Here is a 57,049-nt window from a genome sequence, read left to right as displayed (position 1 = left end):
AGATCACGCAGAAGGGAATGGAGCGCACGCCGAACATTTCGGACAACTGGCCCGCGATCTCCTGCTGCTCGTCGGCGTTCAGCTTGGCCAGTTGAAAACGCCCAGCGTAATCCACTTCGAGCTTTTCCAGCACGGGGCCCAGCGCCTTGCAGGGGCCGCACCAGGGGGCCCAGATGTCCAGCAGGATGGGCTGTTGGGCGGAGCCGGCCAGCAGGTCGGTTTCAAAGTTCTCAAGGGTGATGTCGATCATGGTGGCAGCAAGCGCCTAAAATTGCAGGTTTTACAGAGCGAGGAGCGAGCCGTGAACAACGCGACTCCCTTGATTGGCGTGGTGATGGGTTCCAGCAGTGACTGGGACGTGATGCGCCATGCTGCCGACATTCTCACCGAGTTCGGTGTCCCCTTCGAGGCCAAGGTGGTTTCAGCCCACCGCATGCCCGACGACATGTTCGCCTATGCCGAGGCGGCGCGAAAGCGTGGGCTGGTGGCCATCATCGCGGGGGCGGGCGGCGCGGCCCACCTGCCGGGCATGCTGGCGGCCAAGACCACGGTGCCCGTGCTGGGCGTGCCTGTGCCTTCGAAGCACCTGCAGGGGGTTGATTCCCTGCATTCCATTGTGCAGATGCCCAAGGGCATCCCTGTGGCGACCTTTGCCATTGGCACGTCGGGTGCCGGCAACGCGGCCTTGTTCGCCGTGGCCATGCTGGCCCAGAACGACACCGGCCTGCGCGATGCCTTGGATGCCTTCCGTGCCCGCCAGACCGAAGTGGCCCGCAACATGACCCAAGACCTGAGCCTGGACGCCCCATGACCCTCGATGTGATCTTGCCGGGCGCCACACTGGGCAGCCACGAACCGACGACGCTGGGCGTCGTGGGCGGTGGCCAGCTCGGCCGCATGTTCGTGCACGCGGCCCAGTCCATGGGTTACGCCACGGCGGTGCTCGACCCCGACCCTGCCAGCCCAGCCGGTCTGGTGTCCCACCACCATCTGAAAGCCGACTACCTCGACGCGGCCGCTTTGGCCGAGATGGCCCGCCTGTGCGCGGCCGTCACCACCGAGTTCGAGAACGTGCCCGCCCAGTCGCTCGACACCCTGGCGCTCAGCCGCCCGGTGGCGCCCGCCGGTTCGGCCGTGCTGGTCTGTCAGGACCGCGCCCGCGAAAAGGCCCACTTCGTGGCCAGCGGCGTGCCCTGCGCCCCTTATGCCCTGATCGAAACGCCGAATCAACTGGCTGCTATCAGCGACGACCTGCTGCCCGGCATCCTCAAAACCGCCCGCCTGGGCTACGACGGCAAAGGCCAGGTCCGCATCAAGACCCGGGCCGAGTTGGCCCAGGCCTGGGACGAACTCAAGCACGTGCCCTGTGTGCTCGAGAAGATGCTGCCCCTTGCCTTCGAGGTCAGCGTGATCGTGGCCCGGGGCCGGGACGGCCAGATCGTGCACTTCCCGGTTCAGCACAACCTGCACCGCGACGGCATCCTGGCCGTGACCACGGTGCCTGCCCCAGGCGTGAGCGAAGCCTTGTCCACGCAGGTGATCAACGCCGCGCAGACCTTGGCCGCGTCGCTGAACTACGTTGGCGTGCTGTGCCTGGAGTTTTTCATCCTGCAGGATGGCAGCCTGGTCGCCAATGAAATGGCCCCGCGCCCGCACAACTCCGGCCACCACACCATCGACGCCTGCGACGTGTCGCAGTTCGAGATGCAGGTGCGCGCCATGACCGGCCTGCCCCTGGTGGCCCCGCAACTCCACAGCCCCTGCTTCATGCTCAACTTGCTGGGCGATTTGTGGTTTGACGGTGATTCGACCGTGCAGCGCGAACCCGACTGGGCCGCCGTGCTGGCCTTGCCCGGCACCCACCTGCACCTGTATGGCAAAACGGACGCGCGCCGTGGCCGCAAGATGGGCCACCTCACCGTGACCGCCGCCACCGCCGACCTTGCACGCAATGTGGCCTTGAAAGCCGCTGCCGTCCTCGGCATCGAGCCTTTCTAAACTGCCACCCATGCGACTGCTCGATCCCGCCACACAACCTGATGCCATCGAACAAGCCGCCCAGCGCCTGGCCGATGGCGGCCTGCTGGCCCTGCCCACCGAAACCGTCTATGGCCTGGGCGCCCGCGCCGACGACGATGCCGCCGTGGCCCGCATCTTCGAAGCCAAGGGTCGACCCAGCAACCACCCGCTGATCGTGCACGTGGCCAATGCCGAAGCCGCCTGGCAGTTCGCCGCCGCCGTGCCCTTGGTGGCTCAGCAACTGATGGACCGCTTCTGGCCCGGCCCATTGACGGTGATCGTGCCGCGCGCCCCCGGCATGGCCGCGGCTTCTGCGGGCGGCCAAGACACCATCGGGCTGCGCTGCCCGGATCACCCCGTGGCCTTGAAGCTGCTGCAAGCCGCCGCCCGCCTGGGTGTGATGGGTGTGGCCGCGCCCAGCGCCAACCGATTCGGGCGCATCAGCCCCACGCGCGCCGAACACGTCATCGACGAATTCCAGGATCAGGGCAGCGGCCTGGACGAAGTCTGGGTGTTGCAAGGCGGCCTGTGCGAGGTGGGCATCGAATCCACCATCGTCGATTGCACGCGCGCGCATCCCGTCATCCTGCGCCCCGGTCGCCTGACCCGCGACGAGATCGAAGCCGCTGCTGGCGAGCCTGTGGGCCTGTCCACGCCCGAAGCCCCCGACACCGACGCGCCGCGCGCCTCCGGCACCCTGGCCGCGCACTACGCTCCGCGCGCCAAGCTGCGCCTGATGAGCGACACGCAACTGTCCTCGGCGCTGGACCTGATCGAACCCGAGTTGACGGCCAAGGCGCTGGCCAACAAAGCGGCCACGCCCCCGGGCATCGCCGTTTACTCGCGCAGCCTGTGGGCGCACCGCCCGGCCAGCCCCGGCGTGGTGCAGCGCGCCATGCCCGCCGATGCCATCAGCGCGGCGCACCATTTGTTTTCCGACCTGCGCGAGCTCGACGCCCTGGGCGTGGAGTTGATCTGGGTTGAAAAACCCCCGGTCGACCCCGTCTGGGACGGCGTTCGCGACCGGCTTGCCCGCGCGGCGGCCGCTTAACACCACCTTTACGCGACTCTAGTAAGCTTCGGCCCTGCTTGACCGCCCCTCATCCTTTTGGAGTGTCCATGTTCCGCATCCCTGATACCACCCGACTCCTGAAGAACTCACGCCGCACGGGCGTGGCGGTGGCCGCCTGTTTGAGCGCGGCTGCCTTGGTGGCGGGTTGCGGTGGGGGTGACCGGGTCAAGGCTTTCCAGCCCACGCAGATCATCGCGTTCGGGGATGAGCACAGTGCGTTTGATGACACGTCAGCGTCTGGCACCCCCCTGGTGTCGGCCGATGTCAATGGCACACGCGTGGCCTACAGCGGTTCGCGTTACACCATCAATGTGTTGTCCGAGAACAGCTGGTATTGCTCGATAGATCCCGGCGTGAACACGGCAGAGACCTGCCCGCTTGCGCAAAGGGTTCTCATCGCGCCCACCGGCGCAACATTTACCGTCACCAGCTCCAGTTTTAAAGCCTTCACGGGCCAGACCGCCCAAAATTTGCCCTTGCAGGTGGTGAATCAACGAGAGGTGGGGTCGTTCTCAACCGCCCCTACCACGCAGGTCTGGCGCACGACTGATCGCTTCTACGATTGCTCACCCAACAGCGTTTCTGGCTTGGGTGGATTCATTGGCAACTGGGTTCAGCTCTTTGCCAAGGACTTTGGAACAGGCCTGACCTTGGGTGGCACTGCGGATTGCCCCCAGGATTCTGGCAATGGGCGGTCCTATGCCGCCTGGGGCGCCAAGGTCGACCAGGTTCAGGCCCAGAAGGACCTTCACCGCGGCGAGTTGCACGATGGCGTGCTGGTCACCATCCTGGCTGGCCAGAACGACATCATGGCGGCGTTTGACGAGGTGGTCCTCACCCCTGCGACGGAGGAAGCCGCCCTCATCCGCATGCGTGAGAAGGGCGCTCAACTGGCGGGCGTCATCAACGACATCATCACCACGGGTGCCCGCGTGGTGTTCCTGACGGTGCCCGACATGGGCAAGTCACCAAAGGCCGTCGCGGCCGGCAAAAGTGGCTTGGCCACCGAGCTGACGAAGGCTTTCAACGAGGGCTACAACAACCTAGGCGGCCTGGTACTGAGCGTGACCACGAATGGCCACAAAATTGTGAAAGTGGATGGCTACACGCAGATACAGAACCTGGCGGCCAGCTATGGCAGCACGGCTGCTTGCGATATCGCCAAGACCACCTTGCCTGACGGTGCGCCTATTCCAGCGTCCCCCCCAGAACTCCGCATCAAGGCGGCATTGCTCAATTGCACTTCCAACACATTGGTCGGCACGACGGATTTTTCAGAATACCTTTGGGCGGATGAGACCCATCTGGCACCCGTGGGTCACAACAGCCTGGCCGCCATCGCCATCGCCCGCGTCCGCGATCAGCTCTGATCCCCGCGCCTGAAGCGCAACTTCATCCCCAGAATGGCCACCGCCAGGCTGAGGGTGACGAGATTGGCCACGGTCATGGGCCACGAGCCCAGGGCCAGGCCGTACAGCAGCCACAACCCCACGCCCAGCGTGAAGGCGCTGTACATCCCCAGCGAGATCCCGCTGACATCGCGTGTGCGAAACGTCAGCAGGGCCTGGGGGATGAAAGAGCCGGTGGTCAGCACGGCCGCCGCTGAGCCAATGGTCTCCACGCAGGTGGGGTCCAGAAAAGTCACCAGGTGTTGAAGCGCGTTCATTGGTCGTGCACCGTCCACTCGATCAGCGCCCTCAGCAGTGGCCGGGCGGCGTCGGCCTGGGGGTCGTTGACCACGCCCACGACCACGTAGCGCCGCCCCGAATCACCCAGCACCACCCCGGCCACCGAGGCCACGCCGTCCAGCGAGCCGGTCTTCAGGTGGGCTCGGCCTGCCACCGACGTCATCTTGCGCGCCGTGCCATCCACGCCGGCGATGGGCAAGGAGGCCAGCAGGTCGGGCATGGCCGGGCTGGCCCACAAGGCCTGCAGCCAGCGCCCCACGCACGCGGCCGAGGCCTGCTCGGTGCGCGACAAGCCCGAGCCGTTGTCCATCACCAGCACGCCGTTGCCGCAGGGTGAGGTGCCCGTGGTCGCGTCGGTGGTGGCCTGCACCACGTGCTGCGTCACGCGGGCGCGGGCGGCGTCCAGCGTGGCCGGGCCTCTTGGGCTGAGTTCGGTCGGGGCGGCATCGCGGCCCAGGGTCAGGAACAACTGCCGGGCCATCACGTTGTTGCTGAACTTGTTGATGTCGCGCACGACGGTGGCCAGCGGAGGCGACTCCCAAGTAAACCAGGCGGGCGTCTCGAAAGGCCAGGGGCCCGAGGCCTGGACCCGGCCTTTGAGAAGCCCGCCCGAGCGGCGCCAGGCCATGTCCAGCACGCGCTCGGTGTGGTCTTGTTGTTCGCCGCCGGGCCAGTGCACAGGCCAGTCGCGCTCGCCGCAGGCCGTGGGGTAGCGGCCTTTCAGGGTGAGGCTCCAGCCCAGGGCGGGCGGCGCATCGGGACGCAGCTCCAGGGACATGGACTCGCGCCAGTCGCTGCAGGCCGCCTTGTCGTCGAGCGGGACCTTGGCATCCAGGCGCAAGCCGCTCATCTCGGGTTCAACGCTGACCCTGGCCCAAGCCGGGTTGGCCGCGTCCGGGCGCAGACGCAAGGTCAAGGCCTGGTGGGACACCAGCAGGGCGTCGGGACCGGCGTTGTGGGTTCTCAGCGGTTGCTTGTCAAACGCGGCGGCATCGTGCGGTGTCATGGCAGCGAAGGCCGAGCGGTCCAGCAGCCAATCACCGCGGATGTCGCGCAGGCCGGCGGCGCGCAAGCGGGTCATCATCAGCGTCACCCGCTCGATCACCAGGCTGGGGTCGCCATCGCCGCGCATCAACAGCGGGCCTTCCAGCACGCCGTTGGCCCGCAGGCGTCCGCCAAGGGCCACCTGGGTGCGCCAGGTGAAGGCGGGCCCCAGTGTTTGCAGGGCCACGCCCGTGGTGAACAGCTTCATCACCGAAGCCTGGGTGCGCACGGTGTTGGCACCCAGGCTGAGCCGGGCTGGGCCGCCATCGACCGGCAGCACCAGCATCGACACGGCCGAGGCGGGCACCTGGGCAGCTTGCAAGGCCTGCTGAATGGTCGGGGGCCAGGGGGGCTCTCTGGTTGGCGCGAAGGGGGGCTCGGCCGCGGCTTGGCAGGCTGCGCTCAGCGGGGATAAAAACAGCGCCAACAGAAGTGCGTCACGCCAAGACGCGGTGGGGCGATGGGAGCAAGTGACCGTCATGGCCGCATCATAGAAGGGCGGCGTTGGCTACACTCCCGGCCATGTCGCCCGCTGATTCGATTTCTCCTTTGCCTGCCGCCGTCCCCGCCGTGGCCCAGCCGCGCCTCTTGGTGCTGGACACCGCGACCGAAGTGGTGCACCTGGCCCTCGTGCTGGGCGACCAGGTGCAGGCGCTGGAAGTAGGCGGCGGCGCTCAGGCGTCCAGCACCACCTTGCCCGCCCTGCAAAAGCTGGTGGCCGACGCCGGCCTGAGTTGGTCTGAACTGGATGCCATCGCCTTTGGCCGGGGACCGGGCGCTTTTACCGGCCTGCGCACGGCCTGCTCCCTGGCGCAAGGGCTGGCCCTGGCCGCCGACTGTCCCGTCATCTCGCTGGACACCCTGATGGCCGTGGCGGAAGATGCCCGCCAATCCGATCCCGCCGCCTGGTCCGAGGGCGACACCCTGTGGGTGGCCCAGGATGCCCGCATGGGCGAGTTGTACGTGGCGGCCTACCGTTGGCAAGGCACCCATTGGCAAGCCGACACCGAGCCCCGCTTGTGGGCGCTGGGCGTGCCCCGTGATCGCTGGGCCGAGGCTCCCGGCCTGCACCGCGTGGCCGGCAACGCCCTGTTGGCGCACCCTTTGGCATTTGAGGGGTTGACCCAGGCCACCTGGCCCCAAGCCGCCCCCCGTGGCGCCGCCCTGGCCACCCTCGCCCGACAAGCCTGGGCGCGAGGTGAGTTGTTGGACGCCGCCTTGGCCCTGCCTTTGTACGTGCGCGACAAAGTGGCGCAAACCACCGCCGAACGCCTGGCGGCCAAGCGCCTGTGAGCGCGACAATCCACCCCATGTCCGCGCCCTCACGCTCACCGTCACCCTTCAGCCCCTTGGCAGAGGCGGCCGGAGCGTCGCCTTTCGCCGACCGGGTCATGACCGAGGACGACATCCCGGCCGTGCTCGCCATGGAGCGCCTCGCCTGTCTGGATTCCGCGCACGCCTGGTCCGAAGACAACTACCGATCGTCGCTGCGCAGCGCTTACTGGACGCGGGTGCGCACCCAGCCCGACACCGGCCGCATCATCGGCGTGTGCGTGGCCATGGACGGCGTGGACGAAATGCACCTGCTCAACATCGCGGTCGACAAGGCCCTGCATGGGGCTGGCGTCGCGCGTGCCCTGTTGGACACCTTGTACGCGTTTTGCCGCGAGGCGGGGGTGCCCTTGCTGTGGCTGGAAGTGCGCCCCTCCAACGAGCGTGCGCTGATGGTTTACCGGCGCCAGGGCTTTGTGGAAGTTGGGGTGCGCAAGGGCTACTACCCCGCGCCCGGCGGCCGCGAAGATGCCTTGGTGATGCGGTTGGAACTGAAGGCGGTCCGACCATGAGCTGGTCCGAGCGCCAACGCGCCATGCTGCGCGAAATGGGCATCCCGGCGTTCTGGCCGGTGCCGCCTGACGCGCCCTCGGAGGATGCGCCAGTGGGCGTGTCCGCTACCGATGTGGCGCAGGCAACGCGCCCGACCATGCCCACGGCAGACGCCTCTGCCTTGGCGCCGCTGCACGCCAGTCGCCCCGTTGAAGCGCCGACCGCGCCTGCGCCCGCCGCCAGGTCGGCCCGCCCTGAAGCCAAGCCGCCCGTGTCCATCGCCGCGGCCGCCACTGCGGGCATCGAAGCCATCCTGCGCGCGCCCCCCGAGGGTATCGACCAGATGGACTGGTCCACCCTGCGCCAGGCCGTGTCCGGCTGCACCGCCTGCGGCCTGTGCGAAAGCCGCCAGCAAACCGTGTTCGGCGTGGGCCACGAACAAGCCAGCGTGATGATCATTGGCGAAGCCCCTGGTGAGCAGGAAGACCGCCAGGGCGAGCCCTTTGTGGGCCGCGCCGGGCAATTGCTCGACCGCATGCTCAGCCCCATCGGGCTGACCCGTGGCGAGGCCCAGGCCAGCAGTCAGGTTTTCATCGCCAACGTCCTCAAGTGCCGCCCGCCCGGCAACCGCAACCCGCTGCCCGCCGAAGTGGCGCAGTGCGAGCCCTACCTGATGCGCCAGATCGCCCTGGTCAAGCCCCGCGTCATCATCGCCATGGGGCGCTTTGCGGCGCAGTCATTGCTGAAAACCAGCGAGCCCATCGGCCGCTTGCGCGGGCGCCTGCACGAGGTGCAGGGCACGCCGGTGGTCGTCACCTATCACCCCGCTTACCTGCTGCGCAACCCGGTCGACAAGGGCCTGGTGTGGGATGACCTGTGCCGGGTGCGTGAGCTGCTCTTGCGACCGGTTTGACCCGGAGCGCTCAGCGCGTCACTGTTCCAGGTAGCGCTTGCGCCTGAACAGCATCACCAACACCAGCACAACCCCCGCCATCAACCCGCAAGCCACCCAGAAACCCAGCCGCGTGTGGATCAGCGGCAGGAAGTCGAAGTTCATGCCAAAGACGCCCGTGATCAGGTTCAGTGGCAAGAACACCGCCGTCATCACCGTGAGGGTGCGCATGATGTCGTTGGTGCGGTTGCCTTGCAGCGAAAAGTGCATCTGCACCGCGCCTTCCGACGACGACTCCAGGCGCCGCACATGGCCCAGCACCCGCTCGATGTGTTCCAGCACGTCGCGCGAACGCACGCGCAGCACCTCGCGCTCGCGGGCGGCGGCAGGTTCGGTGGGCATGGGCCAGTCGTCCAGCGCATCGATCCATTCCTGAACGGCGCTGCGCTGGTCTTCGCAAGTGTCTTCCAGTTGGTGCAGGGTGTTGCGCGCCTCCAGCAGCGATTGCCAGTGGTTGAACTGCTTGCGGTTGCTCAGCAGCTCTTGCTGCAGGTAGGCGGACTGCTTGGTCAACAGGCGACGCAGGTCCAGGTAACTGTCGACCATGTGGTTGACGATGCGCACCATCAGGTCGGCCGAGCTGGGGGGCAGGCGGTTGACCGCACCGCGTCCTTCCGTGCGGTTCTCGTTGCGCTCGTCGGCGTTCACCATCTGGTTGAGTCGGGCCTCGAAAAAATCGCGCACCGAGCAATCGGCCGGGTGCACGGTCAGCAGCACGCGGTCGAACACCACGAAACCCACCGGGCTGGTGTCGATGCTGGCCAGGGCCTGTCGCGCGCTGCTGGCGGTGCCATGCGTGTCGTCCAGGAACATGCTTTCCGTGCCCTGCGCCGCTGCCAGGCGGCGGAACACCAGCATGTCGTACCAGGAGGTGTAGTCGTACTGCGAAGGCAACTGCGCGTTCAGCAGGTCCATGACGTGCAGGTCCACCAGGTTGCCGCCGGTCAGGTGCTGCAACTGCGCCTGGACCTTGCCGAGGCCGACCTCGAATTCACGCCGGGCCGTGGTCACCCACAAAAAACCTTGGGTGGGCGGGGTGTCCGGCCAGTCGGGGAGCTCCTGGAAGCGCTCATTGATCAGGAAAAAACGCACTCAGGCAGCTCCAGCATTCATTCATCAAACAGCCGTCAGTCGCGCAGCAGTTCGGCGGCCTGCAAGGCGAAATAAGTCAGTACGCCGTCGGCGCCCGCCCGCTTGAAGGCCAACAAGGCCTCCATCATGGCGGCATCGTGGTCCAGCCAGCCGTTCTGGGCGGCGGCCTTGATCATGGCGTACTCGCCGCTGACCTGGTAGGCGAAGGTGGGCACGCGGAATTCGTCTTTCACGCGGCGCACGATGTCCAGGTAAGGCATGCCGGGTTTCACCATGACCATGTCCGCGCCCTCGGCGATGTCCATGCCCACTTCGCGCAGGGCCTCGTCGCTGTTGCCCGGGTCCATCTGGTAGACCTTCTTGTTGCTTTTGCCCAAGTTGGCCTTGGAGCCCACCGCGTCGCGGAAGGGGCCGTAGAAGGCGCTGGCGTACTTGGCGCTGTAGGCCATGATCCGGGTGTGGATCAGGCTCTGTGATTCCAGGGCCTGGCGGATCGCGCCGATGCGCCCGTCCATCATGTCGCTGGGGGCCACGATGTCCACGCCGGCCTCGGCCTGGACCAAAGCCTGGCGGGTCAGCACCGCCACGGTTTCGTCGTTGAGGATGTAGCCGGCGTCATCCAGCAGGCCGTCCTGGCCGTGGGTGGTGAAGGGGTCCAGCGCCACGTCCGTCATCACGCCCAACTCGGGAAAGCGCCGCTTCAGTTCACGCACAGTGCGGGGCACCAGGCCCTCGGGGTTCAGAGCCTCCTGGCCATCTGGCGTCTTCAGCGCCAGGTCGATCACCGGGAACAAGGCCATCACCGGGATGCCCAACATCACGCATTGCTCGGCCTGGGCCCACAGCGCGCCACGGCTCAAACGTTGCACGCCCGGCATGGACGCAATGTCTTGCACGCCGTCGTCTTGATCCAACACGAAGACGGGGTAGATCAGATCAGCAGAAGTCAGTGCGTGCTCTCGCACCAGGCGGCGCGTGAATTCATCACGGCGGAGTCGGCGAGGACGGTGTTGCGGGAAGTGGTGCAAGAAGGACATGCGGAACAAGGTGTGAAAACTGTGTGAAGGAATGCAAAGAGAACAAAAAAACCGGCAGCAATCCCGGGTTTGCGGACATGGTTTGGAGACATGACGCCGCAAGCCCTCTATAATCGATCCTGAATGATACGCCGCAAGGCCTTCATTCCCTGCTTTTCCTCCCTGAGCAGGTGCCTTACCGTGATGACAGCGTTAAGGCTTCCACAGCCCCGGCCATGCCGGGGCTCTTTTTTTTGTGCTGGCCATGTTGCGCCGCGCGATCAATCCCCAAATCGATCCCCGCCCTGGCCATAATCGGCTATGCTCTGGATCAAAGCCTTCCACATCGTTTTCGTCGCCAGCTGGTTTGCCGGCCTGTTTTACCTCCCGCGTTTGTTCGTCAACCTGGCCATGGTGCCGGGCGACAGCCACGCCGAGCGCGAACGCCTGCTGCTCATGGCGCGCAAGCTGTACCGCTTCATGTCCTTGCTGATGATTCCAGCCGTGGTGCTGGGTTTGGTGCTGTGGCTGTACTACGGCATCGGCAGGGGGCCAGGCAATGGCTGGATGCACGCCAAACTCCTGCTGGTGATCGGCGCCATTGGCTACCACCACGTCTGTCGCAAGATCCTGCGCGAGTTCGAGCAGCTCAGCCAGCGCCGCACGCACCGATGGTTGCGGGTGTTCAATGAGGGGTCGGTGCTGATCTTCGCGCTCATCGTCATCCTCGTGGTGGTCAAGCCTTTCTGATCCGCCCTCGCTTCAAGGCCTGCTGATGTCCTTGCACCGCAGCACCGCCTGGCCGCTCACCTGGGTGGCCGTGGCCTTGATCGTCTACGCCACCTTGTTTCCGCTGACTGGCTGGCATTGGCCCGACCGCCACGTTTTCAGCTGGGAACTGCCCAAACAGTCCCACGAAGTGCCCTCCGACCTGGTGGCCAACCTGCTGGGCTACCTGCCCTTGGGTTTGATCCTGACGGTGGCCCACCTGCGCAGCGGGCGGGGTGCCTTCGTGGCGGCGGTGCTGACCCTGGCGTCGGGGTCGGCCTTGTCTTATGGCTTGGAGCTGGCCCAGTTCACGGTGCCCAACCGCGTGCCGTCGATCTCCGACTGGGCGCTCAACACCTTGGGCATGGCGTGGGGCGCTTTGACCGCGGTGACCTTGAATGCCTTGGGCCTGGTGGATGTGTGGCACCGTTTGCGCGAGCGGTGGTTCATCCCTCAGGCGGGGTTTGGCCTGGCCCTGATCTGGATGTGGCCCTTGGGCCTGCTGTTTCCGCCGCCATTGCCTTTGGGGGAAGGGCAGTTCCTGCCGCACCTGCTCATCGGTCTGATGGAGCTGACCCGCGACTCGCCGTGGCAAGCCTGGGTGCTGCCTGCCGACCCCTTGAGCCTGTGGACTGACAACATTTCCGCCGATCCGGACTCGCTGTGGGTGCCCGCGCGTGAGGCCACCACCGTGGCCTTGGGCCTGCTGGCGCCCATGTGCGTGGCCTGCGCCCTGGCCCGACCGCGCAACACCCGTGCTTTCCTGTTGGTGGGGGCCCTGGTGATGGGGGTGGGTGCGACGGCGCTGTCCACCGCCATGAATTTCGGCCCTGAGCACGCCCTGACCTGGATGAGCGTGCCCACCATCACCGGCCTGCTGGTCGGCGCGTTGGGGGGCACCCTGTTGCTGGACCGCACCCGCACCACCTGCGCCAGCGTGGGGGTGCTGACGCTGGCCGGGCTCATCGTCCTGGTGCACCAGGTGCCGCCAGACCCCTATTACGCCTTGGCGCTGGAATCGTGGGAGCATGGGCGCTTCATCCGTTTCCATGGCCTGTCGCGCTGGTTCGGCATCCTGTGGCCCTACGTGGCCATGGCCTGGCTGATCACCCGCCTCTTCGGGCGTGAAAGTCGGCATACCGAAGCGCCCACCTAAAATCCCCCAACCCACTCACCTTCGGAGCACTGCATGGTCAAGGTCGTCAAGATTTTCGGGCAGCAGCTTGAACGGATCACGCTGAAAGCGTTCAATCCCGAAAGCTGCCTGGCCGACCATGCCAAAACCGGCGAGGTCATGCAGGTGTCGCGCATGGCCGACTTGGCCATTGTGCTGATCGCCTACGCGGACGACATCAGCGCCACCACCTACGTCGGCAAGTTCTCGGACTGGACCGGCCCGAAGCTGGACGAAGGCATGAGCCAGATGTCCTCACCTTGGGATGAGCCCAGCGAGGAGCCTCTGGATTGATGAGCACCGAATCGACTGCCATGTACTACGAACGCCACATCTTTTTCTGCCTCAACCAGCGCATCAACGGTGAAAGCTCTTGCGGCGATCATGGTGCCCAGGAGGGTTTCGACCACTGCAAGAAACTGGTGAAAAACGCCGGTTTGAATGGCCCCGGCCAGGTGCGCGTCAACAAGGCCGGTTGCCTGGACCGCTGCGCTGGCGGCCCGGTCGCTGTCGTCTACCCGGAAGGCACCTGGTACACCTTCGTTGACAAATCCGACATCGAGGAGATCGTTGAATCGCACCTGGTCAAAGGCCTGGTGGTTGAGCGTCTGGTGCTGCCGCCCGACGTGGGCCGTTGATTGATGACTTGCGCCGCACCATGATCGGACGCCCTGATTCCACCACCATCGACGGCCCTTCGGGCTTGATCGAGGTCGTGCTCGAAGACCCCGCCACCGCGCCCATCGGTCTGGCCGTGATCGCGCACCCGCACCCGCAGATGGGCGGCACCCTGGACAACAAGGTGGTGCACACCCTGTCACGCGCCTTTGTGCAGGCGGGCTGGCGGACCGTGCGTTTCAACTTCCGGGGCATTGGCCAATCCGAAGGCGCCTGGAATGAAGGCGTGGGCGAGGTCGATGACCTGCTTGCTGTGCTGGCCCACCACCGCACCCACCCGGTCGTGCAAAGTCTGCCCGTGGCCTTGGCCGGGTTCTCATTCGGGGGCTTCATCGCCGCCAGTGCCAGTGCGCGCCTGCCCCAGGCACCGAGCGAGCTGGTGCTGGTTAGCCCGGCCACCCGTTACACCTTGCCGAACGTGCCGACCCACACCCTGGTGGTGCAGGGCGAGCAGGACGATGTCGTCTCGATGACCAGCGTCCTCGACTGGGCTCGGCCGCAGGCCTTGCCGGTCACAGTCGTGCCGGGTGTGGGCCATTTTTTCCATGGTCAACTCGGCGTTCTGCGCGACCGGGTGCTGCGTCACTTGCGCGGCACTCCGGGCACTTCGGCCTGATTGACCTCACCTGCTGGCCTGATCACATGCTGTTTCCCTTGTCCCGCCGCGGCCTGTTGGTCGCGCTGACCGGCGCTTTGTGCTGGCCCCTGGCCTGGGCGCAAGGGGCGACCGTGGCCCCGGTGTTCCCGTTCGCGGCCCCGTCTGCCGCCATGCCGCTGCCGCCCGAGCTGGCCGCCCGAGCCTTTGTCCTGCAAGACCTGAGCAGCCAGCAGACCCTGGCCGCGCGCAACGCCGACCAGCCGGTCGAGCCCGCCTCCTTGACCAAGCTGATGACCGCCTACCTGGCTTTTCAGGCCGTGCAGTCAGGCAAGCTGACCTTGACGCAATCAGTGCCGGTGTCCGAGCGCGCCTGGCGCGCCGGCATCACCGGCCCGTCGCGCAGCTTTCTGACCGCCAACAGCCGCGTCAAGGTCGATGACCTGCTCAGGGGCATGATCGTGCAGAGCGGCAACGACGCCAGCGTGGTCCTGGCCGAGGCGGTGGGCGGCACGGTCGAGAACTTCGTGGCCATGATGAACCGGCAGGCCCAGGCTTTTGGCCTGAAGGCCACCACGTTCAAAAACCCCGACGGGCAGACCGCGCCCGGGCACCGCAGCACGGCGCGCGAGCTGTCCGTCCTGGCCTTGAGGCTGGTCACCGACTTCCCGCAGGCCCTGCCTTACTACGCCAGCAAGGAGTTCACCTTCGGCGGCATCCGCCAGCCCAACCGCAACCTGCTGCTGTGGCGCGATCCCACGGTCGATGGCCTGAAGACCAGTTACACCGACGCCTCCGGCTACTGCCTGATCGCCACGGCCCAGCGCGTCACGCCCTCGGGGCCGCGGCGCCTCTTGAGCGTGGTGATCGGCGCCACCTCGCCCGAAACCCGCGCCAACGAAAGCCAGAAGCTGTTGAACTGGGGCTATGGCGCCTTCGACATGGTCAAGCTGTTTGACGCGAACAAGCCGGTGACCACCGCGCCCGTCTGGAAGGGGCAGTCGTCCAGCGTGAGGTTGGGGCGCGCCGCTCCGGTGACGGTGGTGGTACCGCGCGGCCAGGCTGGCGGCCTGAAAGCCACCGTCGCCCGCAACGATCCGCTGGTGGCCCCCTTGACCCAAGGCCAGACCGTGGGCACGCTCAAGATCACCCTGGCCGGACAACCCTGGCAGGATGTGCCCTTGAACACCCTGGACGCCGTGCCCAGCGCTGGCTGGTTTGGTCGCCTCTGGGACGCCATCCGCCTGGGCGTCAAATGATCGAAGAGCAAGGAGTATCCGCATGAATGAACCCGTTGTTCCCCCAGCACCCCCCGAGATCCCGCCCGAAGAGTCGCTGATCCAGTACCCCTGCGCCTTCCCCATCAAGGTCATGGGCCTGCACGAGCCGCCTTTCGTGGAAACCATGGTGGCGCTGGCGGTTCACCACGACCCCAACTTCGACGCCAAGACGCTTGAGCTGCGCCCCAGCAGCGGTGGCAAGTACATGGGCCTGACCATCACGGTCAATGCCATCAGCCGCGAACACCTGGACAACATCTACCGCGCTTTCACCGGGCATCCCCTGGTCAAGTACGTGCTCTGACGGGGCCTCACCCCCACGGCATACAATCGACTGGATTTGGCCCGCCTTGGTGGCCGTCCGTTTGAAGGATTTTTACCGTGTTCATTTCCGACGCTTTCGCCCAAGCCGCGGCCCCAGCCGCCAGCGGTCCCGCAGGCTTGCTCAACAGCATGTTGCTGCCGATCGTGATGATCGTGGTCCTGTACTTCGTCATGATTCGCCCCCAGATGAAGCGCCAGAAAGAGACCAAGGCCATGATGGACGCCCTGGCCAAGGGCGACGAAGTCGTCACGCAAGGCGGCGTGATCGGCAAGATCAGCAAGCTGGGCGAAACCTTCGCCACGGTGGAAGTGGCCAATGGCGTGGAGTTGCAAATCCAGCGCTCGGCCATCGTCCAGGTCTTGCCCAAGGGCAGCTACAAGTAAATAAATCGCAGGATTTCAACCATGAACCGCTACCCCTGGTGGAAGCACCTGATCATCGCCGTCGCCTTGCTGGTGGGCCTGATCTACACCTTGCCCAACTTCTTTGGCGAGGCGCCGGCCGTGCAACTGTCCAGTGGCAAGTCCACGGTCAAGCTCAACGCCGAATCGCTGGTCAAGGTGGAGGCGGCGCTCAAGCAGGCCAACATCGCCGCTGATTTCGTTGAGTTTGATGGCAACTCCATCAAGGCGCGGTTCGCCGACACCGACACCCAGCTGAAGGCGCGCGACGTGCTCGGCCGGGCCTTCAACCCCGATCCCCAGGACGAGCGCTACATCGTGGCGCTGAACCTGGTGTCGCGCTCACCGCATTGGCTGCGCACCCTGCACGCCAACCCCATGTTCCTGGGCCTGGACTTGCGCGGTGGCGTGCACTTCCTGATGCAGGTCGACATGAAGGGCGCGCTCACGCAAAAGATTGAAAGCCTGACTGGTGACATCCGCAGCCTGCTGCGCGACAAGGACATCCGCCACAGCGGCATTCGCCGTGACGACCAGGCGATCACCGTTCGCTTCCACGACGACGCTGGGCGCAAGGCTGCCCGCAACGTGCTGACCGACAGCCTGGGTGACCTGCAATGGACCGATGGCACCGACAGTGACGGCAGCGGCACCCTGACCCTGGTCGGCCAGCTCAAGGCCCAGTCCGAGCGCACCATCCAGGAAAACGCACTCAAGCAAAACATCACCACCCTGCACAACCGGATCAATGAGCTGGGCGTGTCCGAGCCCATCATCCAGCAGCAAGGCCTGGACCGCGTGGTGGTGCAGTTGCCTGGCGTGCAAGACACGGCCAAGGCCAAGGACATCATCGGCCGCACCGCGACGCTGGAAGTGCGCATGGTCGATGACAGCACCGAGGCCCACGCCGCCCTGGCTGGCGGCACCGTGCCTTTCGGCACCGAAAAATTCGCCGACAGCCAAGGCGTGCCCATCATCGTCAAGCGCCAGGTGGTGCTGACGGGCGACAACCTGACCGACGCCCAACCCGGCTTTGACGAAAACCAGGAAGCTGCCGTGCACCTGACGCTGGACGCCCGTGGCGCCCGCATCTTCCGCGACGTGACCCGCGAGAGCATCGGCAAGCGCATGGCCATCATCCTGTTCGAAAAGGGCAAGGGCGAGGTCGTGACGGCCCCGGTCATCCGCTCCGAGATCTCGGGTGGCCGCGTGCAGATTTCCGGCAGCATGCAGGGCGACGAAGCCGCCGACACGGCGCTGCTGTTGCGCGCTGGCAGTCTGGCCGCGCCCATGGAAATCATCGAAGAGCGCACCGTCGGCCCCAGCCTGGGCGCCGCCAACATCGAGCAGGGCTTCAAGAGCCTGATGTACGGCTTTGCCGCCATCGCGGTCTTCATGATCGCCTATTACCTGCTGTTCGGCGTGTTCTCGACCCTGGCCCTGGCCTTGAACCTGCTGCTGTTGGTGGCCGTGCTGTCGATGCTGCAAGCCACCTTGACCTTGCCTGGCATCGCGGCCATCGCCCTGACCCTGGGCATGGCCATCGACGCCAATGTGCTCATCAACGAGCGCGTGCGTGAAGAGTTGCGCAACGGCGCGGCGCCGCAATCGGCCATCCAGGCCGGCTACGAGCACGCCTGGGCCACGATTCTTGACTCCAACGTCACCACCATGATCGTGGGCGTGGCGCTGCTGATGTTCGGCTCGGGGCCGGTCAAGGGCTTTGCGGTGGTGCATTGCCTGGGCATTTTGACCTCGATGTTCTCGGCGGTGCTCTTCTCGCGTGGGCTGGTCAACCTTTGGTACGGCCGTCAGAAAAAGCTCAAGAGCGTGTCCATCGGTCAGGTCTGGAAGGCCGCTGCCAAACCTGGCAGCCTGTCGACCGACGTTGACACCGTGGACCAATGACCCCCCGCACCCCCTGAAGGACACTCGCCATGGAATTTTTCCGCATCAAGCGCGACATCCCGTTCATGCGGCATGCGCTGATTTTCAACATTGTTTCGTTCCTGACTTTCGCCGCCGCCGTGTTTTTCCTGGTCACCCGGGGACTGCACTTGTCGATCGAGTTCACCGGCGGTTCGGTCATCGAGGTGCAGTACGCCCAGAGCGCCGACCTTGAAAAAGTGCGCCACACCGTGGACGCGTTGGGCTATGGCGAAGTGCAGGTGCAGAACTTCGGCACCTCGCGCGACGTGCTGATCCGCCTGCCTTTGCGTGGCAGCCTCAAGCAGGCCGAGGTGGTGGACAAGGTGTTCGGCACCCTGTGCTCCGCTGAAAAGGGCACGGTCAGCATGCTGGCGCCCACCCCCGGGCACCCTTCATCGACCAAGGCTTGCCAGGCCGGTGGCCAGACCAACCTGACCTTGCAACGCAGCGAATTCGTCGGCCCGCAAGTGGGCAGTGAGTTGGCCCGAGACGGCGCGCTGGCCCTGGGTGTGTCAGTGCTGGGCATCATGATCTACCTGGCCTTCCGCTTTGAGTGGAAGTTCTCGGTCGCGGCCATCATCGCCAACCTGCACGACGTCATCATCATCCTGGGCTTCTTTGCCTACTTCCAGTGGGAGTTCTCGCTGTCGGTGCTGGCGGCGGTGCTGGCGGTGCTGGGGTATTCGGTCAATGAATCGGTGGTGATTTTTGACCGGATCCGCGAAACCTTCCGCCGCTACCGCAAGCTGAGCACGGCGCAGGTCATCGACCACGCCATCACCAGCACGATGAGCCGCACCATCATCACCCATGGTTCAACCCAGATGATGGTGTTGTCGATGCTGATTTTTGGCGGCCCCACTTTGCATTACTTTGCCGTGGCCCTGACCATCGGCATCCTGTTTGGCATTTATTCCTCCGTCTTCGTGGCGGCAGCGATTGCAATGTGGTTGGGCGTGACCCGTGAAGACCTCATGAAAAGCACCAAGAAAGAGGTCGATCCCAACGATCCGAACTCCGGGGCCGTGGTGTAGAGTTGATCAACCATGAAATGCTCGGCCTGGAAGGTTAGGTCGAGCCCTGCGGATCAACCGACCACATGTCATCGATAGGCTCTTCGCGTGCATTGGCCATCACGGCCCGAAAAACCTATTTGGAAACCCTCTTGCGGGGCGCCTCCGGGTTGATCCACGCCTGTGCCAACGGCGCCAAATTGCTGGCCTCGCAAACCGCCGAGCCCGGCCTGTACATGCGCCGGCGCGACCTGGTGCTGGACATGCCGATCGGCCTGGATGCCTGGCAGCGCAGTCTGGAGCAGCGCATCCAGTCGGCCCTGACGGCGGTGCGCCTGGCCCGGCCGCTGGACACCAAGCCCGTGGGGCAACTGGTGTCCGACCTCACCCTGGTGGAAGACAGCGCGGTGGAGCAGGACATGATGGCGTCTCGCCTGGGCCAGACCATTGCCGACCGGGCCGGCTGGGAATACACCGACCTGTGCTCTCGCCTGAATGCCCTGGAAGCGGGCAGCAACGGCCACCCGGATCCGGCCGGTGACGTGTTGCGGCCTCAGGTGTTGGCGCGTTGGCTGATCGACAGCTGGACCGATGCCGGCCTGGGCGCCTCGCACTGGATGACCTTGCAGACCGTGCTGCATGACGAGGCCACGCACCTGGCGCAAGAGGCCTACCACGACGCCAACCATGTGCTGCTGGACCACGGCGTCAAGCCCGAAATCGACTTGCGGCCTTTCATCCGGCGAACCAAGGACACCGGTGTGGGCCCCACCATTCAGCGCTCCGCTGCACCGTATGTGAGTGGCAGCGCCGGGATTGGGGCTTCCATGGGCACCGCCAAGGCGGGCACGCGTGGCGGCCCGGGCACCGCGCCGATGCCGCATTCGGGCCTGGGTGGCCCCTCGCAGATGGGCGGCAACAGTGGCTTGCAACCCATGGGCGGCGCTCATGAAGAAACCCGTTTGATGACCCAGACGCCCGCCTTGCGCCGCTCGGCGGTGCCTGCCCAGGCGGTGTTGGGCAAGCTCAACCAGTTCGTGTCCAACAAGGTGCCGGGCTTCGTGCCCACGCAGGTGATGGGCGGCGGTGCCAACGTGGTGGTGGGCGTGGTGGCCCCGGCTTTGGGCCAGGCCATCCAGGCTGCGGGTCAGGTGGTGCGCCGCCACGCTGATGGAGATTCCGGCCTTCCCACGGGCACGCCCGCCGCCTTGTTGCAAGACTTGCAAGACAGCAAACGCACCCTCAAACAGGCGGCCAGCTCGCCCAACGAGCGCGCCATCATCGAGATCGTGGCGCTGTTGTTCCAGAGCATCCTGACCGAAGAGCGCCTGCCCGCCGCCATCCGCGTGTGGTTCGCCCGCCTGCAGATGCCGGTGTTGCGCGTGGCCGTCACCGAACCCGATTTTTTCGCCACCATCGATCACCCGGCGCGTGCGTTGATCGACCGCATGGGTGCTTGCGTCATGGGCTTTGCCGCCAGCAAGCGCGAGCAGGAAGACACCTTGCCGGGCGAGATCAAGCGCATCGTGCAGGTGGTCGAGGCCTATCCCGACACGGGGCGGCGCGTGTTCCAGACCGTGCTGGTGGAGTTCGAAAAATTCCTCGAGCGCTATTTCCGCGACGAGAACGAATCCAGCCGCAAGGGTGTGTCGTTGGCGCAGCAGGTCGAGCAGCGCGAAACCTGGGCCATCCAGTACACCATCGAACTGCGCAAGATGCTGGCCGACGTGCCGGTGCACGAAGGCGTGCGCGAGTTCCTGTTCCGCGTCTGGGCCGATGTGCTGGCCCACAGTGCCGTGCAGACCAGCCCGTCCAGTGAAGAAACCCGCGTGCTCAAGCGCGCAGCGGCCGACCTGATCTGGTCGGCCAGCGCCAAGCATTCACGCGAAGACCGCGCCGACGTGCTGCGCCGCCTGCCGCCTTTGCTCAAGAAAGTGCGCGATGGCATGGCCCGCGCCGGCATGGCGGTCGAGAAGCAGGACGAGCATGTGCACGAGCTCAACGCGGCGCTGGCTGCCGCCTTCTCGGCCCGCTCGGCCACGATCTCGTCGGCCCATTTGAAGGAAGTGACCGAACGCCTGGAGGCGCTGGACGACATCCTGCCCAACCTGGCCGAGGTCGAGTTGGACGCGCAAACCCTGCGCGACCTGTCGGGCCACGAAAGCAGCGACCTGGAAGTGGTGGCCGAAGGGGGCACCATGCCCACACCGGCCATGATGGCCTGGGCGCGCGAGTTGCAGATTGGCGCCTGGTTCCAGCTGGACTACCGGGGCAGCCAGGAGTCGGTGCAGTTCGCCTGGTCGGGGCTGCAGAAGCAATTGGCCTTGTTCGTGACGCCGCAAGGGCGGGGCGTGCTGTTCCAGTTGCACCGGCTGGCGGCGTTTCTGCAGGCGGGGTTGCTGGTGCCGGTGGAGGAGGAGTCCCTCACAGTGCGGGCCACGCGTGAGGCGCTGGCCAAGCTGGACGCGGATCCTGATCGGCTGCTGAACTGACCGCGCGCCGTGCTCCATGGCAAGGCGAACAAACGATCGATGTCGCTACAAGGCTTGATTCCTCGCAGCCACCGCAATCTTGGCCAGCGCATCCTTGGCCGTGCTGTCGCGGCTGTGTTCCATCAGCAAGGCCTCGAATGCCGGCTCGGCCATCGGGCGGGCCAGGAAATAGCCCTGGCACTCATCGCAGCCATGTGCCTTCAGAAACGAGTACTGCGCATCGTTTTCCACGCCCTCGGCCACGATGCCCACTTCCAGCCGGTGCGCCATCGCGATCAGGGCGGCGGCCAAGCGGCTGTCGCCGGGCGAGGTCGGCACATTGCTCAAGAACGAGCGGTCCATCTTGAGCCGGTCCACCGGTAACTCGCGCAGGTAAGAGAAGCTGGAATAGCCCACGCCAAAGTCGTCGATGGCAATGCCCACGCCGAGCGAGCGCAATTGCGTCAGCACCGCTGCAGCCCGCAGTGATTCGCGCACCACCACGCTTTCGGTGATCTCCAACTCCAGCGCCGTGGGCGGCAAGCCGGTTTCCTTCAACACGCGGTCCACCACATCGACGATGTCGGGCTGGTCCAGCTGGATGGCCGACAGGTTAACGGCGATGCGCATCGGCCAGCCGCTGCGTTCACGCCAGGCCTGGGCCTTCTGGCAAGCGCGGCGCAGCACCCATTCGCCCATGGGCACGATCAGGCCGGTTTCTTCGGCCAGGGGGATGAAGTCGGCCGGGGGCACCAGCTTGCCGCCATGTTCCCAGCGCACCAGGGCTTCGGCGCCGGTGATGCGGCCCGTCATGCAATCGAACTGGGGCTGGAAGTGCAGGCGCAATTCGTCGCGTTCCAGCGCCTTGTAGAGGTCGTTTTCCAGGCGCAGGGTGTCGAGTGTGGGCGATTCCATGTGCTCGGTGTACATCTGCACGCGGTTGCGGCCGTGGCTCTTGGCCTGGTACATGGCCAGGTCGGCGTGGCGCATCAGGGTGATCGCGTCGGTGCCGTGCGCCGGGTAAATCACCAGGCCGATACTGGGCGTGACGCGCAACTCGTGCGGGCCCACGCGCAAGGGTTCGGCAAAGATGTCCAGCAACTTTTGCGCGACCACGGCGCCGTCTTCCGCCATGGCGATGCGCGGCAGCATGACCACGAATTCGTCACCCCCCAGGCGGGCCACGATGTCGGAGGTGCGCATCTCGGAGCGCAGGCGGCGGGCTACCTCGATCAACACGCTGTCGCCGATGTGGTGGCCCAGCGTGTCGTTGATTTTCTTGAAGCGGTCCAGGTCCAGGAACATCAGCGCCAGGCTGTTGCCATCGCGCTCGGCCAGCGTCACCGAGGCCTTGAGCTGCTCCTGCAGCATGTTGCGGTTGGGCAGTCCGGTCAGCGAATCGTGCAGGGCCAGGTGTTGCAACTGGCTTTCGGCTTCGCGGCGCGAAGTCACGTCCGAGGCCATGGCCAGGTAGCCGGTCATCTCGTCCATCTCATTGCGCAAGATGGTGACGGTGACCTCGGCAGTCAGATGGCGGCCATCGGTGCGCACCAGGGTCCACTCGCTGGGCAGGCCGGGCGATTCGTGCGCCAAGTGGGCCAGCACCTGCATGTGCTCGACCGGGCGGTTCAGGCGCAGGGCCAGCATGCGGGCGCGCTCGCCCACCTCGCCGGGCTCGAAGAAGCGCTCGGCGGTGCTCTTGCCGATCAGCTCGTTGGACTTGTAGCCCAGCAGCGCCTCGCCCGCCGGATTCACGGTCTGGATGATGCCGTGGCGGTTGAGCACGAAGATGGCGTAAGGCGCGTTGTGCACGATGACGCGGCGCATCTCGTCCACCTCGTTGAGCTGGCGTTGGGCTTCCTGGATGGACTGCTCGGCCAGGTACTCGGAGCTGAGATCACGCAGGATGCCGACGTATTGCTTCTCGCCATCGACGTCCATGTGGCTGATGGCCAAATCCAGCGGCAAGGTGCGGCCGTCCAGGTGCTTGCCCTCCACGCGGTGGCCCACGCCGTCAAAGCTCACCTGCTGCGTCATCAGGAAGTCTTCCATGGGCTGGTCCAGGCCATGGCTGCGGATGCCGGGGATCAGGCGGCTCAAGGGGTGGCCCACCATCTGGTCTAGTGCATGGCCGAAGACGCGGCAGGTGGCCGGGTTGACGGTCAGCACGATGCCGGCTTCGTTCACGGTGACGATGCCGTCAACCGTGTTGTCGATGACCGAACGCAAATGCTTTTCGCTGGCCAGCGACTGGCTGCTCAGTCGGCGTGCCATGCGTGCGGCTTTGGCGTACTGCATGGCGAAACCGCGCAGCGTCAGCCACAGCCCCAGCGTGACCAGCACTCCGCTGATCAGCAGCGTCAGTGGATAGTGTTGCCACAGCGCATTGACCGGCGGGCGCCGCAGGGTCAGCTCCCATCGGCGGCCACCCACTTCCAGGCTTTGCAGGCGGTGGTCTTCATCGGCCACCGCCTGGCGGGGCGAGAAGGCACTGGTTGACTCTTGCGCGCTGTCGAACAGGACTTGCGCGGCAGGCTGAGGCACGACCCGTTCGGCGGGGCCCACATCGCGCACGATCCATTGCAGACGAGCCCACTCGTCGGAATTGATGATGGTGCCCAGGATGGCGTCGGCCTGGAAGGCCGCGCCGATCTGACCGATGAAGGCCTGTTGGCGCTGCTCGATGGTGACCAGTGGTTGATGCGGCTTGTAGATGGGCGCGCGGATCACGAAGCCCAGGGCCTGGCGGTCGCCAGACACCAGGCTCAGTGGGGCTGAGGCGCTGAGCTTGCCCGAGTCGCGCGCCAGCAGGGTCGTGGCCCGGCGGCTGGGTTCGTGGATCTGGTCGTAGCCCAGGATCGTTTCGTTGTTGGTGGACGGTTCAACATAGGTCACCGCCATGTACTCGGGGCGCTCGCCCTTCGGGTGGATGGCGTAGCCCGGATGGCCCTTGGCATCCAGGCTCTTGTCGGCACGCACCAAGGCTTCGAAGGTCGCCTTCGAAGCATGCGGAACCAAGCGTGAATACTGCACGGCCACCAGACCGGGGTAGCCGCTGTCGATGTCCAGGCTCAGAAAGCGCCGATGAAAATCTCCCCGCGTCACCGATTCCGTGGACACAAACAAGGCTTGGAAACTGCTGACCAGGCTCATGTAGTACGTCAAGGTCTCATTGAGGCGGCGTGTACTTTCCATGGAGGTGCGGTTGAACAAGTCATCCGCCGTGCGCTGCACGTCCTTGGCCGCTTGTTGCCAGGCCAGCAGACTGAGGCACAGGCCGACGACCAGGGTCACCCTTGACAGCCATTTCCACCGTTCTGACCAGCGGGTGACCTGCTCCAGTGTTTGATCCATTCGATGACCTTGTGATTTACCGCCCCCTTGTTTGGAGGCTTGATCCAAGGTCTATCGGACGGATTGGCCAAGTCTTGAATGCGGTACCGGTCGTTCGGCACACCTTGGCGGCGTGGCGGGCGGATTAAGCCGCGCCGCGCGCCATGGCCATCAAGCGTTCAACGCGCTCATCCGTCGACGGGTGGGTGGAAAACAGGCCACGCAACCCGCCACCCGACAGTGGGTTCATGATCATCATCTGGGCGGTTTCGGGGTGGCGTTCGGCGGCTTCCATCGGCATGCCTTGGGCGTAGCGGTGGATTTTTTGCAGGGCACTCGCCAGGGCGTGCGGGTCGCCGCTGATCTCGGCACCGCCCCGATCGGCTTCGAACTCGCGCGCCCGGCTGATGGCCATCTGGATCAAGCTGGCGGCCAGGGGGGCCAGCAAAGCCACGGCGATGCCGGCGATCGGGTTGCTGGGGCGGCCTTCAGAGTTGCGCCCGCCAAAAAACATGGCGAAATTGGCCAGCATCGAGATGGCACCGGCCATGGTCGCGCTGACGGTGCTGATCAGGATGTCGCGGTGCTTGACGTGGGCCAGCTCGTGCGCCATCACGCCGCGCAGTTCGCGCTCGGTCAGCACGTTCAGGATGCCGGTGGTGGCGGCCACGGCGGCATGTTGGGGGTTGCGGCCCGTGGCGAAGGCGTTGGGGGCCGATTCGTCGATCAGGTAAACGCGCGGCATGGGCAGTTGGGCGCGCTGGGCCAAGTCTTGCACCATGGCGTAAAAGCGCGGCGCGGTGGTGGCGTCCACCTCCCGCGCCTTGTACATCTTCAGCACCATGGTGTCGCTGAACCAGTAGCTGAAGAAGTTCATGCCCAGGGCCACCAGCAGTGCCATCATCATGCCGCTGCGTCCGCCGATCATGGCGCCAATGGCCATGAACAGGGCCGTGATGGCGGCCATCAGAACAGCGGTTTTCAAGATGTTGAACATGGTCGGGGTACTCCTTCGTGCCTTGTCAGATGCGGGCGGGTGAGCAAGGTTCAAGCGTCAGGCGTCCATTTTTAATGTTTTTTCTCCCCCAGCGCAGGGCCGCCTGCGCCCTTCAGGCCAATCGCGGGGGCAGGTTGCCGCCCTGGCTGTGCAGGAAGTCCCGGGCGGTGATCCGTTTGCCTCCTGGACGCTGCAGGGTGTGCAGGGCCAGAGATTGCTCGCCGCAGGCCACCACCAAGCTGTCGCCGCTGGCGTGCAACACCTGGCCAGGTGGGCCGCTGGCGGGCAGCACCGAAGCCGCCCACAGCTTGATGGTGTCGCCTGCCAGCTGAAACGTGGTGCCCGGGAACGGGTCAAAAGCGCGCACGCGGCGGGCGATCTGGGTGGCCGGCAGCGCCCAGTCGATGGCGGCCTCGGCCTTGTCGATCTTGTGGGCGTAGGTCACGCCGGCTTCGGGTTGTTTCACCGGCTTCAGGCCCCCACAGGCTGCCAACTCCAGGGCCTCGACAATCATCCGCCCACCGAGGCGCGCCAGGCGATCGTGCAGTGTGGCGGTGGTGTCATCGGGCCGAATCGTTTCGCGCTCCATCAGCAGCATGTCGCCGGTGTCCAGGCCTTCATCCATCTGCATGATGGTGATGCCGGTCTCCGCATCGCCAGCCTCGATGGCCCGGTGGATGGGGGCGGCGCCGCGCCAACGGGGCAACAGCGAACCATGGATGTTCAGGCAGCCCAGGCGGGGTGATGTGAGTGTCCACTTCGGCAGGATCAGGCCATAGGCCGCCACCACCATCAGATCAGCCTGCACCGCTTGCAGGGTGGCTTGCGCGGCCTGGGCGGCTTCGGCGTGTTTGCCGTCCAACTTCAGGCTGGGCGGCTGCGCCACGGCGATGCCATGGTCCAGCGCAAATTGCTTGACCGGCGAAGCCTGCAGCTTCATGCCCCGGCCCGCCGGGCGGTCAGGCTGGGTCAGCACCAAGGGGATCTCGAAACCCGCGGCGTGCAGGGCAGCCAGCGCTTCCCGGGCGAATTCGGGCGTGCCCGCGAAAACGATTTTCATGGGGGTGTCAGGCGGAGGTGTCGTCGTCTTTGCCGCGCTTTTGCATCTTGGTCTTGATGCGGTTGCGCTTGAGGGGCGATAAATATTCCACAAACACCTTGCCCATCAGGTGGTCCAGCTCATGTTGAACACACACGGCCAGCAACTCGTCAGCGTCGAATTCATAGGTTTGGCCATCGCGATTCAAGGCGCGCACGCGCACTTGGGCGTGGCGTTCCACCTTGTCGTAAATGGCGGGCACCGACAGGCAGCCTTCTTCCCAGATGATCATTTCGTCGCTGGCGCGGATGATTTCGGGGTTGATCAGCACACGGGGGTCGTCGCGCTCTTCGCTGGTGTCGATGACGACCAGGCGTTCATGCACGTCCACCTGCGTGGCGGCCAGGCCAACCCCCTTGGCGTCGTACATGGTTTCCAGCATGTCGTCGACCAGTTGGCGGACACGGTCGTCGACCGTGGCGATCGGGCGAGCCACCTTGTGCAGGCGGGCGTCGGGGTAGCAAAGGATGGGCAGCAGGGCCATGGTACTTCTCGGCGGGGCAAACGGCCGGTCAAGGACCGGGTCGGACAAGGGCAGGGTGTTCCCGCTCGGATGTGGAAGCGGCGCAACGAACCCCCAGGTGCCCCTGTGAATTCAGCGGGCAAGTGAGGACAATTTTCGTTGCGACTGCTTGTCTTTTCCGGGCAGAATCAAACGATCATTGACCAGATTTTGCCGGTTATTGGGAATCCTTATTGTCAGGGATCTCATCGGCGGGTGGATTGGAGAGAGTTTTCATGACCCAGCGATTGCTGCCCCTTGCTCATGCCATGGCCTTGTCGGCTGCGGTATCCCTGGGTATTTTGGCCACCACTGCACAAGCTGCCGACGGTCCCAACTTCCCCATCACCAACCAGCAAAAGGCCACGGCCAAGCAGGTATCGCAAGCCGGGATCCCGCTGTCCGAGTTGTCGCCCAACGCGCCCGACTCCTACACCGTCAAGCGTGGCGACACACTTTGGGACATCTCCAAGCTCTTCCTCAAGAGCCCGTGGCGCTGGCCCGAGTTGTGGGGCATGAACCTGCAGCAAATCCGCAACCCCCACCTGATCTTCCCGGGGCAGGTGTTGTACCTTGATAAATCCAATGGCCGCGCACGCTTGCGCTTGGGTCAGCCGGTCGGCACCAATGGCGATGTCCGCCTGTCGCCCCGCGTGCGCGAAGGCTCGCTGGACGACGCGATCACGGCCGTGCCCCTGCACCTGATCGAGCCCTTCTTCAACGAGGCCGTCATTTTTGACACCAGTCAGGAATTGCTGAACGCACCGCGCGTGGTTGCTACGCAAGAAGGCCGCGTGATGGTGTCGCGTGGTGAAACTGCCTATGTGCGCGGTGACCTGGGTGGCCGTCGCGAGTTCCGCATCTTCCGCGAACCCAAGCCCCTTCGCGATCCCGCCACCAAGGAGGTCCTGGGCTACGAGGCCGCCTACGTGGGCACCATGAACCTGGTCCGCGAAGGCGTGGAAGGCACGGGTGCCGATGGCCAACCCATGGTCATCCCCTCCACCTTCACCACCAGCATCCTGCGCCAGGAAGGCATGATTGGCGATCGCCTGGCGCCCGTGCCCCCGCGCGAATTCGACAACCTGGCCCCGCATGCCCCAACGCAAGATTTGAATGGACAGATCGTGTCCATCTATGGCGAAAGCCTGACGGCCGGCCAGAGCCAGATCGTGTCCCTGAACAAGGGCGCCCGTGATGGCATGGAGCGTGGCCACGTGCTGGCCTTGTGGCGCGAGGGCAATACCATCCGCGACATGACGCTGCCCGACAAGCCCACGATCAAGCTGCCCGACGAGCGCCATGGCCTGCTCTTCGTGTTCCGCACCTTTGACCGCATGTCCTACGCCCTGATCCTGAGCGTGAAGGACCCGGTCAAGCCTGGGGACAAGTTCACCCAGCCCTGATTGACGATCCCGTGAGTTGAAGATGGAACGCGACGAAATCGGCGCGTGGCTGCGGCTATTGCTGACACCACGCGTGGGACCGACCTGCGCGCGGCGGCTGCTGGCCGCGCTGGGCTCGCCCCAGGCGGTGTTCACCGCAACCAAGGACACCTTGTTGGGTGTGGTCTCGGGGCGTGAAGCCACCGAGTTGCTGAAGGTGCCCGCGGACTGGGCTGAGCAGTTTGACGCCACCCTGGCGTGGCTGGACGCTGCCTCACCCGGGCAAAACCGCGCGCTGATCACCCTGGGCGATCAACGTTACCCCGCTGCGCTGTTGGAAACCGCCGACCCGCCTTTGCTCCTGTTCGCGCAAGGCCGCGTTGAGTTGCTACAGACCCCCTGTGTGGCCATCGTGGGCAGCCGCAACCCCACCGCGCAAGGCAAGGAAAACGCGTTTGCTTTTGCCCAGGCCTTGAGCCAGGCGGGTATCACCGTGGTGTCGGGCCTGGCCTTGGGGGTGGATGGGGCAGCGCACGAAGGGGCTTTGGCCGGAGGCCGCCTGGGCAGCACCGTGGCGGTGGTGGGCACCGGCCTGGACCGCGTCTACCCCAAAACCCACCGGGACCTGGCGCACCGCATTGCGCAAGACGGCTTGATCATCAGCGAGTTCGCCTTGGGCACACCGCCCTTGGCCGCCAACTTTCCCAAGCGCAACCGCATCGTGGCGGGCCTGTCGCGCGGCACCCTGGTGGTCGAGGCGGCGGTGCAGTCGGGCTCGCTGATCACTGCGCGCCTGGCCATGGAGATGGGCCGCGAGGTGCTGGCCATCCCGGGTTCCATCCATTCGCCGCAGGCCAAGGGCTGCCACGCCCTGATCAAGCAAGGCGCCAAGCTGGTGGAAACCGCGCAAGACGTGCTGGAAGAAATGAACTGGCGAGTCGCTGGATTGGCCGCAGTTGACGAGGGCGGCGAACAGGCCGATGGCCCCGCCAGTGACGAAGACCTGGTCCTCGATGCCATGGGTTACGACCCCGTGGGGCAGGAGGCCCTGTCTGCCCGCACCGGCATGGGCCCGGCCGACCTGGGCGCGCGCTTGCTGGAGCTGGAAATGATGGGCCAGGTGGCCCGCCTGCCCGGCGCCTTGTTCCAGCGTGTGGGGCTGGGTTGATGCTGACCAAGCTGCTGGGCCGGGTGGATTACGCCCCCACGGCCCAAGCCATGCAGGCCTTCACCGAAGCGCGCACGCTTGATGCCCCCGATGAACTCTGGGTCTGCGAGCACCCGCCCGTGTTCACGCAAGGGCTGGCGGGCAAAGCCGAGCACCTGCTGTTCAATCCGCCGGGGCCGGATCACATCCCGGTGGTGCAAACCAACCGGGGCGGGCAGGTGACTTACCACGGCCCCGGCCAGGTGGTGGGCTACCCGCTGGTGGATCTGAAACGCCAGGGCATCTACGTCAAGGAATACGTGTTCCGCCTGGAGCAGGCGCTCATCAAAACCCTGGAAGTGCTGGGCGTGACCGGACACCGCGTCGCGGGCGCACCCGGCATCTATGTGCGGCTGGCCGACCCCTCTGGCCACGCCGCCCTGACCGAGCCTGCCGACCCGCGCGATCCCTTCAAGGGCTTGGGCAAGGTCGCGGCGCTGGGCATCAAGGTCAGCCGCCATTGCACCTACCACGGGGTGGCGCTGAACGTGGCCATGGACCTGTCGCCCTACGAGCGTATCAACCCCTGCGGCTACACGGGCTTGAAGACGGTGGACCTGGCCTCGCTCGGGGTGAATGTGCCCTGGGGCGAGGCGGCGGCCTTGCTGGGGCAGAAGTTGGGCACCTGGCTGTCGCCCTGATCGGCTAAAGTCGCGGCATGGCCACCGAATCCACGCCCTACGACCCCACCATCAAGCAAAAAGCCGAGGCCAAGATGGCCCGCATCCCCATCAAGGTGGTGCCCATCGGCGAGGTGCTGAAAAAGCCCGACTGGATCCGCGTGCGCGCCGGTTCGCCCAGCACGCGCTTCTACGAGATCAAGCAGATTTTGCGCGAGCACAAACTGCACACCGTGTGCGAAGAGGCCTCGTGCCCCAACATCGGCGAGTGTTTCGGCAAGGGCACGGCCACCTTCATGATCATGGGCGACAAGTGCACGCGGCGCTGCCCGTTTTGCGATGTGGGACACGGCCGCCCCGACCCGCTGGACGCGGACGAGCCCGCCAACCTGGCCAAGACGATCGCGGCGCTCAAGCTCAAGTACGTGGTGATCACCAGCGTGGACCGCGATGACCTGCGCGATGGCGGCGCGGCTCACTTCGTGGACTGCATCCGCCAGGTGCGCGAACTCAGCCCGGCCACGCAGATCGAGATCCTCGTGCCCGACTTCCGGGGCCGCGATGATCGCGCGCTGGAGATCCTCAAGGCGGCGGCGCCCGACGTGATGAACCATAACCTGGAAACCGCACCGCGCCTGTACAAGGAAGCGCGTCCTGGCAGCGACTACCAATTCAGCCTGAACCTGCTCAAAAAGTTCAAGGCCCTGCACCCGAACGTGCCCACCAAGAGCGGCATCATGGTGGGCCTGGGCGAGACCGACGAAGAGATCCTGCAGGTGATGCGCGACATGCGCGAGCACGACATCGACATGATCACCATTGGCCAGTACCTGGCGCCCAGCGGGCACCACTTGCCGGTGCGCCGTTATGTGCACCCGGACACTTTCAAGATGTTCGAGCAGGAAGCGCAGAAGATGGGCTTCAGCCACGCGGCCGTGGGTGCGATGGTGCGTTCGAGCTACCACGCGGACCAGCAGGCGGCGCACGCCGGGGTTTGACTCCGACTGCTGCACGGCCCTGGCCACACAGGCCTTGTCAGGCGCGGCGTCGCACCCCGATCGAGCACGCCACCATCATGCCGGCCAGCATCAATGCCAGGGTCTCAGGTTCCGGCACAGTGGCTTGGTTCCTGGCGTAGCCGTAGAACTCCAAAGTGGTGCCTTCGGATCGGTTGTTCTCGAAGGTCAGCAGGATGGGGACGGTGGTTTCTTGGATCCCCGTCGTGCCTGAGCTCCCTGAGAAGAAATAGTTGCTTTTCAAGTCGAGACCAGCACTTTTTCTGAACCCCAGGTGGTATTCCCCGAAGGCGTAGCCACAGGCAGTGACCGCATGGCTGACATCGCCACAGAGTTGGTTGTTGGTGAATTTGAACGTTGCTTGCCCGGTCAAGGTGATGCGGGTATGGGGTGCCAGCCACAGGTTGCCGGAGAGCCCCGAGTTTGGCCCCAGGTACGCATCGGCTCTCGCGCTCAGCTTGTCGCGAGCCTCGGACCACAAGTGCAGTCCGTTGGCGGTGATCGATGCAGTGGACAGGACATCACCCTTTTGTGCCAGGGCCGACACAGGGGCAAACAGCGCGTCACCGATGTGCGTGTCGCGCGCTACCGGTGACCACATGCTAGCTTGGTACACCTGGGCATCGACCTTGTTTTGGTTGCCGGAACCGGTCGTGAGCCATTCAAAGCGCGCAGCCTGTCCATCAGCCGGGTCCAGGTCCGTGGCGGTGAACTGCAGTTGTGCGATCTGGGTCTCCATGGTCATGGCGGACCAGGCGGGGGCGCTGAGGCTCGCGACAGCAGCCACGGCCAAGCCCTTCTTTAACAAACCGGCCTGGCGGCGACGATGCACCAGCAGCAGGGTAACGAGGCCCGCCATGAGCAGACCCAGCTCGCCTGGTTCGGGCACGGTGGTGGCCCCTGGCATGTTATTGCTGATCCAGGTGGCGCCGCCAAAGTCCAGCCCAAAGTAGGCTTCTTGATCAGTGTTGTTGTCGAGTGTCAGCAGGACGGGGGTGTTAAGCCGATCGCTACCCGTGCGCGAATCAAAATCCAGCGTCACCTGGAATTCATTCCTTGCCCCTGGTAGAGGAAAGGCACTGTTCAATTCAACGGTCAACGCGGCATGGCCGCCATTGCAAGAGCGCTCGAAGCCGTCCACAAACACCGTCTGGCACAGGGGGTCGCTGGTGAACGCAATGCTGGCCTGCGCCGTCAGGGTGATGCGGGTGAACGGTGACACCACCAAGGCTGAAGGGCCTTCCGTTTCGCGCGACCAGGCGTTGGCATAAGCCCCCAATGGCTCGGCTGATTTGACGAACAAGTAGGCGCCATTCATGTTGATGGACGAGGCGCCCTGCACGCTGCCTTGAGCGATTTGCGAGGAGAGGATGGGCAGTGAGTTTCGGATGAAGCGGGTGTCAATCGCGATGTTCTCCCAGCCGTTTTTCAGGATGGCAGTTTGGGCGCTGACGAAATTTTTCGGCTGGCTGGACCACTCGAAACCCGCGGCTTGGCCGTCCGCAAGATTCAGGTTGGTGGCGGTGAGTGTCAGGCCGGTGATCTTGGCCTCAATGCTCACGACAGCTTGGGCTGACGTGGTACAAGCCGCAAACAAGGCGAGGGACAGCAGAGCACGGTGCAATGGACGTGGCATTTCATTTCTCCATGAAACAATGGCCAAGCGCACCCGAGCCCGGAGGTCTTGGGTGCGCTTTAGGCAAAAAAATGGAGGACGCCTTGTCCTCCCCCTGATTTGATGTAATTGAACCCCACGGGGCGATCGCATCGTCACGGTGATCGACGCCACCGTCCATCCCTCAAGTGGGGGGCAGGGCCGCGGACCAGGAAGATGTCTGCCCCACGAACCTTGAGGTCGTGGGATGACTCGCATTGTCAGAGCATTGAATCCCCCGCGACTTCAGGCGCCGCCGATTGCAATGTCACAGGATAAAGAGGGCGCGCTCAGTGAAGCTCTAAGGCACGAACCGATACCCCACGCCCGTCTCGGTGATCAGGTGCCTCGGGCGTGATGAATCCACTTCGATCTTTTTGCGCAGCTGAAGCATGTAGACCCGAAGGTAGTGACTGTCCTCCGAATGGCTTGAACCCCACACGGCAGTCAGAATTTGTCGGTGCGTGAGCACGCAGTGAGGATGCCCGGTGATGTGCGTCAACAAACGGTATTCGTTCGGCGTCAGGTGCAAAGCCTGACCAGCGCGCTCGACGGTTCGGCGCGCCAGGTCAATCCGGACGTCGGAGAACTCGATGATGGTGCTGCCGTCGGTCACAACGCTGGAGCGGCGCCGAAGGTGAGCACGCACCCGGGCCACTAGTTCGACGGCACTGAAGGGCTTGACCAGGTAGTCGTCCGCGCCAGCGTCCAGTGCGCCCACCTTGTCCTGTTCAGTGGTGCGGGCTGACAGCACCAGCACCGGCACATCCGACCAGGTGCGCAGGTCGCGGATCAGGTCCAGGCCGTTGCCATCGGGCAGCCCCAGGTCCAGCACCACCAGGTCTGGTCTGCGCGTGCCGGCTTCGATCAGCCCGCGTTCTAGGTTGGCCGCCTCATGCACTTCGAAGCCTTCGCGCTCCAGTGCAAGGCGAACGAATCGGCGGATCTGGTCCTCGTCCTCGATCAACAACACCCGTGGGGCCGACTCGCTCATGACCATGTCCCTTTCAGCTTGCTGCGACATCTTCAATGTCGTCGATGGAAGGCGGTGTGCCGCGTGGCAACTCGATGGTGAACTGAGCGCCCCCTTGGGGCCTGGTTTTGCCGTGGATGGTGCCGCTGTGGGCTTCGACGATGGCGCGGCAAATGGCCAGGCCCAAGCCCACGCCGGGGGTGGTGCCTTCCTTGTGGCCACGCTCGAACATCTCGAAGATGGCCGCTTCCCGGCCCTTTGGCAAGCCAGGGCCTTGGTCAGAGATGGTCAGGCGCACCCTGTCGCTTGATGCCGAGGCCCCAATCTCAATGGGGCTGTTGGTGGGGGTGTACTTCACGGCGTTCTCCAGCAGGTTGCACAGCACCCGCTCAAACAATACCGCATCCAGGTGCAGCAAGGGCAAGTCCTCGGGCAACACCACCCGCACTCGCCCAGGTTCCAAGGTGCCCGTCATGGCGCGCAAAGCGCCGCCCACGATCTCTTCCAGTGCTTGCCATTGGAGGTTCAGGTGCACTTGGCCGGATTGAAGCCGGGCCATGTCGAGCAGGTTGTTGACCTGGGCGTTCATCCTCAACGCAGACTCGCGGATGGAGACCAGCATCTCGCCCTGCGGATCATTCGGCTGGCGGCTCAAGGCCAAGGTGTCCGCCATGCCCACCAGTGCCGCCAGGGGGGTGCGCAGGTCGTGCGAGATGGCCGCCAACAGAGAGTGGCGCAGGCGTTCGGATTCCATCTGAACGGTGGTGCTCTGAGCCACCTCGACATAGTGCACGCGCTCCAGCGAGATCGCGAGCAGCGAGGCGCAGGTGTCGAGCAGGCGGCGCTGCTCGGGGCCGATGAGCCGCTTTGGGTTCCGTGGCTCAAGCACCAGGACGCCGCGAACGCGCATCGGCGCCTTGAGCGGAACGTAGAGCAACGGTGATCCCGGTAGCGTGTCGGTGCCATGGCCTGCCGTCTCGGCGTGGTCGAAAGCCCATTGCGCGATGCCCGTGTCAATGCCCACGGGCAGATCGGGCTGTGGCAATGCGGGCATGACACGGGCTTGCAGGTCGCTCACCATGATGGCCGATCTGGCTTCGAACTCCGAGCGCAGAAACCGGGCGGCAATCTCGGCGATCTGCTCGGCCATCAAAGCGCCTGACAAGTCCCGAGACATCTTGTACAAGGCGCTGACACGCTCTTCACGCAAGGTGGCCACGCGTGCTTGAAACTTCAGCCCGGCGGTCAGCTGGCCAATCACCAATGCCACGACCAGCATCACCGCAAAGGTCAGCAAATATTGAGCGTCGCTGACGCTGAAGGCAAACCGTGGCGCCACATGGAAGAAGTCGAAAGCGCCCACGCTCAAAAATGCGGCCATCACGGCGGGGCCCCGTCCGAACCTGACGGCCACATAGACGACGGCCAGCAGGAACAACATGACGATGTTGGCGGTGTCGAGCACCGAGTGCAGCGGAGCCATCAGGCAGGCCACGAGCCCGCACACCGCTGCGCTCCACAGGTAAGCACGCCATGCCTTTGGCAGCATGGCGGTGCCCTCGGTGTTGTCGTTGGCCGGTGCCGACTTGCGTTCGTCTCGCTGGCTGGCGGGCAGCGCGATCTGAATCACGTCAAGATCATGCCCCAGCGCGCCCACCGCGTCTGCCAAGGTGGCGCGCCAAGGGTGCGTTTTGCGGCCGGTGCTGCGGCCCAGCAATACCCTGGACAGGTTGTGCTCGTGGGCATATTTGACAATGGTTCTGGCCATGGCATGGCCTGCCAAGGTGGCCGTCGTGGCACCCGCATCCTGGGCCAGCTTCAACACCCGCAGGGTTCTGTGCCTGGCAGCATCGGGCAGTCGCTGAAGTTTGGGTGTTTCAACGTAGATGCAGTGCCAGGGCACGTCCAGCTGAGCGGCCATGCGGGCGGCGCCCCGCACCAGCTTCTCGGAACGCTCGCCTGGGCCGATGCACACCAGCAAGGATTCGCGCGTTTGCCAGACAGGCGTGGTTGACAAGGTGCTGCGGTATTGCAGCATTTCATCATCGACCCGGTCGGCGGTGCGCCGAAGCGCCAGCTCCCTCAAGGCGATGAGGTTACCTTTGCGAAAGAAGTTGCGCACCGCGCGCTCGGCCTGTTGCGGCAGGTAGACCTTGCCTTCCTTCAAACGCTTGAGCAACTCGTCGGGAGGCAGGTCAACGATGACGACTTCGTCGGTTTCGTCAAAAACGCGGTCAGGAACGGTCTCCCAAACGCGGATGCCCGTGATGCCGGTGACGACATCATTGAGGCTTTCCAGGTGCTGCACGTTCATGGTCGACCAGACGTCGATGCCCGCGTCCAACAGTTCTTCCACATCCTGCCAGCGCTTGGGATGGCGTGAGCCGGGCGCGTTGGAGTGCGCCAGTTCATCGACCAGGATGAGTTGGGGTTTGCGCTTCAGCGCACCGTCAAGGTCAAACTCTTTGAGCGTTCGGTCTTTGTGAAGAACCTCCTTGAGGGGAAGCCGATCCAGCCCCTCCACCAATGCCTCGGTCTCCGCTCGGCCATGGGTCTCGATCACGCCGATGAGCACCCCCATCCCTTGCTGCTTCAAACTGCGCGCCGCCGACAGCATGGCGTAGGTCTTGCCGACGCCTGCGGAGGCACCGAAGAAGATCTTCAGCTTGCCTCTTTGCGCTTGTGCTTGCTCCTGTTTCAGGCGCGCCAGCAACTGGTCTGGATCGGGGCGGGTGTCTGGCATGGGCTGATGATGATGCATTTTCTTCCAGGCGCCGGTGTTCACACCACTCAACGAACCGTCATCTGATCAATGTCCAAGTTGAGCTTGAGCACGTTCACGCGGGCTTCACCCAAGAGCCCCAACCATCGACCTTCACTGTGACGCGTGATCGCGGCATGAACGGCCTCGCTTGAAAGCCCGCGCACGCGAGCCACGCGGTCGGCCTGGTACTGTGCAGCGGCGACGCTGATGTGGGGATCCAGGCCACTGGCCGATGCGGTGACCAGGTCAACCGGGATGGGCAAGACGTTGCCGGGATCGGCCACCTTCAAGGCTTCGATGCGGCCCTTGATGGCCTCCACCAGGGCAGGATTCAAGGGCCCCTGGTTGGAGCCGCTGGAACCGCTGGCGTTGTAAGGCATCGGGCTGGTGGCCGATGGGCGGCCCCAAAAGTATTGGGGATCGGTGAAGCTCTGGCCGATCAGCGCGGAGCCGATGGTCTTGCCATCCTTGACGATCAAGCTGCCAGCCGCCTGCTCGGGAAAGACCGCCTTGGCGACACCAGTCACGGCCAGAGGGTAGAGCACGCCGGTGACCACGGTCAGCGCGACGAACAGGCTCACGGCGGGACGAATCATGTTTTGCATGTGGGGCTCCAGATCAGACCAAACCAGTGGCGGTGATGAACAGATCGATCAGCTTGATGCCGATGAAGGGCACGATCACGCCGCCCAGGCCATAGATCAGCAGATTGCGGCGAAGCAGCGCGGCCGCACCCAGCGCCCGATAAGGCACGCCGTTGAGCGCCAGTGGAATCAGAAAAATGATGATCAGCGCGTTGAAAATCACCGCCGACAGAATGGCCGACGACGGACTGCCCAACTGCATCACATTGAGCGCACTCAGTTGCGGGTAGGTGGTGACGAAAGCCGCCGGGATGATGGCGAAATACTTGGCGATGTCGTTGGCGATGCTGAAGGTGGTGAGCGAGCCGCGCGTCATCAGCATCTGCTTGCCGGTCTCGACCACCTCGATCAGCTTGGTGGGGTTGCTGTCCAGGTCCACCATGTTGCCTGCTTCCTTGGCGGCTTGGGTGCCCGAGTTCATCGCCACGGCCACGTCGGCCTGGGCCAATGCAGGAGCATCGTTGGTGCCGTCGCCTGTCATGGCCACCAACTTGCCGCCAGCCTGGTACTCGCGGATCAGTGCCAGCTTCTGCTCGGGGGTGGCTTCGGCCAGGAAGTCATCGACTCCGGCTTCCGCAGCAATGGCCGCTGCCGTGAGCCGGTTGTCACCGGTGACCATCACCGTCTTGATGCCCATGCGGCGCAGTTCCGCAAATCGTTCCTTGATGCCGCCCTTGACGATGTCCTTGAGTTCGATGATGCCCAGCACTTTCAAGCCGTCAGCCACGACCAACGGCGTGCTGCCACGGCGCGAGACTTCCTCAATGGCGGCATTCAGCGCGGCGGGGAAGGTGCCACCCAAGGCCTCGACATGCTGGCGAATTGCCTCGGCCGCACCTTTGCGCACTTGGCGAACCTTTGGCGCCTGGTGCTCGGTATCTGGCAGGTCCACTCCGCTCATGCGGGTCTGTGCCGAGAAGTGCACAAAGGTGGCGTTCAGTGACTGGATGTCCCGTTCGCGCAGGTTGAACTTCTGCTTGGCCAGCACCACGATGCTGCGGCCTTCTGGCGTCTCGTCAGCGAGCGAAGCCAACTGGGCCGCGTCGGCCAGTTCATTGTCCTTCACGCCGGGTGCGGGCAAGAAGGCCGAGGCCTGCCGGTTGCCCAAAGTGATGGTGCCGGTTTTGTCCAGCAGCAGCACATCCACATCGCCAGCGGCCTCCACGGCACGACCGGAGGTGGCGATCACATTGGCCTGCATCATCCGGCTCATGCCCGCCACGCCGATGGCCGACAGCAAGCCCGCGATGGTGGTGGGGATCAGGCACACCAGCAGCGCGATCAACACGGTGATCGAGATGGGGGCGCCTGCGCCAGCCACCTGAACGCTGAACAGTGAGAAAGGCAGCAAGGTGACCGTCACCACCAGGAACACGATGGTCAACGCCACCAGCAGAATCGTCAGCGCGATTTCGTTGGGGGTCTTCTGGCGCTTGGCGATTTCCACCATCGCGATCATGCGGTCCACGAAGGTTTCACCGGGGTTGGCGGTGACGCGAACAATGATCCAGTCCGACAAGACGCGTGTGCCCCCCGTGACCGCCGAGAAGTCGCCACCGGACTCCCGGATCACCGGGGCGGACTCACCGGTGATGGCGCTTTCGTCCACCGAGGCGACGCCTTCGATCACCTCGCCATCCGCCGGAACCACATCGCCTGCCAGGACCATCACGGTGTCGCCCTTGCGCAGGTCCTGAGATTCAATCGGGTGCCATTGGGCCCCCTGGTGAGGTTCTTCCAATTTCTTGGCCCAGGTCTCCTTCTTGAGGCTGCGCAGCGAGGCGGCTTGGGCCTTGCTGCGGCCCTCGGCCATGGCCTCGGCGAAGTTGGCGAACAGCACCGTGAACCACAGCCACAGGGCCACCGCCAGAACGAAGCCTGCGGGCGCCTCGCCCTGGCCACCCAAGGCTTGAAGGAAGAGCCCCGAGGTGATGATGCTGCCGACGTAGACGACGAACATCACCGGGTTGCGCCATTGGACACGGGGATCCAGCTTTTTGAAGGCGTCCGCGACGGCTGGCTTGAGCAGTGCGGCGTCAAAGAGGGTAAAGGTTTGGCGAGTCATGTTTCACTCACTTCCAGAGCACCAGGTGCTCAATCACAGGACCCAAGGCCAGGGCGGGGACATAGTTCAGCAGGCCGACCAGCAACACCGTGCCCAGCAGCAGCACCACAAAGAGCGGGCCATGCGTCGGCATCGTTCCGCTGGTGGCGGCGATGCGCTTCTTGGCCGCCAGCGAGCCGGCCATGGCCAGCACCGGCACGATCACCCCGAAGCGGCCAAACCACATGGCCACGGCCAGCAGCACGTTGTAGAACGGCGTGTTGGCCGACAGCCCGGCGAATGCGCTGCCATTGTTGTTGCCTGCCGAGGTCAAGGCGTACAGGATCTCCGAGAACCCATGCGCGCCCGGGTTGGCGATGCCGGCGCGTCCGGCATCGCTCATCACGGCCACGGCCGTGCCCAGCAAGACCAGCAGCGGCGTCACGAGGATGGCGATGGAGCTCATCTTCATCTCGTAGGCCTCGATCTTCTTGCCCAGGTACTCGGGCGTGCGCCCAATCATCAAACCGGCGATGAAGACGGCCAGGATGGCGAACACCAACATGCCGTAGAGCCCGGTGCCCACGCCGCCAAAGACGACCTCACCCAGTTGCATGTTCACCAAAGGCACCATGCCACCCAGCGGGGTGTAGGAGTCGTGCATGGAGTTGACTGCACCGCAAGACGCATCGGTCGTGATGGTGGCAAACAGCGCCGAGGCAGCGATGCCAAAACGAGTCTCCTTGCCTTCCATGTTGCCGCCTGACTGGGTCAGGCTGACGCTTTGGTCAACGCCCAGCGCTGCAATCCGGGGATTGCCTTGCTGTTCAAAGCTCATGGCCGTGATGGCGCCCGCCACGAACAACAGTGACATCGCGACCAGGACCGCCCACCCCTGACGTCTGTCCTGAACCAGGTGGCCGAACGTGAAACACAGCGCTGCCGGGATCAGGAAGATGGACAGCATCTGGACGAAGTTCGTCAGCGCTGTTGGGTTCTCGAAAGGGTGTGCCGAGTTGGCGTTGAAGAAGCCTCCGCCATTGGTGCCCAGCATCTTGATCGCCTCTTGCGAAGCCACCGGCCCCATGGCGAGCGTTTGTCCAGCGCTGCTCTGAGCCTTGACGACCTCCAGGGTCTGCACATCCTTGTAGGCGTCAAAGTTTTGCACCACGCCCTGCTGCACCAGGAACACGCCGTACAAAAACGAGATGGGCACCAGGATCCACAGCGTGACGCGGGTCAAGTCAACCCAGGCATTGCCGATGCTTTTGACCGAGTGGCGCGCAAAGCCGCGGATCAATGCGATGACGACCACGATGCCGGTGGCCGCCGACAAGAAGTTCTGCACGGCCAGGCCCAGCATCTGGGTCAGGTAGCCCATGGTCTGTTCACCGCTGTAGCCCTGCCAATTGGTGTTGGTCACAAAGCTCACTGCGGTGTTGAACGACAAATCAGGCGAGACATTGCCCATGGCCTGCGGGTTCAGCGGCAGCCACACCTGCAGGCGCTGCAATGCATAGACCGCGAGCACGCCAAGAGCGTTGAACAACAGGATGGCCAGCGCATATGGCAACCAGCCCATCTCGGTGTCGGCCTTGATACCGCAAAGGCGGAACAAGCCATTTTCAAATCGTCCCGTGAAACGAAGCTTGCCTTCCATCACATTGGCGATGTAGCGCCCAGTGGGAAGGGCCAACAGCAACAACACGGTGCTGAAAGCCGCCAGAAGTAACCAGGCCTGCGTGTTCATGAAAACTTCTCCGGTTGCAGCAATGCGGCCAACAGGTAGACCAGCAGGCCCACCGACACCACGCCACCCAGGATGTAGAGCCAAGTCATTTGGCGGGCCCTCCAAGCTTGGCGCAACCCACTGCCATGCCGGCCAGCACAAGCCAGAATGCAGCGGTGAGCGCTAGAAAAACGAAGTCCATGAAAGCGCTCCTTGATGAGATGGCTGAATCGTAGAAACGAACGCATCAAGATGGAGGTAAGCTTTCAGTGCTGCGCATAAAGATTGCGTTAAGACGAATTCAAAGGCCAGCAGGTTTTTGAACACTTGCAGGCAAGCGGATTGCCACCACATGGGTGCAAGGAGCACACCATGACCAAAATCCCCCTTTTTCAGCACCACGTGGCAAGGATCCTGCTAGTCCTGGCCGCCCTGCCATGGCTGGCGTCGGCCTATGCCCTGGGGGCCGCTGGCTCCTCGGCGCCTGAACTGCGCGCAAAATTCAGCCAACTGAGCCCTTCGCTGCAAAACAGTGCCTTTTTGCGCCCGCTGGTCATCGATTCCAGCGAGTCTTCAGGCCAGACCAGGGGTGACATCTATGCGGTGGTGGCATATCCCTTCACCAAAGTGCAGCAGGCCTTGCGAGATCCGGCCCGGTGGTGCGATGTGATGATCCTGCACCCGAACACCAAGCAGTGCGAGTCGCCCCCGTCGGGCCAATCGGTGCTCAAGGTGGCGATCGGTAAAAAGCTCGAACAGCCGGTTGAAGATGCCTACCCCTTGAACCTGAACTATTCACTGGCGTCCGACGCGCCCGACTATTTCCAGGTGCAACTGCACGCAGCGCAAGGGCCGCTGGGCACCAGCAATTACCGCTTTGTGGTCGAGGCGGTGTCCCTGGGTGGCAACCGCAGCTTCATCCACCTGTCTTACTCCTACGCGTCCAGCATGGCGGGCCATCTGGCCACCAAGGCTTACCTGGCCACGGCTGGCCGGTCCAAGGTCGGCTTCAGCCAAACGGGCAAGGACGGCCGTGGTCAGTCCATTTACATCGACGGTGTGCGCGGTGCGGTTGAGCGCAATGCCATGCGCTATTACCTGGCCATCGACGCCTGCCTGCAAGCGCTGGATGTGCCGGCCGACCAGCGCTTCGATCGCCGTCTGACGCGCTTCCTGGCCTCCATGGAGCAGTACCCCCGCCAATTGCACGAGATGGAGGGCAGCACCTTCCTGGAGATCAAGCGGCGTCAGCATGAACGTCAGCGCCAGGCGATGAGCGCCCAGGCCTCTGCGGGCTAATCGCTGTCAGTGTTTCGAAGTCAAGGAGGGCGGTGAAGTTGAGGTTGATTGCGATTTCAGGTAGGCGATCAGCAAGCGGCGTTCTTCGGCTGAGCGCACCCGCACGTCCATCTCCTGGCCTGGTATGAGCGCTTCGGGATTGCTCAGCCAGCGGTCCAGCATCTCTTCGGTCCACACCACCTTGGACTGCTTGAGCGCGGTGGAATAAACAAAATCGGGCACCGATCCGGCCCGGCGGCCCACCACGTTCTGATGCCGAGGGCCGACTTCATTGGTGCTGACCGAGTGGCACTTCAGGCACTTCGACTCATACAGGGCCTGCCCGGGCGCGAGTTCATCGGGATTGGCCTGCGTCACCCCATGCCATCCCGTGAGTGAGCAGGCGAGCAAGGCCATGGCGATCTTCATGATGGTGGTGTGGAATTTTGTTCTTACAACCTACGCGGCACACCCAGGTCTGGATGCCTGAAAAGCGGTGCTATTCCACAAAATATCCACAGAAGGTCATGGCGGGGGAGTGGAGCCGCGCTGGGCCATTTCAATGCAGGCCCGGAAGATGCTCACGCAGTTGTGCAGCACTTCGTCCAGCGGCGTCTTGCATTTCTCGGCCACCCACTGCGTGGCGATGCGGTTGCTCGAACCCACCAGGCCGTCGGCAATGATGGTGGGGTTCAGGCCCAGTTCGGCCAGGTTGGGGAAGAACTGGCTCACGAAGGCGCCCACCAGTTGGGCGTAGTCCTGGCTGGCCTTGTTGGCCAGTGAGTTCATGCCTTCGCCCACGTTCAGGGCATCAATCAGGCCCACCCGCGCGCGCCGAGGGTCTTCCTGGATGAATTCCAGAAAGGCGCGGATGGCGGCCTCCGACAACTTTTCCGGGTCCGGTGGGCACTGCGCCAAGGCCACGATGGTGACCTGCATCAGCTCTCGGCTGATCGAGCCATACACCGATCGGAACAAGGCCTCCATGCTGTCGAAGGATTCGTAGAAATAGCGCGAGGTGAGTTTCGCCTCTTTGCACACGTCCCGCACCGTGGCCGGGTGGAAGCCCTTTTCGCCAAACACCGCCAGCGCGGCTTCAACCAGGCGCGCCTTACGCTGGCGCTGGCGCTCTTCCGGATCAACCCCCGCATAACGTCGGCCGGTGGTCCCCGAAGTAGAGGGTATTTCGGGGTTAACCCTGGTTCTGGAAACAGCCATTGTCAAATACTATTTTTGAAGTTGACCATTGTCAAAATGGTGCAGTGCGGCAGTGGACTCGGAGACGAATGTATGGGTGAGCGAGCGGGTGTGGTGATCGTGGGCACGGGCTTTTCGGGCCTGTGCATGGCGATCCGGTTGAAGCAGTCGGGCGTGGACGATTTTGTCATCCTGGAGCGGGCCGACGATGTGGGCGGTACTTGGCGTGACAACCACTACCCTGGATGCGCCTGCGATGTGCAGTCGCACCTGTATTCTTATTCATTCGAAGCCAATCCGGATTGGTCGCGGCAATTCGCACCGCAACCCGAGATCTGGTCCTATCTCCGCCGTTGTGCCGAGAAATATGGCATCTTGCCGCACATTCGCTACAACGCCAATGTGGTGGCGTCGCGTTTTGACGAAGCCACCTCTACTTGGGTGGTGTCCACCGAAGACGGTCGGGCGTTCACAGGCCAGGTGCTGGTCTCTGGTGCGGGCGCCCTGAGCAATCCCTTTGTCCCCAAAACCGAAGGCAGCGAAACCTTCGAGGGCGAGATGTTCCATTCGGCCAACTGGCGTCACGACATTGACCTGCGCGGCAAGCGCGTGGCGGTGATCGGCTCGGGCGCCAGCGCCATCCAGTTCGTGCCCCAGATCGCGCCCAGGGTGGCTCGCCTGGATTACTTCCAGCGCACGGCGCCCTGGGTCATGCCCAAGCCCGACTGGCAGCGCTCGGAGTGGGCCAAACGCATCACGCGCTTGATTCCTTTCACGCAAAAGCTGCACCGCTGGACCACCTACTGGATCCTGGAAGGCCGCGTGGTGGCTTTCGTGATCTCGCCCAAGATCCTGAAGTTGTTGGAGGTTCTGGGCCGCCGCCACATCAACAAGCACGTGAAGGACCCGGCCAAGCGCAAGGCGCTGACGCCCAATTTCAGCGCGGGTTGCAAGCGCGTGCTGGTTTCCAACGACTACTATCCGGCTTTGGCGCGCGACAACGTCAAGATCGTTCCTGACCACATCCAGCGCATCACCCCCAAGGGCATCGTCACGGCCGATGGCCTCGAGCACCCCGCCGACGTCATCATCTGGGGCACCGGCTTCAAGGTGCAGGAACTGGTGCCTCGCGGCGCCTACACCGGCCTGGGTGGGCGTGACCTGTCCGATGGCTGGGCCAGGCAAGGCGGCCCCGAGGCTTTCCTGGGCATGTCGGTGTCGGGCTTCCCGAACCTGTTCTTCCTGATGGGCCCCAACACGGGCCTGGGCCACAGCTCCATGGTCTACATGATCGAGTCGCAGGTGCAGTACGCCCTGGACGCGATCCTGAAGATGCGCAAGGCGGGCATGGCGGTGGTGAATGTGCGCGAGGAGACTCAGCAAAAGTTCGTCGAGAACATGCAGTCGCGCCTGAAGGGCACCGTCTGGGCCTCGGGCTGCAAGAGCTGGTACGTCAACGCCAGCGGCAAGAACACCACGCTGTGGCCGGGCTTCACCTTCCGCTACCGCCAGGCCACCAGCTCCTTCAAGCTGGCCGATTACGTCATCAAAGCCAAATAAGAACATCCATGAAAAATTTCAAAAACAAAGTGGCCGCCATCACGGGCGCAGCCTCCGGCATGGGCCGTGAACTGGCGGTGGAACTCGCCCAACGTGGCTGCCACGTGGCCTTGTCCGATGTGAACGAAACCGGTCTGGCCGAGACCGCCGCGCTGGTCAAAAAGCATGGCGTGAAGGTGTCCACCACCAAGCTGGACGTGGCCAACCGCGAAGCGATGAACGCCTGGGCCGACCAGGTCGCCACCGAATTCGGCCAGGTCAACCTGGTGTTCAATAACGCCGGTGTGGCCTTGGGCGCCACCATCGACAAGGTCAAGCCTGCAGATTTCGAGTGGATCATGGGCATCAATTTCTGGGGCGTGGTGTGGGGCACGAAGGCCTTCCTGCCGCACCTCAAGAAGTCGGGCGAAGGCCACATCGTCAACACCTCCAGCCTGTTCGGCCTGATGTCGCAGCCCACACAGGGCACCTACAACGCCAGCAAGTTCGCGGTGCGCGGTTTCACCGAATCGTTGCGCCAGGAGTTGGATGTCGAGAACTGCGGCGTGAGCGCCACCTGCGTGCACCCGGGCGGCATCCGCACCAACATTGCCATGTCGGCCAAGCTCGACCCGTCGATGGCCAAGCCCGGCACCGACCTCGAAGTGGCTCGCCGCCGCTTCGACAAGCTGCTCAACACCACCACGGCCAACAGCGCTGCGCGCACGATGATCCGCGCCGTCGAGCAAAACAAGCGCCGCGTGCTGGTCGGCCCCGATGCGGTCTTCCTCGACAAGCTGGTGCGCTTGACAGGCTCTTGGTACCAGCCGCTGGTGACCTTCTTCTTCAAGAAGATGATGGGTTGATGAGCCATGAGTGCGCCCGATGTTTTGAGATCCGAAAGCCCTGACATGTCCTACGACGATGCCGCCGCTGCTGGCGAGCCCGTGATCCGCCGTTATCCGCCCCTGCCGGGCCTGCTCGAAACCGCGACGGCGGCGACCATGCGCTTTGCGCTGCGGGCCTTCTTCAAGTCGATCATGAAGCCGCCGCTGCCACCGCAGTTGCAGCGTGGCGTGTTGCACATGCTGTCGGTGGTGATGCCGGGCACGAGCGGCGTCAAGGTCGAGAAGATCATGGTTGGCAACATGACGGCCGAGCGCATCACGCCCAAGGGCCTGGACAAGCCCAAGCATGCCATCCTGTACCTGCACGGCGGCGCCTTCGTGGCAGGCAGCCCGCGCAGCCACCGCAGCATCACCACCCGCCTGGCCAAGTTCGCCAATTGCCAGGTGCTGGCCATCCACTACCGACGCGTGCCCGAGGCACCGTTCCCGGCGCAGATCGAGGATTCGGTGACGGGCTACAAGCAGTTGCTGAAAGACGGCTTCAAGCCCGAGAACATTGCCATTGCCGGTGACTCGGCCGGTGGCACCTTGACCTTGCTGGTCACCAAGGCGCTTGAGCTGGCGGGCATTGAAGGGCCCAAGTGCCTGGTGATGATGTCGCCTGCCTTCGATGCCAAGCTCGACAGCCAGAGCGTCAAGAAGTACCGCAAGCTGGACCCGATGATCAACATCGAGTGGGGCCACCAGGGCTTCACCTGGTACCGCCCTCAGCACGATCATCCGCTGGCCTTTCCCAAGCGCCAGAACCTGTCCACCTTGCCGCCCACGCTGGTGCAGGTGGGCGAGATCGAGGTGCTGCACGACGACTCAGTCTGGCTGGCGCACGCGGCCAAGCGCTTCGACCGCCATGTCGAGCTGGAGATCTACCAAGAGCGCTGGCACGTGTTCCAGATTCACGCGGGCATCATGCCCAGCGCCACGCTGGCTTTGCAGCGGCAGGCTCAGTTCCTGATGAAGCAGTGGGGCGCTTGAGGTCGAACAAGCCCGTGACTTGCGTGTTGACGCGCTAGTTGCTCAAGTCGTCATCCAGGCCCGGCATGAGGACCTCGCCATGCGGTCCCCACTCCACATGTGTGATGCCCGGCTCCTGCTCCTCCAGACGCCTTTTTTCAGCCTCTTGGGCGCTTAAGCCATTTTTCCTCACGAGCATGTCGTCCACGGCGATGCGCTCTTGAAGGTTCTTCTCAGCGCGCGCCAGGGCCTGTTTCATGGATGACACCAACTCATCTTCCGACCATGGCTTGGTCAGATAGCGGAATACCTCGACGTCGTTGATCGCCGTCATGATGGTCTCGACTTCCGTGGTGGCACTCAAAATCATCCGAACGGCATGGGGCTGTTTCTCTCGCACTTGCGCCAGGAACTGGATGCCATTCATCTGAGGCATGCGAAAGTCGCTGACGATGACCTCGAACGGCACCATGTCGGCCCGGGCCAGCGCCTTGAGTGGATTGTCGAAACCTTCTACCTTGACGGATACCGGCAGCGCTCTGCGCAGCAAACGTTGCAGGGCGAAAACCACATTGGGCTCATCGTCAACGAGGAGTACGCGGCTCATGGTCGCTCCTGTGCGTGCTTGATGGCCAACAAGATGGGCTGGCCTCCGCGCCGTTCAAACGTCTTGATGCGGGCAATCAACTCATCGGTCAACACATGGTCTGCAGCCAAAAGCAGTACGCCCTCCGCAGACAGGAAATCAACGGCGAGGATCATGCCGGGCCTCAACTCATCCGTCCTGAGCTTGAGCGGACGGTGTGTGGGCGGTGGGGGCGGTTTTGCAAACAGGCTCAGAAATGCATCGAGTACCAGCGGATCGAATTGTGTGCCTCGTCCGCGGCCGATCATGGTGCGTGCCTCATTCGTCGAGAGGCATTCCGTGATGAGGTGACCTGCTTGCATGCCTTCATAAGCATCGACGATGGCCAGGATGCGCGCGCCAACAGGGATGGCCTCCTCCTTGAGTCCATCCGGGAACCCACGGCCATCGTGGCGCTCATGGTGGGATCTGATCAAGGCCGCCACGGGTTGCATGTCATCCAAGCCCATCAAAGCCTGCTCGCCAAAAATGGGGTGAAGCCTGTAGCGGGTCGACTCTTCCGGCGTCATCTTGGAGACAGGTTTGGACAGCGTCACATCCGACAGGCCGATCTTGCCGATGTCATGCATCAAGGCGGCAATGAAGACTTCGTGGGACTGTGCGTCATCCAGATTCAGCACTTTTGCCGTGCGTCTTGCCAGGTCGGCCACTTTGCGTGAATGCCCAACCAATTGGCCCCCCCGCAATTCGATCAGATTGGAGAAGGACTTGATCGAGTTGAAGTAGTTCTTCTTCAGGCGGTCATTGAGTTGCGCCAGTTCTGCTGTGCGCTCTTCGACCTTCTGCTCAAGCGTGGCGTTGAGCGTCTTGAGTTCCTCATTCTGTCGAATGCTCAGGGCTTCAAGCCGGTTCTTCTCGGCGATCAGTGCCTTGCGTTCAAAGGCTTCCGCAACGGTGCCCAGAATCTCGCTGTCTTTCCAGGGTTTGGCGATGTAGCGGTGAATTTGCCCCTCGTTGATGGCCGAGATGGTGGAGTCAATGTCTGCATAGCCTGTCAGCAACAGCCGCGTGATGTCCGGCCAGCGCGTGCGCACCTGCAAGAGCAGTTCGGCTCCCGTCATCATCGGCATGCGCATGTCCGAGATGATGAGATCGATGGGTTCGGACTCGAGCAACGCCAAGGCCGCAGCGCCGCTTTCAGCGATCAGGATCCGATGCCCTGAGGAGCGGAACAGGCGCTTCATGGCGGAAAGGATGCTCGGCTCGTCATCAACGCAAAGCACGGTCCGCGTAAAGGTTTCGGGGGTATCCATGAGACTCCTGAGGTCAGACCTGCAAGGACTGACACACATCCTCGAACTGGGCTTGCACCTGACTGAACGCGGCCATGCAGGCGTCCTCGCCTGGGAACATGGCCGCCCAGATGTCGGGCGGTGTCGGAGGCACGGTCTCATTCGACGCACCCGAAAAACCCAGTGCGTGCGAGAACGCATCAGCAAGGTGCGCCAACCCCACCAGCCCTGGACCATGGTGCATGGATGGCGAGTGGTGAAATTCGATGGCTTCGACAATCACGGGTGAAAACCGCCAGTGTTCAGCGATCCGTGCGCCGGCGACGGCGTGGTCAATGTTCATCAAGGCCCTTTCGGCCTCGATCAGCAACAGATCATTGTCGCGCTGGTGGGCCAGAACCTTCACGTAGACGTCGGGGTAGGCGCAGGCCAGGGCAATGCGCCCGATGTCATGCAGCAGTCCTGCGGCGAATCCAATGTCGCTGTCCATTTGCAACTCACGGGCGAGGGCTTGGCCGCACAGTGCTGCACCCACAGCATGCCGCCAGAAGCCGTTGAACTCGTAGTCGATGCCTTGAGGTGCTTTTAAGCTCCCCGTGACCCCTGCGGCCACCACCACCGTTCGCACGGTTCTCATGCCCAATATGGTCAAGGCTTCGGGAATGGAGCCGATTTGCCTGGTCATGCCGTAAAAGGCCGAATTGGCCATGCGCAAGGTCTTGGCGCTCAAAGCGGGATCTCGCGACAACTTCACCGCGATGTCGTCCGATGACAAGGATTCATTGCCAAGAGAGGCAATGAGTTCCATCACCACCGCTGGCAAGGAGGGAAGTTCCCTGACTTTTGCTTTGAATTGGTCCGGCGTGATCACGAGATTGCTCATGGCAGAGTACCAAGTTTGTACCGCATCATCAGGTGGAACAGCGGGCTGACTTGGCCAGAGCGGAGGATGTGCCGGAACCGGTGCTCAAGCAGGCGCCTTATTTCCTCTCGCTGCGCTTCTGTGAATGCCGGTGCAGTGGGTTTTTCAGCCGTTTCAGGTGCTGGATCTGGTGTCATGTTGAGCCTCCATCAGAGGGTGGCCACGGTGTCACTGTGGCCTGCGGCGTGAGGACCATGAGGGCCCCCCTCGATCGCGAAGCACCAGTCATCGGGCGACAAACTGCGCGAAACGTCAAACCATTGACATCAATGTCATGGTGAAAACCATCACTGGCGCGCCAGAGGTCGGCCAAGGGTGCCAACCCAAGGTCATCGATGCGCATGCCCAGCAGGGTCCCTGCATCGTGGAACAGCTTTTCTGCATCGGTATTCATGAATGCGACCATGCCCTCCGGGTCGAAACCGATGAGAGGGGTCGGGATGTTCTCCAGCACTTCCCTGGCGATGCTGAGGCTGGTTTCCTCCCGATCGATCTGCTCTTGCTGAGAAACCAGAAGATGCTGGAGCCGCTTGTTGACCTCTGCCAACTCGAGGTTGGCGCCTTGAACCTCACGATCAAGCCGCAGGTTCTCGTCGGCCATTTCTTTTTGCTGAAAGGCTTCTTTGATGTGCCCACGAACCAGCTCGTCATTCCATGGTTTGGTCAGGAACTTGTAGATGGCACCCTCGTTGATCGCATCAGTGATCGACTGAAGTTCGGTGTACCCCGACAGCACCATGCGCACCGTCTTCGGGTACAACTCCTTCGCTCTGCGCAAAAGCTCAACCCCGGTCATTCCGGGCATTCGTTGATCAGACAGGATAACGTCCACCTCGTATTCGGCCAGGCGCTGCAAGCCTTGAGGACCGCTGTTGGCCGTGACGATGTCATACCCGTCACGGCGCAGCAGGCGCTTGAGTGATGACACGATGCTTTCTTCATCATCGACCAGCAAAAGCGTGCGCTTGCGGGTTTTGCGGCCAAGCATCTGCTGGGTTAGGCACTTCTTCTCACGCAGCAACGCCAGCATGTCGGGCTCGTGCAAAGGCTCACTGAAGTAGAAGCCTTGCATCTGATCGCACTGATTGGCGACCAGCAGCGCTACTTCGCCATCGCTTTCGACACCCACCGCCATCACCTTCATCTGAAGGCTGTGTGCCAGATTGATGATGGCCCGTGTGACGGACACATCTTGCGTGGCCGCTGTGACGTCGGGCACGAGCGATCTTCCAATCTTGATCACGTCAATGGGCAATCGGCGTAAGTTTGCCAAGCTGGAGTAGCCGGTGCCAAAGTCGTCCAGTGCAATGTGCACACCAATGGACTTGAGCTCACCCAGGGTAACGGCGACACGCTCAAGGTCATTCATCAGCATGCTTTCCGTGACCTCGATGCTCAGGCAATGCGGATCAAGGCCGGTCTTTCTCAAAATGGTTTCGATGGAGCGGGCAATGTCGGGTTGATTCAATTGCTTTGCCGACATGTTCACGGCCATTCGCAAGGTCGGCAATCCCGCCTGTTGCCACCGCACGGCGCTCTCACAGGCTGTGACGAGCACCCAGGTGCTGATCTCCAGGATCAGTTCGGTTTCCTCAGCCATGGGTAGGAAGTCATCGGGGGCCAAGTCCCCGAACAGAGCGTTGCGCCAGCGAACCAGGGCTTCGGCCCCCACCATCTGCCCCGTCCCCAGGTCGATCTGGGGCTGGTATTGAAGATACAGCTCTTGCCGAACCAGCGCCTCTCGAAGAGCGGCCTCACGGGCCAGCCTGTCTCCTACTTTGGCATTGGCCTCGTCTGTGAAAAAGCAGATCTGGTCGGGGCCCATGGCTTGCGCCATCCGCATGGCGGCTTCGGCTTGTCTCAAGGCGTGGCGTGGCTCATCGTCTCCGTCCTGCGGGAAAAGCACGATTCCGATGTCGCACGACACCTTGACCACCGTTCCATCAAGATTGATCGGGCCGGAAAGAGTCTCCTGAAGTTGACGGCTTAGTTGCAACGCCAGGTCCTCATCCAGTTGCCCCTCATCTGCCATTAGAAGCATGAACTCGCCGGTGCCCATGTAGGCCAATGTGTCCGATCTGCGCAAACCAGCGGTCATTTTGCGGGTCAGCATCAACAGTAATTGATCTCCCAGCGCGTAGCCCAGCGACTCATTGATTTTCTGGATTTCATTGATCGCAACCGCCAACAATGCAATTCGCCTTCCTTGATGGATCGCCAGCTTGGCTTCAGTTTGCAGGCGGTCCTGCAGCATCTGACTGTTGGGCAGGCCAGTCAAGACGTCAAAGTGAGCCACTCGGAATGACTGCGCCTGAGCCTCCTGGCGTCCTGACGTGTCATGGGCATAGAGCACGATGTAGCTCTCGGTGCCGTACTCCAGATAGGACGCATTCAGTTCGACCGGGATGGTGTGGCCATCGGCTGCGCGCCAGTCACTGGCCAAAGTCCAACTGCCCATCTGTCTCAGGGTGTTCCAGCTGTTGTGCCACATGTCTGGCCGCCTGTGCGGCGCGATGTCGAAGATGGTCATCTCCGACATGCATTCCTTGCTGTATCCAAGCAGCTTTTCAGCCGCCTCATTGACGTAGTGAAGCTGACCTTCCTCGGTCACCACCACCATTGCCATGGGTGAGCGATCCAGCATGAAGCGACTCATGTGGAGCGCTTGTTCCGATTCAGCCACCAGGATGGGCTGTCCGTTGGTTTCGTTCACGGAGCCTCCTTCGCCACCACCGCTGCAGGAAAGTTTCCATCCGCTTGGATGTGAACTTTGTAACCAGCTGCGCGAGGCTTCATCATGTTTCTATCGGTTCATCCTTCTTGAACATGATGGTCAGCTCATGCCTTAGGCAGCCTACATGTGTGAATTCGCCGGGAATCGCTGATGTCAACGTGGGGTGAGGGTGCCTGACCTGCACGCGCCACCTTGAATGTGCACCATTTGGCGCTGAACCTCGGCTTTCCCATGTTGCTGGTGGGCTTGTTCGATCCATGTCGGGATGGAAGCGTAAAAGGCCACTCATCGTCACAAATCCACACATGGATGTGCCGCCGTGTCCATGTGTGCTCAATCACGTGGCCGAATTGCCGAAGTTTGGTCTGGGGAGCGTCCCCATCGCAGTTGGAAAGCCCTATGCAGACAGAGCAATTGACGTGGAGTGCATTGGCCGGTTGGTCCCAGGAAAAACCCAGGATGGAAACCCAAGCGCAATGCGTTCTGGCTTTTGGATCGCCTCAATCCCTCCAGAATGCAGGGGCATTGGATCAAGTTGGCCTTTGGTATCCACAGGCCGTCATCGTCGGCTGTTCTACTGCGGGCGAGATCTGCGGTATGAGCGTTCAAGACAACACGCTGGTAGTCACTGCAGTGCATTTCGAGCATTCGAAGCTTCGTGTGGCCAGTGCCATGGTTGGGAATGCCCTGGACAGCTACCAGACAGGCGCTGCATTGGCCGCGGAACTCAACGCTCCTGGACTGGTGCATGTCATGGTTTTGTCTGATGGACTCCATGTCAATGGGACCGCGCTGGCGGATGGTTTGCGTGAAAACCTTCCCTCGCCGGTGGCGGTGACTGGCGGGCTGGCAGGCGACGGCGAGCGCTTTCAGAATACGCTGGTTTGCGTTGGCACCAAGGCGTCGGAGAAGTGTGTGGCGGCCATTGGCTTTTATGGCGAGCGCCTAAGGGTTGGCTATGGGTCGATGGGCGGCTGGGACAGCTTTGGCCCTGAGCGACTGGTGACGCGTTCGAGCGGCAATGTGCTGTTTGAGTTGGATGGTCAGTCGGCGCTTGATCTGTACAAGAGATACCTGGGCGAACATGCCAAGCAGCTTCCATCCAGCGCCTTGTTGTTTCCTTTGGCCCTGCGTGGTGATTCCATCAACGGCAGCGTGGTCCGCACCATTTTGGCCGTGGACGAGAGCAAGGGGAGCATGACCTTCGCCGGTGACGTGCCTCAGGGTACCCATGCGCGCCTGATGAAAGCCAACTTTGATCGTTTGATCGACGGTGCCGCTGGTGCCGCGCGTGTGGGGCTGGAAAGACTGGACAGTTTTGCGCCTGACTTGGCCATTTTGATCAGTTGTGTCGGACGCAAGCTGGTGCTGAAGCAGCGTGTCGAGGAAGAGATCGAGAGTGTCCGGGACGTTTTGGGGCCTCAGGCCACCTTGGCCGGCTTTTACTCTTACGGTGAGATCTGTCCGCATGAAAGCCTCACCAAGTGTGAGCTGCACAATCAGACCATGACGGTCACAACGTTCGCTGAGCGGTGAGCTATCACAAGCTGCTTGAACGTCAGATTCGGCGACACCTCGCCGATGGGGTGAGACCTGACGATTTGGCTTCGCTGTTGGCGGCCATCAGCGAAGCCTATGGCGATGCAGACGTTGACCGAAGTGCCATTGAGCTCTCTCTGGAGTTGATGTCGACAGAACTGACTGAGCGCAATGCTCAGTTGCAGTTTGAACTCCAGGAGCGCCATGTGGTTGAGCAAGCGTTGCTTCAGGAGCACTCTGAACAGCAGGCATTGATCAAAAAACTGGAAGAAGCGCATCATCAGCTTCTGCAAGCAGAAAAGATGGCCTCCATTGGGCAGCTGGCGGCTGGAGTCGCACACGAAATCAACAATCCCATCGGCTTCGTGGGCTCCAACATGGGCACCTTGCGCAAGTATGTTCAGAGCCTCCTCGATTTGATCGCGGCTTATGAATCGCATGAGGCCGACATGGCTGAGTCGATCAGGGAACGCATGTCGAGCCTGCGCATGCAAATCGATCTGGCATACCTGCGCCAAGACATCCCAAACCTTGTGAGTGAATCCATTGACGGCATCGACCGTGTTCGCAAGATTGTCCAGGATCTGAAGGACTTCTCGCACGTGGATGAGGCGCAATGGCAGTGGGCCGATCTGCGCAGTGGGCTGGACAGCACCTTGAACATTGTTCAGAATGAAATCAAGTATGTCGCTGAAGTGGTCAAGAATTATGGCGACATTCCCGATGTGGAGTGCATGCCATCTCAGCTGAATCAAGTCTTCATGAATTTACTGGTCAATGCCGCGCATGCCATGCATGAGCGGCACGGCAAAATCACTGTGACCGTGGGCATGTCGTTGCCGACCGCAGTGTTTGTCGAGATCGCGGATGAAGGACATGGCATTGCGCCAGAAAACCTTAAGCGCATTTTCGATCCATTCTTCACCACAAAGCCCGTGGGCAAGGGAACGGGCCTGGGCTTGTCGCTGTCCTATGGCATTGTCAAGAAGCACCATGGGCAGATCACTGTAGGAAGTCAATCAGGTGGCGGCACCGTTTTCCGGATGGTGCTGCCAATCCGTCAGCCAATCAATTCGCCGGAATGATCGCGTCATCACATATGCAGGGTCTTACATGAGCACATCGGTTCTGGTTGTTGACGATTCCGCCATGGCGCGCAAGATGCTGATTGCGGCGCTGCCGCCTTCCTGGGACGTTTCCATTCGCCAAGCCTCCAATGGCCTGCAGGCCCTTGAGGCCTATCGGGAAGGGGGGGTTGATGTGATGTTTCTTGATCTGACCATGCCCGTCATGGATGGTTTTCAGGTTCTTGAACATCTGAAAAAAGAAGACATGAATTGCCTGGTCATCGTGGTGTCAGCCGACATCCAACCAGAGTCTCAGCAACGGGTGAAACAACTGGGGGCCATCGCTTTCATGCGCAAGCCGATCAACGCAGAAGCCGTTCACGCGGTGCTCAAAGAATACGGATTGGCACTATGAAGGCGCCGCTCTTGAACGAAGACCAGCGTGATGCGCTGCAGGAGATCACCAACATCGGCATGGGTCGGGCAGGTGATTCGATCGCTCGAATATTCAATGAGTTCGTCGAGTTGTCGGTGCCTCGCATCCTGACCGTGGAAGGGTTGCAGCTTGCCGATAAAGTGGCAGAGATGGTGGGCTGCAAAGACGTCTCGGGGGTGCGGCAGGCTTTTCATGGGCAACTGCGTGGTGAAGCGCTGGTGATCTACAACCATCAGCACTGCAATCAGTTGGCTGAGTTGTTCGGATACGAGCCCGATCCGACCCCTGGCTCTGAAAACGAACTCCTTCTGGATGTCACCAACGTACTGGTTGGGGCATGCCTGGGCGGGATGGCAGAACAATTTCGAATTGACATCGGATTCTCTGCGCCGGCGTTGATGGGTGAGCATGGTGCGGTGGCCAATTTACTTCGCGTTGAGCAGATTGAGACCAAGCAGGTGCTGTTTGTCGAGGTCAATTTCAAATTGGAACGACACAGCTTTTCCTGCCACCTGGTCATCTTGATGTCAGACACACAGATCGCCATGGTCGAACGAGCCGTCGACGCTTTCATCGAAAGATTCTGAGCATGCCCACCGATGATCAATTTGAGATGCTGAGCTTCATCGTTGACCACGTTGAAGTGGGTCTCTTTGCGGTTGATCAGGATTTCCGCATCACGCTCTGGAACGGCTTCATGGCAATGCACAGCGGCATGACCGCCGAGGAGGTGAAGGGACGCAATCTGTTTGAGTGCTTCCCCGAGTTGCCGTCCAAGTGGTTGGAAAAGAAGATCCAGAACGTTTTCTTATTGAAAAACTACGCATTCACTTCCTGGGAGCAGCGGCCTCATCTCTTCAAGTTTCCTCACAATCGTTCAGTGACGGGAGGCATGGAATCCATGCGCCAGAACTGCACGTTTCTGCCCGTCAAACAAGGCGAGGCGGTCGATCATGTTTGTGTTGCGCTGTTCGACTACACCGAGACGGCGTTGTTCCAGAAGCAGTTGACCACCACCATCGCAGCGCTTGAGGTAGAAAAGGGAGAGCAGAGAAAGCTGATTGCACAACTGGCTGAAGCTCAAGGGCAACTCCTTCAAGCTGAGAAGATGGCATCCATCGGCCAACTCGCGGCGGGCGTTGCGCACGAAATCAACAATCCCGTTGGCTTCGTGAATGGCAATTTCGGAAGCCTTGAAGGCTACATCTCTGACCTCATGCGGTTGTTGAGTGAGTACGAAGGGCTGGAGGCCTTGCTGGATCAGCATCCTCAGGCACTGGCACGTGTCAATG

At 63.0% G+C, this 57,049-nt stretch carries 53 protein-coding genes (2 of these 53 only partly in view); 31 read left to right on the top strand and 22 right to left on the bottom strand.

Annotated elements, in window-relative coordinates; genetic code table 11:
* Positions 1–250: the beginning of a tetratricopeptide repeat protein gene (locus PSV38_RS12370; RefSeq protein ID WP_300547827.1), read on the bottom strand. It extends 719 nt beyond the left edge of the window; only the first 250 of its 969 coding nucleotides appear in the window; the start codon lies at positions 248–250; its stop codon lies beyond the left edge, outside the window.
* Between the two features lie 84 nt (positions 251–334).
* Between PSV38_RS12370 and purE the strand changes: the two genes are divergently transcribed.
* The 4 genes from purE to PSV38_RS12350 all read left to right on the top strand — a co-directional run bounded on the left by purE (position 335) and on the right by PSV38_RS12350 (position 4,461).
* Entirely contained in the window at positions 335–811 is a 477-nt protein-coding gene (gene purE, locus PSV38_RS12365; RefSeq protein WP_300547935.1) for a 5-(carboxyamino)imidazole ribonucleotide mutase, read from the top strand.
* Entirely contained in the window at positions 808–1,998 is a 1,191-nt protein-coding gene (locus tag PSV38_RS12360; protein WP_300547826.1) for a 5-(carboxyamino)imidazole ribonucleotide synthase, read from the top strand. The genes purE and PSV38_RS12360 overlap by 4 nt, the downstream gene beginning before the upstream one ends.
* A gap of 10 nt (positions 1,999–2,008) precedes the next feature.
* Positions 2,009–3,070, top strand: a complete 1,062-nt coding sequence (locus PSV38_RS12355; RefSeq protein WP_300547824.1) for an L-threonylcarbamoyladenylate synthase — start codon at positions 2,009–2,011, stop codon at positions 3,068–3,070.
* 68 nt (positions 3,071–3,138) lie between these two features.
* On the top strand, positions 3,139–4,461 hold the full coding sequence (locus tag PSV38_RS12350) for an SGNH/GDSL hydrolase family protein (RefSeq protein ID WP_300547822.1): 1,323 nt from the start codon (positions 3,139–3,141) through the stop codon (positions 4,459–4,461).
* Here the strand turns inward: PSV38_RS12350 and PSV38_RS12345 are convergent.
* Positions 4,452–4,757, bottom strand: a complete 306-nt coding sequence (locus PSV38_RS12345) for a SemiSWEET transporter (protein ID WP_300547820.1) — start codon at positions 4,755–4,757, stop codon at positions 4,452–4,454. The genes PSV38_RS12350 and PSV38_RS12345 overlap by 10 nt on opposite strands.
* Positions 4,754–6,304: a D-alanyl-D-alanine carboxypeptidase/D-alanyl-D-alanine-endopeptidase gene (gene dacB, locus PSV38_RS12340; RefSeq protein WP_300547819.1), complete on the bottom strand. Its 1,551-nt coding sequence runs from the start codon at positions 6,302–6,304 to the stop codon at positions 4,754–4,756. Before dacB ends, PSV38_RS12345 begins: the two co-directional genes overlap by 4 nt.
* Before the next feature lie 41 nt (positions 6,305–6,345).
* On the opposite strand from dacB, the gene tsaB reads away from it, so the two are divergent.
* From tsaB to PSV38_RS12325, 3 genes are read left to right on the top strand one after another with little or no spacing between them, the layout of a single operon-like run.
* Entirely contained in the window at positions 6,346–7,116 is a 771-nt protein-coding gene (gene tsaB / locus PSV38_RS12335; protein WP_300547817.1) for a tRNA (adenosine(37)-N6)-threonylcarbamoyltransferase complex dimerization subunit type 1 TsaB, read from the top strand.
* A 17-nt stretch (positions 7,117–7,133) separates the two neighbouring features.
* Positions 7,134–7,667, top strand: a complete 534-nt coding sequence (gene rimI / locus PSV38_RS12330; protein ID WP_300547816.1) for a ribosomal protein S18-alanine N-acetyltransferase — start codon at positions 7,134–7,136, stop codon at positions 7,665–7,667.
* Positions 7,664–8,560 (top strand): uracil-DNA glycosylase, encoded by an 897-nt coding sequence (locus PSV38_RS12325; protein WP_300547814.1) that lies wholly within the window; start codon positions 7,664–7,666, stop codon positions 8,558–8,560. The genes rimI and PSV38_RS12325 overlap by 4 nt, the downstream gene beginning before the upstream one ends.
* 18 nt (positions 8,561–8,578) lie before the next feature.
* Here the strand turns inward: PSV38_RS12325 and PSV38_RS12320 are convergent, their stop codons facing one another.
* Together PSV38_RS12320 and hemB are read right to left on the bottom strand one after the other, a co-directional pair.
* The gene (locus PSV38_RS12320; RefSeq protein ID WP_300547811.1) at positions 8,579–9,691 is read right to left on the bottom strand and encodes a magnesium transporter CorA family protein; all 1,113 of its coding nucleotides are present in this window, start codon (positions 9,689–9,691) and stop codon (positions 8,579–8,581) included.
* A gap of 35 nt (positions 9,692–9,726) precedes the next feature.
* On the bottom strand, positions 9,727–10,728 hold the full coding sequence (hemB, locus tag PSV38_RS12315) for a porphobilinogen synthase (RefSeq protein ID WP_300547934.1): 1,002 nt from the start codon (positions 10,726–10,728) through the stop codon (positions 9,727–9,729).
* Positions 10,729–11,028: 300 nt separating this feature from the next.
* Between hemB and PSV38_RS12310 the strand changes: the two genes are divergently transcribed.
* From PSV38_RS12310 to PSV38_RS12260, 11 genes are all read left to right on the top strand, one after another.
* A complete protein-coding gene (locus PSV38_RS12310) occupies positions 11,029–11,457 on the top strand; it encodes a CopD family protein (protein ID WP_300547809.1) in 429 nt (142 codons plus the stop codon).
* A gap of 25 nt (positions 11,458–11,482) precedes the next feature.
* Positions 11,483–12,631, top strand: a complete 1,149-nt coding sequence (locus tag PSV38_RS12305) for a VanZ family protein (RefSeq protein ID WP_300547807.1) — start codon at positions 11,483–11,485, stop codon at positions 12,629–12,631.
* Positions 12,632–12,664: 33 nt separating this feature from the next.
* Positions 12,665–12,943 carry a hypothetical protein gene (locus PSV38_RS12300; RefSeq protein ID WP_300547805.1) on the top strand — a complete coding sequence of 93 codons (279 nt, stop codon included), beginning with the start codon at positions 12,665–12,667 and terminating at the stop codon, positions 12,941–12,943.
* Positions 12,943–13,287, top strand: a complete 345-nt coding sequence (locus PSV38_RS12295) for a (2Fe-2S) ferredoxin domain-containing protein (protein ID WP_300547803.1) — start codon at positions 12,943–12,945, stop codon at positions 13,285–13,287. Before PSV38_RS12300 ends, PSV38_RS12295 begins: the two co-directional genes overlap by 1 nt.
* 20 nt (positions 13,288–13,307) lie before the next feature.
* Positions 13,308–13,943, top strand: a complete 636-nt coding sequence (locus PSV38_RS12290) for an alpha/beta fold hydrolase (RefSeq protein ID WP_300547801.1) — start codon at positions 13,308–13,310, stop codon at positions 13,941–13,943.
* Between the two features lie 26 nt (positions 13,944–13,969).
* Complete coding sequence (locus tag PSV38_RS12285) at positions 13,970–15,181, top strand: D-alanyl-D-alanine carboxypeptidase family protein (RefSeq protein ID WP_300547800.1); 1,212 nt, start codon at positions 13,970–13,972, stop codon at positions 15,179–15,181.
* Between the two features lie 22 nt (positions 15,182–15,203).
* Positions 15,204–15,506: a DUF493 family protein gene (locus PSV38_RS12280; RefSeq protein WP_300547799.1), complete on the top strand. Its 303-nt coding sequence runs from the start codon at positions 15,204–15,206 to the stop codon at positions 15,504–15,506.
* Positions 15,507–15,583: 77 nt separating this feature from the next.
* On the top strand, positions 15,584–15,910 hold the full coding sequence (gene yajC / locus PSV38_RS12275) for a preprotein translocase subunit YajC (protein WP_300547797.1): 327 nt from the start codon (positions 15,584–15,586) through the stop codon (positions 15,908–15,910).
* Between the two features lie 21 nt (positions 15,911–15,931).
* Complete coding sequence (gene secD, locus PSV38_RS12270) at positions 15,932–17,836, top strand: protein translocase subunit SecD (protein ID WP_300547795.1); 1,905 nt, start codon at positions 15,932–15,934, stop codon at positions 17,834–17,836.
* A gap of 29 nt (positions 17,837–17,865) precedes the next feature.
* The gene (gene secF, locus PSV38_RS12265; RefSeq protein WP_300547794.1) at positions 17,866–18,891 is read left to right on the top strand and encodes a protein translocase subunit SecF; all 1,026 of its coding nucleotides are present in this window, start codon (positions 17,866–17,868) and stop codon (positions 18,889–18,891) included.
* Between the two features lie 65 nt (positions 18,892–18,956).
* Positions 18,957–21,362 carry a DUF1631 family protein gene (locus PSV38_RS12260; protein ID WP_300547792.1) on the top strand — a complete coding sequence of 802 codons (2,406 nt, stop codon included), beginning with the start codon at positions 18,957–18,959 and terminating at the stop codon, positions 21,360–21,362.
* A gap of 45 nt (positions 21,363–21,407) precedes the next feature.
* On the opposite strand, the gene PSV38_RS12255 is transcribed toward PSV38_RS12260, so the two are convergent.
* The 4 genes from PSV38_RS12255 to def all read right to left on the bottom strand — a co-directional run bounded on the left by PSV38_RS12255 (position 21,408) and on the right by def (position 27,254).
* Entirely contained in the window at positions 21,408–24,695 is a 3,288-nt protein-coding gene (locus PSV38_RS12255) for an EAL domain-containing protein (RefSeq protein ID WP_300547791.1), read from the bottom strand.
* A gap of 124 nt (positions 24,696–24,819) precedes the next feature.
* Positions 24,820–25,671, bottom strand: coding sequence for a zinc metalloprotease HtpX (gene htpX / locus PSV38_RS12250; protein WP_300547789.1), 852 nt, complete (start codon positions 25,669–25,671; stop codon positions 24,820–24,822).
* Between the two features lie 112 nt (positions 25,672–25,783).
* Positions 25,784–26,731: a methionyl-tRNA formyltransferase gene (fmt, locus tag PSV38_RS12245; RefSeq protein WP_300547787.1), complete on the bottom strand. Its 948-nt coding sequence runs from the start codon at positions 26,729–26,731 to the stop codon at positions 25,784–25,786.
* Between the two features lie 7 nt (positions 26,732–26,738).
* Positions 26,739–27,254, bottom strand: a complete 516-nt coding sequence (gene def, locus PSV38_RS12240; protein ID WP_300547785.1) for a peptide deformylase — start codon at positions 27,252–27,254, stop codon at positions 26,739–26,741.
* Positions 27,255–27,508: 254 nt separating this feature from the next.
* On the opposite strand from def, the gene PSV38_RS12235 reads away from it, so the two are divergent.
* Genes PSV38_RS12235 through lipA form a run of 4 tightly spaced genes read left to right on the top strand, consistent with a single transcriptional unit; the run spans position 27,509 to position 31,482 of the window.
* The gene (locus tag PSV38_RS12235) at positions 27,509–28,678 is read left to right on the top strand and encodes a LysM domain-containing protein (protein WP_300547783.1); all 1,170 of its coding nucleotides are present in this window, start codon (positions 27,509–27,511) and stop codon (positions 28,676–28,678) included.
* 22 nt (positions 28,679–28,700) lie between these two features.
* Positions 28,701–29,825 carry a DNA-processing protein DprA gene (dprA, locus tag PSV38_RS12230; RefSeq protein ID WP_300547781.1) on the top strand — a complete coding sequence of 375 codons (1,125 nt, stop codon included), beginning with the start codon at positions 28,701–28,703 and terminating at the stop codon, positions 29,823–29,825.
* Entirely contained in the window at positions 29,825–30,505 is a 681-nt protein-coding gene (gene lipB, locus PSV38_RS12225; RefSeq protein WP_300547780.1) for a lipoyl(octanoyl) transferase LipB, read from the top strand. The genes dprA and lipB overlap by 1 nt, the downstream gene beginning before the upstream one ends.
* 17 nt (positions 30,506–30,522) lie before the next feature.
* Positions 30,523–31,482, top strand: a complete 960-nt coding sequence (gene lipA, locus PSV38_RS12220; RefSeq protein WP_300547778.1) for a lipoyl synthase — start codon at positions 30,523–30,525, stop codon at positions 31,480–31,482.
* Between the two features lie 37 nt (positions 31,483–31,519).
* Here the strand turns inward: lipA and PSV38_RS12215 are convergent, their stop codons facing one another.
* From PSV38_RS12215 to kdpF, 7 genes are all read right to left on the bottom strand, one after another.
* Entirely contained in the window at positions 31,520–33,136 is a 1,617-nt protein-coding gene (locus tag PSV38_RS12215) for a PEP-CTERM sorting domain-containing protein (protein ID WP_300547776.1), read from the bottom strand.
* 319 nt (positions 33,137–33,455) lie between these two features.
* Entirely contained in the window at positions 33,456–34,148 is a 693-nt protein-coding gene (locus tag PSV38_RS12210) for a response regulator (RefSeq protein ID WP_300547775.1), read from the bottom strand.
* Positions 34,149–34,161: 13 nt separating this feature from the next.
* On the bottom strand, positions 34,162–36,870 hold the full coding sequence (kdpD, locus tag PSV38_RS12205) for a two-component system sensor histidine kinase KdpD (protein WP_300547773.1): 2,709 nt from the start codon (positions 36,868–36,870) through the stop codon (positions 34,162–34,164).
* Positions 36,871–36,917: 47 nt separating this feature from the next.
* Positions 36,918–37,496 carry a potassium-transporting ATPase subunit KdpC gene (gene kdpC / locus PSV38_RS12200; RefSeq protein WP_300547771.1) on the bottom strand — a complete coding sequence of 193 codons (579 nt, stop codon included), beginning with the start codon at positions 37,494–37,496 and terminating at the stop codon, positions 36,918–36,920.
* Between the two features lie 13 nt (positions 37,497–37,509).
* Entirely contained in the window at positions 37,510–39,600 is a 2,091-nt protein-coding gene (gene kdpB, locus PSV38_RS12195; RefSeq protein WP_300547769.1) for a potassium-transporting ATPase subunit KdpB, read from the bottom strand.
* Between the two features lie 7 nt (positions 39,601–39,607).
* The gene (kdpA, locus tag PSV38_RS12190) at positions 39,608–41,329 is read right to left on the bottom strand and encodes a potassium-transporting ATPase subunit KdpA (RefSeq protein ID WP_300547767.1); all 1,722 of its coding nucleotides are present in this window, start codon (positions 41,327–41,329) and stop codon (positions 39,608–39,610) included.
* Positions 41,326–41,418: a K(+)-transporting ATPase subunit F gene (gene kdpF, locus PSV38_RS12185; RefSeq protein ID WP_300547765.1), complete on the bottom strand. Its 93-nt coding sequence runs from the start codon at positions 41,416–41,418 to the stop codon at positions 41,326–41,328. Before kdpF ends, kdpA begins: the two co-directional genes overlap by 4 nt.
* Positions 41,419–41,680: 262 nt before the next feature.
* On the opposite strand from kdpF, the gene PSV38_RS12180 reads away from it, so the two are divergent.
* On the top strand, positions 41,681–42,607 hold the full coding sequence (locus PSV38_RS12180) for a hypothetical protein (RefSeq protein WP_300547763.1): 927 nt from the start codon (positions 41,681–41,683) through the stop codon (positions 42,605–42,607).
* Between the two features lie 6 nt (positions 42,608–42,613).
* Here PSV38_RS12180 and PSV38_RS12175 read toward each other — a convergent pair whose 3' ends face one another.
* Positions 42,614–43,015: a c-type cytochrome gene (locus PSV38_RS12175; protein ID WP_300547762.1), complete on the bottom strand. Its 402-nt coding sequence runs from the start codon at positions 43,013–43,015 to the stop codon at positions 42,614–42,616.
* Positions 43,016–43,111: 96 nt separating this feature from the next.
* Positions 43,112–43,804 carry a TetR/AcrR family transcriptional regulator gene (locus tag PSV38_RS12170; RefSeq protein WP_300547760.1) on the bottom strand — a complete coding sequence of 231 codons (693 nt, stop codon included), beginning with the start codon at positions 43,802–43,804 and terminating at the stop codon, positions 43,112–43,114.
* 72 nt (positions 43,805–43,876) lie between these two features.
* Here PSV38_RS12170 and PSV38_RS12165 point away from each other — a divergent pair, with 72 nt between their 5' ends.
* The 3 genes from PSV38_RS12165 to PSV38_RS12155 are packed head-to-tail and all read left to right on the top strand — an operon-like array spanning position 43,877 to position 47,202.
* Complete coding sequence (locus PSV38_RS12165; protein WP_300547758.1) at positions 43,877–45,343, top strand: NAD(P)/FAD-dependent oxidoreductase; 1,467 nt, start codon at positions 43,877–43,879, stop codon at positions 45,341–45,343.
* An 8-nt stretch (positions 45,344–45,351) separates the two neighbouring features.
* Entirely contained in the window at positions 45,352–46,188 is an 837-nt protein-coding gene (locus PSV38_RS12160; protein ID WP_300547756.1) for an SDR family NAD(P)-dependent oxidoreductase, read from the top strand.
* A 45-nt stretch (positions 46,189–46,233) separates the two neighbouring features.
* Positions 46,234–47,202 carry an alpha/beta hydrolase gene (locus PSV38_RS12155; RefSeq protein ID WP_300547754.1) on the top strand — a complete coding sequence of 323 codons (969 nt, stop codon included), beginning with the start codon at positions 46,234–46,236 and terminating at the stop codon, positions 47,200–47,202.
* Positions 47,203–47,236: 34 nt separating this feature from the next.
* On the opposite strand, the gene PSV38_RS12150 is transcribed toward PSV38_RS12155, so the two are convergent.
* From PSV38_RS12150 to PSV38_RS12135, 4 genes are all read right to left on the bottom strand, one after another.
* Positions 47,237–47,788: a response regulator gene (locus PSV38_RS12150; RefSeq protein WP_300547752.1), complete on the bottom strand. Its 552-nt coding sequence runs from the start codon at positions 47,786–47,788 to the stop codon at positions 47,237–47,239.
* Positions 47,785–49,080, bottom strand: coding sequence for an HD domain-containing phosphohydrolase (locus PSV38_RS12145; protein WP_300547750.1), 1,296 nt, complete (start codon positions 49,078–49,080; stop codon positions 47,785–47,787). The genes PSV38_RS12150 and PSV38_RS12145 overlap by 4 nt, the downstream gene beginning before the upstream one ends.
* Before the next feature lie 13 nt (positions 49,081–49,093).
* Complete coding sequence (locus PSV38_RS12140; RefSeq protein ID WP_300547748.1) at positions 49,094–49,942, bottom strand: HDOD domain-containing protein; 849 nt, start codon at positions 49,940–49,942, stop codon at positions 49,094–49,096.
* 172 nt (positions 49,943–50,114) lie between these two features.
* Complete coding sequence (locus PSV38_RS12135; protein ID WP_300547747.1) at positions 50,115–52,694, bottom strand: EAL domain-containing protein; 2,580 nt, start codon at positions 52,692–52,694, stop codon at positions 50,115–50,117.
* 420 nt (positions 52,695–53,114) lie between these two features.
* Between PSV38_RS12135 and PSV38_RS12130 the strand changes: the two genes are divergently transcribed.
* The 5 genes in view from PSV38_RS12130 to PSV38_RS12110 are tightly spaced (at most 28 nt apart) and all read left to right on the top strand, a layout consistent with a single transcriptional unit that may run on beyond the window.
* Positions 53,115–54,251 (top strand): FIST N-terminal domain-containing protein, encoded by a 1,137-nt coding sequence (locus PSV38_RS12130; RefSeq protein ID WP_300547745.1) that lies wholly within the window; start codon positions 53,115–53,117, stop codon positions 54,249–54,251.
* Positions 54,248–55,339, top strand: a complete 1,092-nt coding sequence (locus PSV38_RS12125) for an ATP-binding protein (RefSeq protein ID WP_300547743.1) — start codon at positions 54,248–54,250, stop codon at positions 55,337–55,339. Before PSV38_RS12130 ends, PSV38_RS12125 begins: the two co-directional genes overlap by 4 nt.
* Positions 55,340–55,367: 28 nt before the next feature.
* Positions 55,368–55,736, top strand: a complete 369-nt coding sequence (locus PSV38_RS12120; RefSeq protein WP_300547741.1) for a response regulator — start codon at positions 55,368–55,370, stop codon at positions 55,734–55,736.
* A gap of 11 nt (positions 55,737–55,747) precedes the next feature.
* The gene (locus PSV38_RS12115; RefSeq protein ID WP_300547740.1) at positions 55,748–56,344 is read left to right on the top strand and encodes a chemotaxis protein CheC; all 597 of its coding nucleotides are present in this window, start codon (positions 55,748–55,750) and stop codon (positions 56,342–56,344) included.
* 2 nt (positions 56,345–56,346) lie between these two features.
* Positions 56,347–57,049: the 5' portion of an ATP-binding protein gene (locus PSV38_RS12110; RefSeq protein WP_300547738.1), read on the top strand. 608 nt of this gene lie beyond the right edge of the window; only the first 703 of its 1,311 coding nucleotides appear in the window; it begins with the start codon at positions 56,347–56,349; the stop codon falls past the right edge of the window.

It is taken from the genome of Aquabacterium sp., assembly GCF_029946005.1.
In the GTDB taxonomy this organism is placed as follows: domain Bacteria; phylum Pseudomonadota; class Gammaproteobacteria; order Burkholderiales; family Burkholderiaceae_C; genus Aquabacterium.
Note: the sequence above shows the minus strand (reverse complement) of the source record. Positions and strands in the feature narration are given on the sequence as shown.

Coding starts and splice junctions, on each gene's coding strand:
- PSV38_RS12235 (WP_300547783.1), top strand. CDS start 27,509: ATGACCCAGCGATTGCTGCCCCTTGCTCATGCCATGGCCTTGTCGGCT.
- PSV38_RS12170 (WP_300547760.1), bottom strand. CDS start 43,804: ATGGCTGTTTCCAGAACCAGGGTTAACCCCGAAATACCCTCTACTTCG.
- tsaB (WP_300547817.1), top strand. CDS start 6,346: ATGTCGCCCGCTGATTCGATTTCTCCTTTGCCTGCCGCCGTCCCCGCC.
- lipA (WP_300547778.1), top strand. CDS start 30,523: ATGGCCACCGAATCCACGCCCTACGACCCCACCATCAAGCAAAAAGCC.
- PSV38_RS12150 (WP_300547752.1), bottom strand. CDS start 47,788: ATGAGCCGCGTACTCCTCGTTGACGATGAGCCCAATGTGGTTTTCGCC.
- purE (WP_300547935.1), top strand. CDS start 335: ATGGGTTCCAGCAGTGACTGGGACGTGATGCGCCATGCTGCCGACATT.
- kdpB (WP_300547769.1), bottom strand. CDS start 39,600: ATGACTCGCCAAACCTTTACCCTCTTTGACGCCGCACTGCTCAAGCCA.
- PSV38_RS12140 (WP_300547748.1), bottom strand. CDS start 49,942: ATGAGCAATCTCGTGATCACGCCGGACCAATTCAAAGCAAAAGTCAGG.
- PSV38_RS12260 (WP_300547792.1), top strand. CDS start 18,957: ATGTCATCGATAGGCTCTTCGCGTGCATTGGCCATCACGGCCCGAAAA.
- PSV38_RS12355 (WP_300547824.1), top strand. CDS start 2,009: ATGCGACTGCTCGATCCCGCCACACAACCTGATGCCATCGAACAAGCC.
- dacB (WP_300547819.1), bottom strand. CDS start 6,304: ATGACGGTCACTTGCTCCCATCGCCCCACCGCGTCTTGGCGTGACGCA.
- secF (WP_300547794.1), top strand. CDS start 17,866: ATGGAATTTTTCCGCATCAAGCGCGACATCCCGTTCATGCGGCATGCG.
- kdpD (WP_300547773.1), bottom strand. CDS start 36,870: ATGCCAGACACCCGCCCCGATCCAGACCAGTTGCTGGCGCGCCTGAAA.
- PSV38_RS12180 (WP_300547763.1), top strand. CDS start 41,681: ATGACCAAAATCCCCCTTTTTCAGCACCACGTGGCAAGGATCCTGCTA.
- PSV38_RS12300 (WP_300547805.1), top strand. CDS start 12,665: ATGGTCAAGGTCGTCAAGATTTTCGGGCAGCAGCTTGAACGGATCACG.
- PSV38_RS12305 (WP_300547807.1), top strand. CDS start 11,483: ATGTCCTTGCACCGCAGCACCGCCTGGCCGCTCACCTGGGTGGCCGTG.
- PSV38_RS12345 (WP_300547820.1), bottom strand. CDS start 4,757: ATGAACGCGCTTCAACACCTGGTGACTTTTCTGGACCCCACCTGCGTG.
- PSV38_RS12360 (WP_300547826.1), top strand. CDS start 808: ATGACCCTCGATGTGATCTTGCCGGGCGCCACACTGGGCAGCCACGAA.
- def (WP_300547785.1), bottom strand. CDS start 27,254: ATGGCCCTGCTGCCCATCCTTTGCTACCCCGACGCCCGCCTGCACAAG.
- PSV38_RS12295 (WP_300547803.1), top strand. CDS start 12,943: ATGAGCACCGAATCGACTGCCATGTACTACGAACGCCACATCTTTTTC.
- PSV38_RS12290 (WP_300547801.1), top strand. CDS start 13,308: ATGATCGGACGCCCTGATTCCACCACCATCGACGGCCCTTCGGGCTTG.
- hemB (WP_300547934.1), bottom strand. CDS start 10,728: ATGTCCTTCTTGCACCACTTCCCGCAACACCGTCCTCGCCGACTCCGC.
- PSV38_RS12120 (WP_300547741.1), top strand. CDS start 55,368: ATGAGCACATCGGTTCTGGTTGTTGACGATTCCGCCATGGCGCGCAAG.
- PSV38_RS12285 (WP_300547800.1), top strand. CDS start 13,970: ATGCTGTTTCCCTTGTCCCGCCGCGGCCTGTTGGTCGCGCTGACCGGC.
- lipB (WP_300547780.1), top strand. CDS start 29,825: ATGCTGACCAAGCTGCTGGGCCGGGTGGATTACGCCCCCACGGCCCAA.
- PSV38_RS12145 (WP_300547750.1), bottom strand. CDS start 49,080: ATGGATACCCCCGAAACCTTTACGCGGACCGTGCTTTGCGTTGATGAC.
- kdpC (WP_300547771.1), bottom strand. CDS start 37,496: ATGCAAAACATGATTCGTCCCGCCGTGAGCCTGTTCGTCGCGCTGACC.
- PSV38_RS12310 (WP_300547809.1), top strand. CDS start 11,029: ATGCTCTGGATCAAAGCCTTCCACATCGTTTTCGTCGCCAGCTGGTTT.
- secD (WP_300547795.1), top strand. CDS start 15,932: ATGAACCGCTACCCCTGGTGGAAGCACCTGATCATCGCCGTCGCCTTG.
- PSV38_RS12130 (WP_300547745.1), top strand. CDS start 53,115: ATGCAGACAGAGCAATTGACGTGGAGTGCATTGGCCGGTTGGTCCCAG.
- PSV38_RS12210 (WP_300547775.1), bottom strand. CDS start 34,148: ATGAGCGAGTCGGCCCCACGGGTGTTGTTGATCGAGGACGAGGACCAG.
- htpX (WP_300547789.1), bottom strand. CDS start 25,671: ATGTTCAACATCTTGAAAACCGCTGTTCTGATGGCCGCCATCACGGCC.
- PSV38_RS12175 (WP_300547762.1), bottom strand. CDS start 43,015: ATGAAGATCGCCATGGCCTTGCTCGCCTGCTCACTCACGGGATGGCAT.
- PSV38_RS12255 (WP_300547791.1), bottom strand. CDS start 24,695: ATGGATCAAACACTGGAGCAGGTCACCCGCTGGTCAGAACGGTGGAAA.
- fmt (WP_300547787.1), bottom strand. CDS start 26,731: ATGAAAATCGTTTTCGCGGGCACGCCCGAATTCGCCCGGGAAGCGCTG.
- PSV38_RS12325 (WP_300547814.1), top strand. CDS start 7,664: ATGAGCTGGTCCGAGCGCCAACGCGCCATGCTGCGCGAAATGGGCATC.
- rimI (WP_300547816.1), top strand. CDS start 7,134: ATGTCCGCGCCCTCACGCTCACCGTCACCCTTCAGCCCCTTGGCAGAG.
- PSV38_RS12280 (WP_300547799.1), top strand. CDS start 15,204: ATGAATGAACCCGTTGTTCCCCCAGCACCCCCCGAGATCCCGCCCGAA.
- kdpF (WP_300547765.1), bottom strand. CDS start 41,418: ATGACTTGGCTCTACATCCTGGGTGGCGTGGTGTCGGTGGGCCTGCTG.
- PSV38_RS12215 (WP_300547776.1), bottom strand. CDS start 33,136: ATGCCACGTCCATTGCACCGTGCTCTGCTGTCCCTCGCCTTGTTTGCG.
- PSV38_RS12350 (WP_300547822.1), top strand. CDS start 3,139: ATGTTCCGCATCCCTGATACCACCCGACTCCTGAAGAACTCACGCCGC.
- PSV38_RS12165 (WP_300547758.1), top strand. CDS start 43,877: ATGGGTGAGCGAGCGGGTGTGGTGATCGTGGGCACGGGCTTTTCGGGC.
- kdpA (WP_300547767.1), bottom strand. CDS start 41,329: ATGAACACGCAGGCCTGGTTACTTCTGGCGGCTTTCAGCACCGTGTTG.
- PSV38_RS12160 (WP_300547756.1), top strand. CDS start 45,352: ATGAAAAATTTCAAAAACAAAGTGGCCGCCATCACGGGCGCAGCCTCC.
- dprA (WP_300547781.1), top strand. CDS start 28,701: ATGGAACGCGACGAAATCGGCGCGTGGCTGCGGCTATTGCTGACACCA.
- PSV38_RS12155 (WP_300547754.1), top strand. CDS start 46,234: ATGTCCTACGACGATGCCGCCGCTGCTGGCGAGCCCGTGATCCGCCGT.